Source organism: Rhizobium acaciae (assembly GCF_025941625.1).
In the GTDB taxonomy this organism is placed as follows: domain Bacteria; phylum Pseudomonadota; class Alphaproteobacteria; order Rhizobiales; family Rhizobiaceae; genus Rhizobium; species Rhizobium acaciae.
In genome coordinates, this window is the sequence record NZ_JAPCZO010000040.1 from 1 (window position 1) to 44,748 (window position 44,748).

Below are 44,748 nucleotides of genomic sequence, written 5' to 3' on the forward strand. Positions count from 1 at the left end.
AAGACGCGCGGCGCTGTAGATTCGAATTCGCTTGACGGTTTTTTCCCGCCTGAAACAATGGCAGAAGAAACATCACGGCGCAGAGGCGGCATGCGGGAAATATCTCCGACACAGAATTGGATCCTGATCACGATCGTCCTTGCGGCCAGCGGCGTCGTCTATGATCTGATGTTCTACTCCAATCAGACGCCGATCATCGGGGCGATCTTCGCGCTCTTCATCGGCATGCCGATCCTCGCCTTCGAGCGCAAGGTGCTGTTTCGAGCACTTTACAGGCGCATCCAGAAGCTGCCGACCTTCGCCTTCATCCTCACCGAGCTGCTGATCTACGAAATCCTGATGAGCATCGGCTTTGCCTGCGCCGGCCTGCTGCTCTGGTCGCTGGGCATGGTGAAGCCGGTGTCGCTCCTCGACCTCGTCATCATGCCGTTCGAAGTCTTCGTCTATGCGCTGGCGGTCTGCACGATGCTGATCTTCGTCTTGCGTGTGCGAGAACTGCTTGGTCGTGAAGTTTTCCTCAGCATGCTCATCAGCCGCTACCGCAATCCGGTCAAGGAAGAGCGCGTTTTCCTGTTCATCGACCTCGTCGATTCGACGGCTTTTGCCGAAAAGCACGGCGACCTCAGGGCGCAACAGCTGCTGAGCTCGCTGTTTGCGACCTTTGCCGAGCCGGTCAGGCGCCACAAGGGCATGATCAACGACTATGTCGGCGACGCGGCGATCATCACCTGGCCGCTTGCCCGCGGCGTCAAGAACGCGCGGTGCGTGCGCTGCATCTTCGATATCCTTGCCGATATCGAAGCCAATGCCGCCGGCTGGCGGAAAAATTACGGGCAGGTGCCGAAGCTCCGTGTCGCCCTTCACGGCGGCGAGATCATCACCGCCGAAATCGGTGTCGATCATCATAAGATCAGCTATTTCGGCGATACGGTGAACACCACCGCCCGGCTGGAGACGCTCTGCCGCAGTCTGAACCGATCGATTCTGATCTCCAGCGAGCTTGCCCGGCGCATGAAATTTCCCGACGACATATCCTGCGAGGATCTCGGCACCCATGCCGTGAAGGGACGCGGCCAGGCGCTCGGCGTCATGGCGCTTTCCTCGCGCGCGGTCACCGTGCTGAACACGCCGGCGGTCATTCTGCACGGCTGAGCAAAGGTCTGACCTCACGTCACCAAAGCTTCACCCAACCGTCAATTCGCTGACACGGAAGCCCTGCTAAGCGGAAGGCCTTTGCAATCCGTTCCACGGGGATATTATGAAGAACGTCCTTTTTGCTTCCGTATCGCTTTTCATCCTGGTCGCGGGCTCCGCTTCGGCCGACCAGCAGCAGTTCCCGGCCAAGCTTGCCGGCCAGGCGATCCTGCCTGCCAACACCATGGTTCCGGCACCGGCCGATGCCCCCGAATTCCTCAAGCATTCCGGCAAGTTTACGACACCGGACCGCAAGCGCACCGAAGCGCTCGGCACTGTTCCCGGCAAGGACGGCGCCCGCGTCACCGATCTGAAGCTTCCCTTCGACGGCCAGCCGATCCAGGGTTTCTCGGGGGTCAAGGCGATGGCCGACGGCACCTTCTGGACGCTCTCCGACAACGGCTTCGGCTCGAAGTCCAACTCGTCGGACTCCATGCTCTTCCTGCACCAGATGAAGTTCGACTGGGCCGGCAACAAGGCCGAAGTCGTCAAGAACCTCTTCCTTTCAGATCCGAACAAGATCGCTCCGTTCCCGATCGTTCTCGAAGGCAGCGACACGCGTTATCTCACCGGCGCCGACTTCGACATCGAATCGATCCAGCCGGTTGCCGACGGCTTCTGGCTCGGCGACGAATTCGGTCCCTACATCCTGAAGTTCGACACATCAGGCCGCCTCACCGACGTCATTGCGACGACGCTCGACGGCAAGCCGGTGCTTTCGCCCGACAATCCGCTTCTCTCGGTTCCGGCCAACCCGGCTGCGAAGATGCCGGTCTTCAATCTGAAGCGCTCCGGCGGCTTCGAAGGCCTCGCCATGTCGAAGGACGGTGCCAAGCTCTACGGCCTGCTCGAAGGCGCCATCTACAAGGATGACGGCACGGTGGAAACCATCGACGGCCACACCGCCATCCGCGTTATCGAATTCGATGTCGCTTCGAAGAAGTGGACCGGCCGCAGCTGGCTCTATCCGTTCGAAGACAAGGGTGTGTCGATCGGCGACTTCAACATGCTCGACGACACGACCGCTCTCGTCATCGAGCGTGATAACGGCGCCGGCACGGCGGACAAGGCCTGCGCCGATCCGAAGCAGCCGAAGCCGGATTGCTTCGAAGCTCCGGCCGTGCTGAAGCGCGTCTACAAGATCGAGTTCAACGACGCCAATGTCGGCAAGGCCGTCCGCAAGATCGGTTATATCGATCTCCTGAACATCCAGGACCCCGACAACAAGAAGAAGGCCGGCAGCAAGGACGGCGTCTACGACATGCCATTCGTGACGATCGAAAACGTCGACCGCGTCGACGCCACGCACATCATCATCGGCAACGACAACAACCTGCCCTTCTCGGCCGGCCGCGCCGTCGACAAGGCCGACAATAACGAGTTCAGTCTGCTTGAAGTCGGCGAGTTCCTGAACGCGAAGTAATTCGGAATTCTCGTGTTGAAATGCAGAGGGCGGCGCGAAGGCGGCGCCCTTTTTTGTTTTTGGCGGCTACGGCAAAACGGCCGCAAATCAGACCTATTCGAACCGAAACGCCAACCGCTTGTTCGTCAGCTTCGACAACTGCTGCAGGCGGCCGTCCAGGCGTTCGCCGGCGAAGTCGCGATACTCCGGAGGCACGACGAATTCGAGGTCTAGGTCCGGGCTCGAGGATTTGCGGAAGGTCAGGTTCTTGACGATGCCGGGCATCGAGGCCGAGAAGAGGTAGACGACGCGCAGCATGCCGCCGAGCAGCTTGGCGCGCTCGATGAGCTGCGGCGTGGCGATCTGCGCCAGCGGGCCGGTGGCGCCGTCGTCATGCAGGCCTTCGAAACGGTAATAGTTGGAAAGCGCGATGAAGGCGCGGCCGGGATGACTGATGCCGACGAAGGAAGAGTGGGCGATGACGTTCAGCGCCTGCAGGCCGCGATAGTCAGGATGGGCACGCCAGCTGATATCGGCCAGCAGGCAGGCGGCCTGACGGTAGCGGCTTTCCTCTTGGGTTTCCTGGATGCCGAAGAGGGGCATCATGCGGCCGGTCCATTCCGCCAGCTCGCGGGCATGCTCCGGCGAACGGGCACGCAGGATTGCCAGTTCGCCGGCGGCTGCAAGCAGCGGATCCAGGCGACGCTCTGGCTCCGACAGCAGCGAATAAAGATATCCCTCGCGCACACCCTGCGCCGAGAAGGAAATCACCGACGGCTTCATCGCGCTCAGCACTTCCTTCATGGCGATAGCGCCGAAGGGCAGCAGCGAACGGCGGTGCTTGGAAACGGCCTGCAGCGCCGGCTCCCTGGAATCGCGCGCGGTCACCAACTGTTCAAGGAACAGCATCATCGCTTCGAGCGACACCTCATAGCCCTGCATCATATGCAGCGGATAATGGGTGATTTCCATGTGCAGCTTGGCAATGTTTCGCCAGGTGCCGCCGACGGCGTAGAAGGTGCGCCCCTCGCCTTTCGAAAGCAGCTTTGCCGTCTTCAACTGCTTGCGGGCAAAGGTCTGGGCCTTGGAAAGCGAGCCGCCGGCATATTCCGACAGGCGCAGGCCGCCGAGCGGCAGCGTGATGCCCTTGCCGACTTCCTTGCCTTTGATATCGATCAGCTCTAGCGAGCCGCCGCCGAGATCGCCGGCAATGCCGTCAGGATTGTAGAAACCGCTGATGATGCCGAGCGAGGCGAATTTCGCCTCCTCCTCACCGGAGAGCACGCGGACCTTGCGGTTAAGGATGGTTTCGGCCTGATGGATGAAATCAGGACCGTTGCTCGCCTCGCGCGCGGCTGCCGTCGCCAGCACATACATGGTGGCAGCGCGCGCCTGGTCTGACAGAGCCTTGAAACGGTGCAGCGCCGCCAAAGCCCGCGCCACGCTGTCTTCATCCATCTTGCCGGTAAGGGCGACGCCCTTGCCGAGGCCGCAGAGGACCTTTTCGTTGAAGAGGACGGTCGGCGAACGGGACATGCCTTCGTAGACGACAAGACGAATCGAATTCGATCCAATATCGACGACGGAGACCGGGGCGATCCCCGGAAGGCGCCCCTGGGCTTCAGATTCAACCATTTAGGTCCAGTTTTACTTGTTGTTGCGGCCTTCGAGCAGGCCGGCGATCAGCTTCGGCGCACTGGACTTCAGAGCTTCACCACGGCCCGATAGGCTCGGATTGGTCATGAAATACTGCTGCGCATTGAACGGTTCTTCGCCCCTGCGCACTTCCATGCGTCGCGACGTACCGTCGGGCAATATCTCGTAGCTTTGTTGATTGTCAATCACGTTGCCGAGCATAATCTGTGACAAGACCTGCTCGTGAACGGTCGGATTCGTCAGCGGAACCATGGTTTCGACACGGCGATCGAGGTTTCTCGGCATCATGTCGGCCGAGCCGATGTAAACCAGCGCCTTGTCGGACGGCAGGCCGTGGCCGTTGCCGAAGCAGAAGATGCGGCTGTGTTCGAGGAAGCGGCCGACGATCGACTTGACGCGGATCCTTTCCGAGAGGCCGGGCACCTGCGGGCGCAGGCAGCAGATGCCACGCACGACGAGATCAATCTCGACGCCGGCATGGCTGGCGCGATAGAGCGCGTCGATGATGTCGGGATCGACAAGCGAATTCATCTTCATCCAGATCGCCGCCGGCGCGCCGTTTCTGGCATGCTGGACCTCTTCCTCGATGTGACGCAGGATGCGCGAGCGCATCGTATAGGGCGAGATGGCGAGCTGCATGCCCTGTTCCGGCTCGCCGTAGCCGGTGATGAAGTTGAAGATGTTCGCCATGTCATGGGCGATGACGGGATTGCAGGTGAAGTAAGAAAGATCGGTATAGATCTTCGCTGTGATCGGGTGATAGTTGCCGGTGCCGAGATGGCAATAGGTGCGCAGTTTGCCATCCTCACGACGGACGACCAGCGACATCTTAGCGTGGGTCTTGAGCTCGATGAAGCCGAAGACGACCTGGACGCCCGCACGTTCGAGGTCGCGCGCCCAGCGGATGTTCGCCTCTTCGTCGAAGCGGGCCTTGAGTTCGACCAGCGCCGTCACCGACTTGCCGGCTTCGGCGGCATCGATCAGCGCGCGAACGATCGGACTGTCGTTGGAGGTGCGGTAAAGCGTCTGCTTTATCGCCAGGACGTCAGGATCGCGCGCAGCCTGGAGAAGAAACTGGACCACCACGTCGAAGGATTCGTAGGGGTGATGGACGACCATGTCCTTTTCGCGGATGGCGGCGAAGCAGTCGCCGGCGTGCTCGCGGACGCGCTCGGGAAATCGCGCATTGTAGGGGGCAAAGCGCAGATCGTCGCGCGGCGCCTTGGTGATCTCCGACAGCGTGTTCAGTGCCAGAAGACCCGGCAGAACCGCGACGCGATTGTCGGGGATGCTCAGCGCCTGGACGACGAACTGGCGCAGCGACGCCGGCATTTCCGAATCGGTCTCGATGCGGATGACCTTGCCGCGGCGGCGGCGTTTCAGCGCCGTTTCGAAGAAGCGGACGAGATCCTCGGCCTCTTCCTCGACTTCGATATCGCTGTCGCGGATGACGCGGAACGTACCGGAACCCTGCACCTCGTAACCCGGGTAGAGCCGATGGATGAAGATGTTGGCGACATCTTCCAGCGTGATGTAGCGGATTGTGTTTCCCTCATCCGGCAGGCGGACGAAGCGGTCGAGCGCCACCGGCAGGCGCAGCAGCGCCGTCATCGGCTCGCGGCCGTTCTTGCTGACGAGCTGCAGACCGATGGAGAAGCCGAGATTCGGAATGAAGGGGAACGGATGGGCGGGATCGATCGACAGCGGCGTCAGCACCGGGAAGATCGCCTGCTCGAATTCGGCGGCCAGCCACTGGCGGTCGCCATCGCTCAGGGCGCCGGGGCGCACGATCAGGATGTCTTCCTTGGCGAGATATTGTTGCAGCACCGCGAGCGACGCCTGCTGCTCCATCTGCAGATGGTCGATCTCCTGCAGGATCGAGTCGAGCTGCTCGGCCGGCGTCTTGCCGTCTGGGCTGCGGATGGCGATGTTCTGGCGTACCTGGCCCTCGAGGCCGGCGACACGCACCATGAAGAATTCATCGAGGTTGGCGGCCGAGATCGACAGGAAGCGGACACGCTCGAGCAGCGGATGCTCGGTATTCAGAGTTTCTTCCAGGACACGGCGGTTGAACTGCAGCCAGGAGAATTCTCTATTGATGAAGCGCTCGGGGCTCTTGAGCAGCTCTTCCAGCGGGGGAGTGTTGTCGTTGATTTCCGGAGTGAGTTCCTGATGTTCTGCGACTGCGCTATCCATGGTCCGCTTACCCCGTTTTCAATCGCCAAAGGCAATTATATCAGTTTGACGACGGAACTGTGACAGTCAATCGGCCGGTTCCGAATTTCCCAATTCATTCAATACTTCGGCAGCAAGAGACCGGGTGATTTTCGTGCCCCGCGACAGCGCCAGCCGGTCAAGCCTTTCGACGATTGTCTGGGCCGCGTTCAGCGACCGCTCCATCCGGTTCACGATATAAAGCACGAGTTTGTCATCTATATAAAGCTGCCGGTCGGCGAAGAGCTTGACGATCACCTGCGACAACAGCGCCTCATCGGGTTCGCCGATCTCGACGACGGTCGCCGCTTTCAGGCGCGAGCGCAGATCGGGCAGCGAAACCGGCCACGACATCGGCCAGAGACGGCTGGTGATCAACAGGCTGGTGCCGTTTTCGCGGACGCTGTTGATGACGTGGAAGAGCGCATTGTCGTCGAATCCGAGGCGGTCGGCGTCCTCGAACAGCACCGGGCCGGCAGCGGCGGCAACCGCGGCGTCCGAGCCAAGCTCGGGGTGGATGTCGACGGCGCCGCTCAATTCCCGCCAGATGCGGGCGAGATGCGATTTTCCCGAGCCGACGGGGCCGGCGAGCACGACGACCGGCGATGGCCATGCCGGCCAGGCATCGACGATCGAAACGGCGGCGGCAAGACGCTCCGAGATCAGGAGGTCGTCGCGCCCGCTTGCGGCATCGTGCGAAAAGACCAGCGGCAGCTGCTCTCCGGTCTTGCGCTTCGGATCAGCGTTTTTCACGTCATTCATTGGGAACTGATTTCGTCTTCCGGGCGTGGCCACTGGGCGACCCGCCAAAATAAAGATCGCTCTGAAGGTAGCGTGAAAGGGCGAAACGGACAAGGACGCCGACGGCCGCCGCCGCCGGCACGGCAACCAGAAGCCCGACGAAACCGAAGAGCGCGCCGAAGGCAAAGAGCGCAAACATCAGCCAGACCGGATGCAGGCCGACGCTGGAGCCGACGAGCTTCGGCTGCAGAATGTTGCCTTCCAGGAACTGACCGCTGAAGAAGACGACGAGCACCAGGCCGATCCACGGATAATCGGGCCAGAACTGCACAAGCGCCACGCCGACCGCCAGCACGAGGCCAACCATCGAGCCGACATAGGGAATGAAGCTGATCATGCCGGCGAAGAGGCCGATCAGCAGGCCGAAATTCAGCCCGACGAGAGAGAGGCCGGCGGCGTAATAGATGCCGAGGATGAGGCAGAGCGAGCCCTGGCCGCGGATGAAGCCGGCAATCGCCTGGTCGATCTCTTTGGCGATCTGGCGAACATCGCTGACATAATCGCGCGGGATCCATTGGTCGACCTTGGCAATCATACGGTCCCAATCGAGCAGGATGTAGAAGGCGACGACGGGGGTGACCACGAGCAGCGATATGACGTCGACGATCGCCTTTCCGGAATTCCAGATCTGCGCAAAGAGCCCAGTGAGGAAGCCCATGCCCTCCGACAGGATGCCAGAGAGATTGTCCTTGATCGTGCCCATCTGGTTCTCGACCCAGTCCGGCAGCAGCGAATTCTGCGCCTGCGTGATGAACTGCTGTAATTGGCTGATATAACCCGGCAGACGCTGAGCGAAATCGTTGAACTGGCTGATGAGCACCGGAATGAGGATCATCAGCGCCAGCGTGAAGACGATGACGAAGGCGACGAGAATACCGATGGTCGCCATCATGCGGCTCAGACCCAGGCGTTCCAGCCGGTCAGCCACCGGATCGAGGAAATAGGCAATCGCCATGCCGGCGATGAAGGGCAGCAGGATCGAGCTGAAGACATAGAGAAAGGCGATGAAGAAGACGAGCGCCGCCAGCCAGAAGAAGATCTGACGCTTGAGAATGTTCCCACTGACTTGCTGTGGCATTGCCTTCCCCGCTGATCGCTCGCCGCCGCCGAACGCCGCATGCGATCCGAAGCGGCCATTCAGCACATAGGATGCAGGCGCAAAGATGGTCAACCCTGTCGCGCCAAATCCCGGAAAGGCCGGAGAAGACGCGGGAAATTGGGGGCTTTTGCCATGCAGCGCTTGCATAAAAGCCCCTGTCATGCAATTGCGACCGGCAGATGACGCGGCACGTTTGCCGCCTGAAATAGCCATCGGAGACCAGCATGAGCCAGTCTGGGAAAAACGGCCTGACATATAGCGACGCGGGCGTCGACATCGATGCCGGCAACCTCCTCGTCGAGAAGATCAAGCCGGCGGTGCGCTCGACCCGCCGTCCCGGCGCCGACGGCGAGATCGGCGGCTTCGGCGGGCTTTTCGACCTCAAGGCGGCAGGCTTTACCGATCCGGTTCTCGTCGCTGCCAATGACGGCGTCGGCACCAAGCTGAAGATCGCGATCGATGCCGATTATCACGACACCGTCGGCATCGACCTCGTCGCCATGTGCGTCAACGATCTCGTGGTACAGGGCGCCGAGCCGCTGTTCTTCCTCGATTATTTCGCGACCGGCAAGCTCGACCCAGACCAAGGCGCGACCATCGTCGGGGGCATTGCCGCCGGCTGCCGCGAGGCCGGCTGCGCGCTGATCGGCGGCGAGACGGCCGAGATGCCCGGCATGTATTCCTCCGGCGACTACGACCTCGCGGGCTTTGCCGTCGGTGCTGCCGAACGCGGCAAGCTCCTGCCATCAGGCGATATTGCCGAGGGTGACGTAATCCTCGGCCTTGCCTCCTCCGGCGTTCATTCCAACGGCTTCTCGCTGGTGCGCAAGATCGTCGAATTGTCCGGCCTCGACTGGGATGCACCGGCGCCGTTTGCCGAAGACAAGAAGCTTGGCGAAGCCCTGCTCGAGCCGACGCGCATCTATGTGAAGCCGCTTTTGAAGGCGATCCGCGAGACCGGTGCCATCAAGGCGCTGGCGCACATCACCGGCGGCGGCTTCCCGGAAAATATTCCGCGCGTCCTGCCGAAGCATCTGGCGGCCGAGATCGATCTTGCCGCCGTCAAGGTGCCGCCGGTGTTTTCATGGCTCGCCAAGACGGGCGGCGTCGAATCCAAGGAAATGCTGCGCACCTTCAACTGCGGCGTCGGCATGATCGCCGTGGTCGCCAGCGAGAATGTCGCGACGGTTTCAGCGGCTCTCGAAGCCGAGGGCGAGACCGTTGTCACGCTCGGCCGCATGATCGCCCGCGACGAAGGCGCTGCCGGCACGGTCTACAAGGGTACGCTTGCCATATGAGCTCGCCGCGCAAACGCGCCGTCGTCTTCATATCAGGCAGCGGCTCCAACATGATGGCGCTGGTTGCGGCGGCGAAGGCGGCCGACTATCCGGCCGAGATTGTCGGCGTCATCTCCGACAAGGCGGATGCCGGCGGGCTTGCCAAGGCCGCCGCCGAAGGTATCGCCACCTTCGCCTTTCCCCGTAAGGACTATGCCAGCAAGGGCGCGCATGAAGCGGCGATCTTTTCGGCGCTCGATGAGCTTTCACCCGACATTCTCTGCCTGGCAGGCTATATGCGGCTGCTGACGGCGACCTTCATCCAGCGCTACGAAGGCCGGATGCTCAACATCCACCCTTCCCTGCTGCCGCTATTTCCCGGCCTGCATACGCATCAGCGGGCAATCGACGCCGGCATGCGGATCGCCGGCTGCACCGTGCATTTCGTCACCGAAGGCATGGATGAGGGGCCGGTGATCGGCCAGGCGGCCGTGCCGGTTCTTTCCGGTGACACGGCCGAAAGCCTTGCCGCGCGTGTGCTCACCATCGAACACCAGATCTATCCGCAAGCCTTGCGGCTCTTTGCCGAAGGCCGGGTGACGATGGAAGCCGGCAGGGCCGTCGGCGCGGAGGCTTCGACCGCCGCACCCAAGACCCAGCTTATTTCGCTGATCGGCGACCGCGCTTAAGCGCATCGCCACGCGACGCGCTTCAGACTGGTGAGAAAGTCGGCCCGCTTGCCGCCTGGTTCTAATGGCCGCCCCTCATCCGGCTGCCGCCACCTTCTCCCCGTAAACGGGGCGAAGGGACCATGCCGCAACCTCTCCGTTCCCCGCAACCTCTCGTATGGCACGTCCCCTCGCCCCGTTTACGGGGAGAGGGCTAGGGTGAGGGGCAGCCATCTCTCATTGTTTTATGCATGTCGTCGTCCCAAAACCGCAGCTTGGGCGACATGCATCAAGCCGCCAGCGCCCGCAATGGATGCAACGTACCGTCGCTGTAGACGAAGCGGCCGGCGCGGAAGGTGGCGCGGATGCGATTGATATCGCCCGGCTCGACCACGACCAGATCGGCGCGCTGGCCGATGGCAATTTCGCCGCGATCCGACAGGCCGGCCGAGCGGGCCGCATTGCCGGTCGCCATGGCGACGGCTGCCGGCAGGCCGCCTTCCACCATGTCGGCAAGCTTGAAGATGCCGGGCACGAAGGCAGCCGGATGATAATCGGCGGCGATGATGCTCAGCAGGCCGGCCCTTGCAGCATCGAGCGCGCTGAGATTACCCGACATCGACTGGCCGCGCAGTGCGTTCGGCGCGCCCATCAGCGTCCAGAGGCCACGACGGCGCGCCTCCTCCGCCGCAGGTGCGGTGACCGGAAACTCGCTGATGGTGACGCCGAGATCGTGCATTTCGGCGACTTTTTCGACGCTGTCATCGTCATGCGAGGCAAGCGACAGGTTGTGCTTCAGCGACAGCGCGACAATCTCCTTCAGCTTGGCCTCGATGTCAGGATTGCTGCGCATGGCGATGCGCTTGGCGACGATCTCCGCCGCCATTTCCTCGGAGATGGCGCGGCGCTCGGAAATGCTGAGAATATAGCTCTGCAGATTGTTGTACTGGCCCTGGCCCGGCGTATGGTCGGTCAGCGAGACCATGTCGATCTGGTCGGCATTCAGCAGGCGTTCGAGTGCGGGCGCTGCGCCGACATTGGTGATCTCGTAGCGGGCGTGGACGCGGTGGTCGATCAGCAGGTCGTCGCGCAGGCGGTTGATGCCCTCGATTACCGCCGATGTCGTCTCCAGCGAACGGACGTGGCCGTAGACGCTTTCGGTCGCGAAGGAGACGGCTGCAAACGCCGTCGTGACACCGGCGGCGGCAAGCTTCTTGTCGAGTTCGTGGATGCCGAAATCGATCGGCATCGTCGCGTTCGGCCGCGGGGCGATTTCGCGCTCGATCATATCGCCGTGGAGATCGACGAAGCCCGGCATCAGCAGCCGTCCGCCGCCGTCGATGGCAGCACCGGCGACCGGCTCCGGCCTGATCTCGGCGATGGCGCCATCCTCAACACGCGCGGAACCTTCACTCACCACCTCGTTTGGGAGAACGAGGGTGAAATTGCTGAGCCACATGGGCTTTCTCCTGACCGCATCCGATGATTGACAAACCGCAGCGGATAGAACCGCTTCGTGACAGTCGTATGAAATTTCGCGCCGTATCATCTTAAAGCGGAAACTTGCGCTTTGGAAATGATCCGATTCGCCCACCTCGCAGATTCACGCCGTCAGCTTTGCCCTGTTCAACAAGGCCCATTGCAGAAGCACGATCGTCTTGACGTCGAAGATCTCGCCGGTTTCGATCATCGCTGCCGCCTCGTCGAGCGGGATCTCGAGAACTTCGATATCCTCGTGTTCCTCGTCCAGGCCACCGCCTTCCGCCACGCGGTCAGCGATGTCGACGAGGGCTGCGAAGAAGTGGACCACTTCGGTGACGGCACCCGGTGAGGTGTAGGATTTGAACAGGAAGCGCGCATCGCGCAGGCGATAGCCGGTCTCCTCCATCGCCTCGCGACGGATCGCCGCTTCGGGATGGTCATCGTCGAGAAGGCCGGCCGGCACCTCGATTATCCAGGCGGGATCGCCGTTGAGATGAACGGCGAGGCGGAATTGGCGGACGAGAACGACGAGGTCGCGCTTCGGATCATAAAGCAGGATGCAGGCGGCCGGTGTGCGGTGATAAACTTCCCGCTTCAGCCGCTGGGTTGCGCCCTTGCGGTCGATATAGTCGAGCAGGTAGCTGCTCAGCCGCGTCCACCCATTCGACAGCGTTTCCTCGACGGCGATCTTCACGCGTGATTTCGGCTGCATCATGCTGCGTCCCTGCGAAGCCAGACCTTGTTGTCGTGCACGGCCGCCCCGCCATAGGGCGCGACGGGGTCGGCGCCGGTCAAGACGTTGATGCCCTCGCCGTCAACATGCGCCTTGTTCGGCCAGAGGCCCTCGGCAATCAGCACGCCCGATTTCACTTCGGTAGTGATGCGGGCGTGGATGCGCAGATCGCCGCGGCTGTTGCCGATGCGGACGAGATCGCCATGGGCGATGCCGTTGGCTTCGGCATCGGCCGGATTGATCATCACCTCGGGGCGGCCTTCCTTCTGGCGGGAGGTCTTGGTCTCGGAGAAGCTCGAATTCAGGAAGTTGCGGGCCGGCGACGTGGCGAGGCGGAAGGGATGCTCGATATCGGCGACTTCGATGACATCGACCTGATCGGGGAAGGCCGGAAGTGCTGCGTGCGGCCCGAGTGCGCCGATCGCCGCCGGTGGCTTGTTCGGCGCCGGCTGATTGATCCAGTCCGGGCGGAAATGGAACTTGCCATCCGGATGGGCAAAGCCGTTCAGGTAATGCGCTTCCTCGAAAGCAGGCTGGCGATCGAACCATTTGTGTTCGAGGAAATGGTCGTAATCCGGCAGGCCGCTCGATTCGAGGATGCGGTCGACCATTTCGCGGGCGGTGAAGCCGAAGCCGGGGCGATCGGCGACGCCGAGGCGTTTGGCCAGTTCCTCGATGACGAAGAGATTGGTGCGCACGGTTGGCGGCGGCTCGACCAACTTCGGTCCCAGCAGGATATGGTTCTGGCCGCCGGCCCGGTAGATGTCGTCGTGCTCGACGAACATCGTCGCGGGAATGACGATATCGGCGATCTCGGCCGTTTCCGTCATGAACTGCTCGTGCACGGCGACGAAGAGGTCGTTGCGGGCAAAGCCGCGTCTGACGAGGCGCTGCTCGGGGGCGATGTTTGCGGGATTGGTGTTCTGGATCAGCATTGACGTCACCGGACCGCGGTGGCGCAGCGCCACGGGATCGCCGGTCAGCACGCGGCCGATCTGCGACTGATCGAGCATGCGGATATCGGCATCCTTCATCGACCGGCCGGTCAGTTCGGCACTGTTCATGCGGAAGATATCGCTGTTCGAATGGAAAGCGCCGCCGCCCTCATATTGCCAGGAGCCGAGAACCGTGGCGATCGAGGCGGCCGCATGCATGGCGACCGCGCCGTTGCGCTGGCGGGTGAAGCCATAACCCAGGCGGAAGAAGGTCTTCTTCGTCGTGCCGACGAGGCTGGCGAAGGCTTCGATTTCCTCGACCGAAAGGCCGGTGATAGCGGCAGCCCATTGCGGCGTCTTGGTTTTCAGATGCGCTTCGAGACCGGCGGGATCATCGGCGTATCTCGCCATGTATTCGCGGTCGGCGTAACCGTCGCGGAAGGCGATGTGCATGACGGCGCAGGCGAGTGCGGCGTCGGTGCCCGGCCTGACGATCAGCGCCATGTCGGCCTGCTTCATCGTCGGATTGTCGTAAATGTCGATGACGACGATCTTCGCGCCGCGCTCCTTGCGTGACCTGATGGCGTGAGTCATCACGTTGACCTGGGTCGACACCGCGTTGGTGCCCCAGATGACGACGCAATCGGTGCGGCCCATCTCGCGCGGATCGGGGCCGCGCAGCGTGCCGGTCGCCATGGTGAAGCCGGTCCAGGCGGGGTTGGTGCAGATCGAGGAGAAGAAACCGGAGTAACGCTTGGCATGACGCAGGCGATCGATGGAATCGCGTTGCACCCAGCCCATGGTACCGGCGTAGAAATAGGGCCAGATCGCCTCGCTGCCGTCCCTTGCCTCGGCCTTCACAAAGGCTTCGGCGATCTCATCCAGCGCATCGTCCCAGGAAATCTGCTGCCACTGCCCTGCCCCCTTGGCGCCGGTGCGGCGTAGAGGATGCATCAGGCGGTCGGGATGGTAGAGCCGCTCGGCGTAACGGGCGACCTTGGCGCAGATGACGCCCGAGGTGTAGGAATGGTCATTGGCGCCGCGAACACGGCCGATGCGGCCATCCTCCGATATCTCGACCTCCAGCGCGCAGGTGGAGGGACAGTCATGCGGACAGGCGGTGTGGCCCACCCTGTTGTCCGGCTTTTCTGATTTGGCGTGGATGGGGGTCGCAATGTTCATGGCATTTGTATATTCCAAGGCTTGCACGGCCAAAAGCCACAAAAATTCCCCATGACGCGAATTCATACGGACATCAGCGAAAATGAACTACCGCCACATCTATCACGCGGGCAACTTTGCCGATGTGCTGAAACATGTCGTGCTGACGCGGCTGATCCGTTACATGCAGAAAAAAGATGGCGGGTTCCGCGTGCTCGACACGCATGCCGGCATCGGGCTCTACGACCTCTCCTTGGAAGAGGCGCAGAAAACCGGCGAATGGCTCGATGGCATCGGCAAGCTGATGGAGGCAGACCTCGGCCCTCAGGTTTCCGAACTGCTGGAGCCTTACCTCACGGCGATCCGCGAACTCAATCCTGAGGGCGGCATCCGTTTCTATCCCGGCTCGCCGAAACTTGCGCGCATGCTGTTCCGGCCGCAGGACCGGCTGTCGGCGATGGAACTGCATCCCGAGGACTATGTCAGGCTGCACCGGCTGTTCGAGGGCGATCACCATGCCCGCATCACCGAACTCGACGGCTGGCTGGCGCTCGGCGCGCATCTGCCACCGAAGGAGAAACGCGGCATCGTGCTCGTCGATCCGCCCTTCGAGGAGGACGACGAATATCAGCGGCTGGCCGAAGGGCTGGAAAAGGCCTATCGACGCTTCCCCGGCGGTACCTATTGCCTATGGTATCCGCTGAAGAAGGGCGCGCCGATCAAGGAATTCCATGAGAGGCTGCAGGCGCTCGACATCCCGAAAATGCTCTGCGCCGAACTTGCCGTTCGCAGCGACCGCGGCATTACCGGACTGACGGGCTCAGGCCTCGTCATCGTCAACCCGCCCTTCACACTGAAGGACGAGCTGCACCAGTTGCTGCCCGCATTGAAGGACCATCTGGCGCAAGACCGTTTCGCCTCGCACCGCGCCTTCTGGCTGCGCGGCGAGAACAAGGCGGTCAAGGACGATTGACCGGGAAACCCGCTTCGGGAATAGTCCGCGCCGCAGCTCCACAATCTCATCAGGTGTCCCATGAAGCTCCTTTGTTCGCCCGCCTCGCCCTATTCCAACAAGGTGCGGATGGCCGCGCATTTTCTGGGGCTGAAGCTGAACGCCATCCGGGTCGACACCAATACCGGACCGGCGATCCTGGTGGACAACAATCCGCTCGGCAAGATCCCGACGCTTCTGACCGATGACGAGGTCTCGATATATGACAGCGTGGCGATCATGCATTATTTCGACCGGCTGACCAAGGGCGGGCTCTACCCTTCGAAGAAGGGCAAGCGCACGGATGCGGAAATCCTCGAGGCGCTCTGCGACGGCATCTGCGACTGCCTGCTGGCGATCGTCTATGAGCGGCGCTTCCGCGACGAGGAAAAAATTCATCAGCCGTGGATCGACCGGCAGTGGAAGAAGGCGACGAGCGGGCTCGCTCATCTCAGCGCCAATCCGCCGAAAATAGGCAAGAAGCTCAATGGCGGACATTTCGCACTGGCGGCGACGCTCGATTATCTCGAGCTGCGCTTCAAGGACCAGTGGGAAGCCGATCATGCGCCGCTGATCGACTGGCAGCGGCAGTTCGACAAGAAATTCCCGGCCCACAGCGAGCTCAAGTCTGAGGGCTGAGCGACGGGAAACAAAAAAGCGGGCAGCAAAAAGCCGGGCGAGGTGCCCGGCTTTTCCATGTTCGGATAATCAACCCGCTTAGAACTTGACGCCGATACCGAGCTTGACGCTGTTCTCGTCGTAACCGCGCGAGAAGCTGCCGGAGTCGAGGTCGTAATCCTTGCTCTGGTAGTCGGTGTAGCGATATTCCAAGCGCGTCGTGATGTTGTTGGTCACGAAGGCTTCGACGCCGGCGCCGACCGTATAGCCGAAGTTCGTCTTGCTTTCGTCCGAAGTGTCGTCGGAAACCTTGACGTCGCCGATGGCAAGACCGGCCGTGCCGTAGAGCAGGAAGGGGTTCATGTCGTAGCCGACGCGGCCACGGACGGAGCCGTTCCAGCCATACTTGTTCTCGACGCCGCCCGAGGAGACGTCGTCGCCGCTGTAGCCGAGATCGGATTCAACGCCGTAAACGATCTGGCCCTGCTGCCAGTTGTAGCCGGTGAAGACCTGGCCGCCAAAACCGTAGGTGTGGCGGTCGGAACCGAAGTCACCCATGTTGTAGGTGCCGGCGCCGCCGAGATAAAAGCCTTCCCAGTTGCCTGCCGGCTTGACTGGAGCTTCCTGGGCGACCGGTGCTTCCGGAACCTGGTCGACGGCATCGGCCGCCTGAGCTGCCGAGACGCCCGCAATTGCAAAAACGGAGGCCATGAGGCCAGCAATGAGTACACGCATACTTAGTCTCCTTTCAGTCCCGCGCCGCTTGTCATCTGTCTATCAGTGAAGCATTGGCGGGATATTGCCAGATGTCCCTTCCGGATCGAGACTGAAATTGGAACTCAAATGCGGATTTGAAAGAGCCAAATTGTGATATCATTGTGGCCGCCGCATGGCTGAAATTCGATGTTGCTTTGGCGCAACATACACTTCATTAACCCTACTGAAGTGTTAAACTGAAAATACTTATTTTAAGAAATCGCATTCTTAAATAATACATAGAATATCCTCCTCCCCGGCGCAACCGCAACGGCCTATTTATATAATCTCCGTCGGCCCCTATATAGTCTGCAGACAGACTCGCGGGATCAGAAGGCAAGATTTTGAACCACAAAAGACTTCGCTCGGCCCTTATAACAGGGGCTGCTAAGAGAATAGGCCGGGCAATCGCCGAAGACCTTGCTGCAAATGGCTTTTCCGTTGCGATCCACGCGAACGGCTCGATCGGTGAGGCCGAAGAGCTGGTGGCGGAATTGCGGCGAAAGGGATATCGGGCGACCGCCCTGCAGGCCGACCTCACCGATATCGGCGAAACGGGCGAGCTCATTACAAGGGCGTCGGAAGCGCTCGGGCCGCTCGATCTGCTCGTCAATAATGCGTCGGTCTTCCAGCATGATTCAGCGCGTAGTTTCAATGCCGCCACCTGGGCATTGCACTTCGACCTGCATGTCCGTGCGCCCTCTATTCTTGCGGCGGCCCTCGCGCAGCAGATGCCCGCTGAGGCAGCGGGGCTGATCGTCAATATCATCGACCAGCGGGTTTGGGCGCTGAGGCCCAGCTTCTATTCCTATACCCTCTCCAAATCGGCGCTGTGGACGGCAACGCAGACGCTTGCACAGGCATTGGCGCCACGCATCCGCGTCAATGCAATCGGCCCCGGCCCCTCGATGCCGAGCGAGCGGCAGGCGATGGAGGACTTCCAAGCGCAGGTCTCAGCCCTTATCTTGCAGCGAGGGCCGGCGCTGGAGGAATTCGGACAAACGATTCGCTTCCTTTACGACACGCCCTCGATCACCGGCCAGATGATTGCCCTCGACGGCGGCCAGCACCTCGCCTGGCAGACGCCCGATGTGGCGGAGATTACGGAATGAACGGACGAAAGCTGCCGGATGGCGGCGTTCTCTACGATGATACGGATGAGAGCGAAGACGATATCGAAGTGGAAGGCGACGTTTCCGCCGCCGTGCCGCTTGCGGCTGCGGTCGACTGGAATGCGGGCAGCCTCAACGAGACCGGGCTTCTCGGCGCGGACCTGATCGGCGAATTCGTCAAGCGGCTGCCGAACAGCCCCGGCGTCTACCGCATGTTCAATGCCGAGGGCGACGTGCTCTATGTCGGCAAGGCGCGCAGCCTGAAGAAACGCGTCAACAACTACGCCGTCGGCCGCGTCCATTCCAACCGCATCGCCCAGATGGTGCGCCAGACGGCGAATATGGAATTCGTGACGACGCGCACGGAAACCGAAGCGCTGCTGCTGGAAGCGAATCTGATCAAGCGCTTGCGGCCGCGCTTTAATGTGCTTTTGCGCGACGACAAGTCGTTTCCCTATATCCTCATCACCGGCGACCACCGGGCGCCGGCCATTTTCAAGCATCGCGGTGCGAGAGCGCGAAAGGGCGACTATTTCGGGCCCTTCGCTTCGGCCGGCGCGGTCGGACGGACGATCAACTCGCTGCAGCGCGCCTTCCTGATCCGCACCTGCACCGACAGCGTCTTCGAAACGCGCACGCGGCCCTGCCTGCTCTACCAGATCAAGCGCTGTTCCGGGCCGTGCACCCACGAGGTCAGCGATGGGGGGTACGGCGAACTGGTGCAGGAGGCGAAGGACTTCCTGTCCGGCAAGAGCCAGAAGGTGAAGTCGCATATGGCCGAGGCGATGAACCAGGCGGCCGAGGACCTCGACTTCGAGCGGGCGGCGATCTATCGCGATCGCCTGGCAGCACTTTCGCATGTGCAGAGCCACCAGGGCATCAACCCGGCCGGCGTCGAGGAGGCTGACGTTTTCGCCATCCACCATGAGGGTGGCATCTCCTGCATCCAGGTGTTCTTCTTCCGCACCGGCCAGAACTGGGGCAACCGCGCCTATTTCCCGAAAGCCGATCCGCAACTTTCCAGCGCCGAAGTGCTGAATTCCTTCCTCGCGCAGTTCTACGACGACAAGCCCGTGCCGAAGCAGATCATGCTGTCGCAGACGGTGGAGGAGCTGGAGCTGCTCGCGGCAGCCCTCAGCGAAAAGGCCGGCCACAAGGTTTCCATCCTGGTGCCGCAGCGCGGCGAGAAGCGGGATCTGGTCGACCATGTCGTCGGCAATGCACGCGAGGCGCATGGGCGAAAGCTTGCCGAGACGGCGTCGCAGTCGCGGCTGCTCGAAGCTTTCAAGGAAACGTTCGGGCTTGCCTATGCACCGCAGCGCATCGAGATCTACGACAACTCGCATATCATGGGCACCAATGCCGTCGGCGGCATGGTGGTCGCGGGGCCGGAAGGTTTCGTCAAAAACCAGTACCGCAAGTTCAACATCAAATCGACCGACATCACGCCCGGCGACGACTTCGGCATGATGAAGGAGGTGATGACGCGGCGGTTCTCGCGGCTGATCAAGGAGGAAGGCATTCCTGATCGGACGGCGCAGGTGGCCACGCCCGATGCAGCCGACATGCCCTTCCCGACCTGGCCCGATGTGATCCTCATCGACGGCGGCCAGGGGCAGATGACGGCGGTGCGCGCCATCCTTGCCGAACTCGGCATCACCGACAGCGTCACGGCGATCGGCATCGCCAAGGGCGTCGACCGCGATGCCGGGCGCGAGCGCTTCTTCCCGCCGGGGCGCGAGAGCTTCACGCTGCCGCCGCGCGATCCGGTGCTCTACTTCGTCCAGCGCATGCGCGACGAGGCGCACCGTTTCGCAATCGGCTCGCACCGGGCGCGGCGCAAGAAGGAAATGATCAAGAACCCGCTCGACGAGATCGGCGGCATCGGCCCGTCGCGCAAACGCGCGCTGCTCCAGCATTTCGGTACGGCGAAGGCGGTTTCGCGCGCCGCCCTGTCCGACCTGATGGCGGTCGAAGGCATATCGGAAGCCGTCGCCAGGCAGGTCTATAACCATTTCCATGACGACGCCGCGAAATAACCGGCGTACGTCGCAAATTCCACGCAAAGGCGGTGAAAAGACAGAAAGAATGTTGACGGTCCGAGGCCAAAGCCGTCATCTACCGCATCGGCCCGAGCATGATGCGGAGGTTCTAAAGTGTTACAGTGTCCTTGGCTCGTCTGAAAAGACGCGCGGCGCTGTAGCGGCGCATCAATTCAGAGAAACGATCCCATGGCATCGCGTGCGTACAGCATTCCCAATCTCCTGACCTACGGCCGTATCCTCGCCGTACCGCTGATCGTTCTCTGCTTCTTCATCGAGGGCAGGCTGTCGATCAGCAACACGGCGCGTTGGGTGGCGCTGTGGATCTTCGTCATTGCCTCGCTCACCGATTTCCTCGACGGTTATCTCGCGCGCATCTGGAACCAGACGTCGAATATCGGCCGCATGCTCGATCCGATCGCCGACAAGCTGCTGGTCGCCTCGATCCTTCTCCTGGTCGCGGCTGACCAGACCATCGCCGGCTGGTCGATCTGGGCGGCGATCACCATTCTCTGCCGCGAGATCCTGGTGTCGGGACTGCGCGAATATCTGGCAGCGCTGAAGGTCAGCGTACCGGTGACGCGGATCGCCAAGTGGAAGACGACGCTGCAGCTCGTCGCCATCGCCTTCCTGCTCGCCGGTCCGGCCGGCGACGAGATTTTCCCCTATACGACGCAGACCGGCATCGCGTTGCTGTGGATCGCCGCGCTGCTGACGATCTATACCGGCTACGACTATTTCCGCGCCGGGGTGAAACATATCGTGGATGACGAGGAATGACGCGGCTTGTCTATTTCGCCTGGGTGCGCGAGCGCATCGGCAAGGGCGAGGAGGATATCGACCTCCCCTCCTCCGTCGTCACCGTCGCCGATCTCCTGAATCATTTGAAGACGCTGGGCGAAGAATATGAGACCGCACTTCAATATCCCGACGTGATCCGCGTGGCGCTCGACATGGAGCATGTCGAGCATGACGAGCCGATATCGGGTGCGAAAGAGATCGGGATATTTCCGCCGATGACGGGTGGGTGATTACGACCATTCGGCCGGGCTTTGGAAGCTTACAATGGGTAGGACTGAGCCTTCTTTTCTCTCCCTCATTCCTGTGCTTGTCACAGGAATCCAGCCATCGCGCGTCCGCGTGATGAATGACTCTTTCTTTTTGGCAATTGCTCCTCCCGCGCCCAAGGACTTGGGCGCACTGGATTCCTGTGACAAGCACAGGAATGAGGGAGGATGGGGATGTGAAGGCGCCTCACAGCAGCAGAGGCGTTTGTCTTGACTATCACTTCCACCATCCGCGTCCAGCATGAGGACTTCGACCTGCAGGCCGAGGTCGATCGCCTCTCCAAGGGCAAACCCGGCATCGGCGCCGTCGTCACCTTTTCCGGTCTCTGCCGCGATGAAGGCGGGACGCTTGCGGCACTCGAACTCGAGCATTATCCCGGCATGGCGGAGGCGGAGATGCGGCGCATCGGCGATCTCGCCATCGGGCGTTTCGGACTTCTCGGCCTCACCGCCATCCATCGTTACGGAAAGATCGCCGCTGGCGAGAATATCGTGCTCGTCGTCGCAGCCGCGCCGCACCGGCAGGCGGCGTTCGACGGCGCCAATTTCGTCATGGATTTCCTGAAGACGGCAGCCCCCTTCTGGAAGAAGGAGCACGCCAGGGATGGCGCCACCGGCGATTGGGTCTCGGCGAAAGACGCCGACGACGCAGCCCGCGACAAGTGGAAATAAGTTAGAGAACAACACGCTCCCTGCGGCTCATGACCAGGAGCAGGACGAGCAGCGAGAAGATGACGAGATCCCGCCAGACGAAGGGGCCATAGGCGCCCCACATGGTTTCGACGACGGCAAGCCCGGCAGCGCCGCCTGCCGAGCGCAGCGGATCGGAGTAGCCGCCGACGGCTGCGATCATCAGTACCTTCAGTCCGAACATCAGGCCGGCGCCGAAATCCATCGAGCCGTAGTAGAAGGTGGCGAGGATGCCGCAGATCGTGGCGACGAGGGCGGCTGCCGCATAGGCGGTGAGAAAGACGCGGTCGGCGCTCGTGCCGCAGAGTTCGGCTGCCAGCGGGTCATCGGTAACGGCGCGCCAGACGCGGCCCCAGGCCGTGCGCCTGAGGATCAGCGTGCCCACAGCGACAATGGCAGACATCAGTACAGTGTTGATCAGCTGGATATGGGTGAGCGTCACTTTGAACAGCCCGTCGCTCCAGAAGACGACTGTGTCGTTCAGGAACGGCGGCAGCCAGATAGAGCGGGTATTGGCGGCAAGCCGGGCGGTCTCCATCAGTACGATCATGATGCCGAGGGCAGCGACGATGACCGTATTCGGCGATTTGTTGACCAGCGGCAGCATGATCGAGCGGCCGATCCATAGGCCCGCCGCTAGCGAATAGACGATGGAAGCACAGGCGCCGACGGCAAGGGCGGCCGGCAGCACCAGCCAAAACCTGACATAGGCGAGTTCGGTGAAGAGCAGCAGGATCTGGCCCGCGAAGGCAAAGATCGCCCCATAGGTGATGTCGGCCCGCTTCGTCACGCCGAAGGCGACGGCATAACCGAAGGCAAGCGCCGCATAGAGGGCGGCAAGCGGAACCGCATTCGCCAGCTGCTGCAGAAGATAGGCCATTCCGAACACTCCGCGTCATCAAAATTATAACTGGTAAAAGCTATTTCACCAGTTATAATTTCATCATGAGTTTTTCCTGGACCCCTCACCGCTTTGCCGGCGGCGCACTGGCGCTCGATGTCGTCAACAGCGTCGTTCTGCGCCACGATGCAACGCGGCGGATCGACCGCTTCGCCGTTGGAGATCAGATGCGGAGCTTTCCGCGCGCCGCAGCCGAATTCTGCGCCGAGCGGGCCCTCTTCGGCGACATCGCACCGGTGGCGGCGGAAAACGAAGCGGATTTCATCGCGCTGCGGGAAGCGATCGACCTCTATTTCCGCAAGCGTATACTGAATGGCGGCGACGACCAATTGCTGGCCAGGCTGCTGGAAGCGCTGGCGAAGGCGTTGCGCGACGCAAGCCTCGGCAGCCTGGCCGCGGCAACCGCCCATTCGACACTGCGGCTGATCGCCATGCCCGATCCGGAGCGCATGAAGATCTGCGGCAATTGCGGCTGGCTGTTCATCGACCGCAGCAAGAACAGAAGCCGGGCCTGGTGCGACATGGCGGTCTGCGGCAACCGCGCCAAGGCGAACCGTCACTATCGCCGCAAGAAGGAGGAGACGCCATGAGAAAGCATTGGATCCTGATGGTGCTAGAGCATTTCCGTTTCTCTGCGAGGCACGGAAATGCTCTATCTTTTTGTCTTTCCGCAATTCCGGACGCAAAACCGCTGCACACTTTTGCTGGAATTGCTCTGGCAGCCGGGCTGATGCTGTCAGCCTGCCAGCGCCAGGCTGAAAACCTGGTCGAGGTCACCGGCCATCTCTTCGTCTTCAACTATCGGGTGGCGAGCGCCACCTATCTGCTGACGCTGAAGAAGACGGGGCCCATCCCCGACGGTTCTGTCATCATCGCCGAATTCGAAAATCCTGAAGGCGGTGATCCGCTGGTGCTGAACCAGAAGATCTATCCAATCGACGACAAGATCGCGCTGCAGAGCGAAAACCTGCACTGCGTGCGCAAGGACCGTCCCTATTCCGTGAGTGTCCGGCTGGTCGACAAGGACGGCAAGGTGCTCCAGGAATTGAAGACGCAGTTCCGATCCGACCTCGACCAGACCGTCCTGCCGAGCAAGCCGCTCGTCGTCGGCGCGCTTTATGACAAGAACCCGGAGGTCTTCAAGCCTGACGGCAGCGTCGATTTCTCGAATACCGACAAATGCCCGGCATAGAGAAATGCATGGAAAAAGCCGGAGCGAGGCCCCGGCTTTCGAGAGTCAATTCAAGGTATTGCCGGCGAATGCCGAAGCGTGGCCTCAGCCGACGATTTCGGTATCGGAAAACCAGTACTTGATTTCCTGGGCAGCCGTTTCAGGAGCATCCGAGCCGTGAACGGAATTTTCGCCGATCGACAGAGCGTGAACCTTGCGGATCGTGCCTTCGTCAGCGTTTGCCGGGTTGGTGGCGCCCATGATCTCGCGGTTCTTGAGGATCGCGCCTTCGCCTTCCAACACCTGGACGATGGTCGGGCCGGAGGTCATGCCTTCGACCAGTTCGCCGAAGAAGGGACGATCCTTGTGAACGGCGTAGAAGCCTTCGGCTTCGCGACGGCTCATCCAGACGCGCTTGGAAGCGACGACGCGCAGGCCGGCATCTTCGAGCATCTTGGTGATGGCGCCCGTCAGGTTGCGCTTGGTTGCGTCCGGCTTGATCATCGAGAAGGTGCGTTCAATCGCCATAGTCAAATCCTCTGTTTTCTCGGGAAAAGTGGGCGGTCTTTACCCGCCCCAACGCCCGAAAACAAGAGGTAGGCGGCAATTTCACGCCGCTGTCACAGTCCTGCCGCGGCTTTGGTGGAGATCGAGGCAGCGTTCGAACCAGGCCATGACGGGATCATCGGCGGCCAGCATGGCCAGACCGGCGGAGACACGCAGCCATTGCAGCGCGCCGAAGACGATATAGTCGGCAAAGAGCGGTGTCTGCCCGCCGATGAAGGGTTGGAATTTCAGCATGTGCCGGAGCGGCTCCAGCTTGGCGCCGAAGGCGGCCTTCTCCACCTCGCTGTCGGCGGCAACCACTTCCAACGGCTTGCCGAGCCGAGCCTCCCGGCTTTCGCGGAAATAGGCCTTGTCTGCCTCGTCGAGGTTCGCATGGATGTCGAGAAGGGCGATGCGCATGATCGCCGGATGGATGATCATCTGCGAATAACCTTCCACCATTCGCGACAGCGCCTTGCCGCCCTCGCCATTGAACAGCGACGGTCGCTCGGGATAGGCTTCCTCCAGATAGAGGGCGATATCGAAACTGTCAGGGATCAGCCGGCCGTTGTCGTCGAGAACGGGCACGATCGACGAGACACCGCCGCCGATCGCGCGGATGCGGGCATAGGTCGTCGGAATCTCCTCGAAATCGAGCCCCTTATGCGCCAGCGCCATCACCGCTTTCCAGCAATGCGGTGAAAAGAAGCGCCGCTCGTCGGCGCCGCAGCGGGAATAGAGGGCTCTGGTCATAACAGTCCTTTCGAGATCGCAGCTCCATCCATTCCACGACAGAAAGCGCCTGCAATCAAATCAGGAAATTTCATGGCGTCATCACTCGGCTTTCTAAGGAAAAGGGCTAGACTGCCGATACGACATGGGAGGGGACAGGATGCTCAGACATTACAGGATGTTCGCCGCCTATAATCGCTGGGCCAACACGCAAGTTTATGCGGCTGCGGCCGAACTCAGCGATGCAGAGTTCCGCAATGATTGCGGCGCCTTCTTCGGCTCGCTGCATCGCACGCTCAATCATCTGCTCGTCGCCGACCGGATATGGATGAAGCGCTTCACCGGCACCGGCGAAGCGCCGACGACACTCGATGCCGTGCTCTTCGAAGATCGGGATGCGCTTGCCGCCGCCCGCAAAGCCGAGGACGAGCGGATCATTGCCTGGACGGGCATGCTGGACGAGGCGGCGCTTGCCGCCAACTTCACCTATGTAACGGTGGTGCAGCCGGCCGAGATCACCCAGCCTCTGTCGTCAGCGCTCGCGCATTTCTTCAACCACCAGACCCATCATCGCGGCCAGTGCCACATGACGCTGACGGCGCTCGGCAAGCCGAGCCTCACGCTTGATCTCATCTACTTCCTGCGCAACGAGGGCCGCGAATGGATGTGAGGCCCAATTGAGAAGTTTTATGCTGATTATCTATTGATAATAAAAAGCTTTCTGCAGTTGTTCTTTATATGAGTGATTATGAACAAGCCGTGCGGGTTAGTGCCCAACTCCGCGCACAATACAGCAGGCCCGAAGTCGATGACCTTGATATCGCCCCTCCGACATTATGCACAACGGAGAAGCAAATTTGGCGCGACAGCGAGCGGGGGAACCTTGTCACGTTTCGAAGCCGATATTGCAAATTTCGGGCGGAGACATCGCAATACCTTATCCACCGGTCGATCGTCAGTTCGACGAAGAGCGGCTTGTAATAGGCTCAATCTGATGACAAAGCGCGATGAGAACGAGAAGCCTGCCGAGAAAAAGCAGGAAATCGAATATTATCTTGAGTTTAGGGGTGGCAGAGAGATCAAGGCATTCATAGATTTCTGTAAAATTATGAAGTCGCTTTTCTCACGAAAAGACTGAACGCGAAGGCGATCTAAAGCAGCTACCCTCTCTGTCCCTGGAGCAATTGCCTGTGAAAAAGTTACCGGGAGAAGTATACTTTTTTGTTGTTAGCTGGCTGGCGATCGCGCCAGCTGTTGGTGTGTATTTCGCCGCAAGCATTATATACGTGAAAGTGAAGCATATTGATCCTTCCCAGATCGGCGACTTCGCTTTCTTATGGCCGGTTATGGTAATTTCATTCTTGACTCTTTTTCTTGTGATGCAGTTGGCTGCATATTCTAAATTTAGAACCGGATTTTTTTCGGCATGGCTCGAGATGGTTTTTGGGGAAATGACGGCCGAGGGACTCTACGAGCGGGGACGGCAAGCCCGACTGGACAAACAAGAGTTTCGCAAAAGCGACGAAAAGAGGTAGCCCAGAACTTCAGTTCTGCGACGGAGGTGCCATTTGAACTTGCGCCGCTATTGTCGAATCTCTCGCCGCGCAATCCACCCAAAGCCCTGCGTTTAAAGGCTTTCACCGCTATTTCCCGGGCAATTCCCAGATATTCCGGGTTAGTGCCATGTAATGTTGCGGGTTACACCTGCGCAGCGAGGGCCGCGAATGGATGTGATGCCTTCGCCATCAAGGCCGCGTTAACCGCCTTTGCCGGTTCTGCCGCCAATCCAGAGCTTCCCCGTCGAAAATTCAGCCTCTCTTAAACGCTTGCGGGCATAGCGTGATGTGAGAGATGAGGCCGGGCCGCGAGGGATCGTCATGCAGAATGCAAGCGCAAACGCACTGGTGCCGCGCGAGGCTGTGCGCTCGGCGCCAATGGCGGATATTCAGAAGATCGCCCAGCACATGGCGCGCCTGAACGTCGTGGCACTGCCGCGCAATTACGAACTCTTTCACGAGGCAATCATCGGGCTCAATGCCGGGCTTGCGCAGGATATCGCGGCACTCGGGTCCCAGCCGCAGCAGCCGATGCTCGACGAACTCGGCCTGAAATACCGCCTCGTCGGCCATTGCGGGCTGGCAGGCGAGACATCACGAAACGAGGCGAGCCGGATACTGCGCGACGTGGCGGAAAGGCTTGCCGAGGGGCTGAAGCACAGGAACGCCTTTGCGCGCGCCTGCGGCACGATCCTGAAATCCGTGTCCGGCCATGACGACCAGAGCCTTGCCGCTTTCCTCAGCGAGGTCGACTACCTCACTGCCTCGCTTTCGACCGTTCTTGCAGCCGAGATGGACATCGGCGCGAAGCTGCAGGACGATATCAAGACGCTGGAAACGCTGGAGCGCGGGATTTCGGCGATGCAGTCGGCCGCGATCGCCGACAGGATCACCGGACTTCCGAACCGCATCGCGCTGAACCTGACGATCGCCGACCTCTACGAGCGCGAAGAAGGTGCCGCCGGCAGTGCATTGATCATGGTCGATATCGACAAATTCACCGATCTCAACGACAGATACGGCACGCAGGCCGGCAACAAGCTCCTGAAGAAGCTCGCCGGCCTCCTCCAGAAGTCGATCAAGAAAAACGATTTCGTCGCCCGCACCGAAGCGGACGAATTCGCCCTGTTGTTTTCCAATGTCGGCATGCAGGATGCGATTGCTATTGCCGAACGCCTGCGCGCCTCCGTCGAGGACAATCTGGTCTTCGCGACATCCGACAAGGCCGATCCCGGCAGGCTCACCATCTCGATCGGCGTGGCGCTCAGCACCGATGCGGCAACACCGGGACAATTGCAGGCCAATGCCCGCGTGGCGCTTCTCGCCGCGCAGTCGAACCCCCGACTGCCGGTGCAGGCTTTCGGCCGCTGAGGCGGCGGACAAGCAGGCTTGCGCGCACAAGCAAGCTTGGCGCGGGGATAAGCGCTCTTGCCTTGGCGAGCGCTTTCGGCCAAAACGCCGGCCATGATCACGCTCACCGATATTTCCGCCCGCATCGCCGGGCGCCTGCTTCTCGACAATGCCAGCGTTTCGCTGCCTTCAGGCACGAAGGCGGGGCTCGTCGGGCGCAACGGCGCCGGCAAGTCCACGCTTTTTCGCGTCATCACCGGCGATCTCGGCTCGGAGAGCGGAACGGTGTCGATCCCGAAGGCTGCACGCATCGGCCAGGTGGCGCAGGAAGCGCCGGCGACCGAAGATGCGCTGATCGAGATCGTGCTTGCCGCGGACAAGGAACGCACGGCCCTCGTTGCCGAGGCGGAAACGGCGACCGATCCGCATCGCATCGCCGAAATCCAGATGCGCCTCGTCGATATCGACGCGCATTCGGCCGAAGCGCGCGCGGCGAGCATTCTTGCCGGCCTCGGCTTCGACAAGGACGCGCAGGCCCGCCCCGCCTCCTCCTTCTCCGGCGGCTGGCGCATGCGCGTCGCCCTTGCCGCCGTGCTGTTTTCCGAGCCGGACCTGCTTCTGCTCGACGAGCCGACCAACTATCTCGACCTCGAAGGCACGCTGTGGCTGGAAGATTATGTCAGGCGCTATCCGCATACCGTCATCATCATCAGCCATGATCGCGATCTGTTGAACAACGCGGTCAATGCGATCGTCCATCTCGACCAGAAGAAGCTCACCTTCTATCGCGGCGGTTACGACCAGTTCGAGCGGCAGAAGGCGGAAGCCGACGAATTGCAGACCAAGGCCAAGGCCAAGAACGACGCGGCGCGCAAACATCTGCAGGGTTTCATCGACCGCTTCAAGGCCAAGGCTTCCAAGGCCAGGCAGGCACAATCGCGCGTCAAGGCGCTGGAACGCATGGGAACGGTTGCCGCGGTGATCGAGGACCACGTACAGCCGATCACTTTTCCTGAGCCGGAAAAGCAGCCGGCTTCGCCGATCGTCGCGATCCAGAGCGGCGCCGTCGGCTACGAGCCCGGCAATCCGATCCTGAAGAACCTCAATCTGCGCATCGACAATGACGACCGCATCGCCCTGCTCGGCTCGAACGGCAACGGCAAATCGACCTTCGCTAAATTCATCTCCGGCCGTCTCGCGCCGGAGAGCGGCGAAGTGAAGATCGCGCCGAGCCTGAAGATCGGCTTCTTCGCGCAGCATCAGCTCGACGACCTCATCCCCGAACAATCGCCGGTGGAGCATGTGCGTCGCCTGATGCCGGGTGCGCCGGAAGCCAAGGTGCGCGCCCGCGTCGCCCAGATGGGGCTTGCGACCGAGAAGATGGCGACGGCCGCCAAGGATCTCTCCGGCGGCGAAAAAGCCCGCCTGCTGATGGGGCTGGCCGCCTTCAATGCGCCCAATCTGCTGATCCTCGACGAGCCGACCAACCACCTCGACATCGACAGCCGCCGCGCGCTGATCGAGGCGCTGAACGACTACGAAGGCGCCGTCATCCTGATCTCGCATGATCGTCACCTGATCGAGGCGACGGTCGATCGGCTTTGGCTGGTCAATGGCGGTACGGTGACGACATTCGAAGGCGATATGGACGAGTACCGCGACCTCATCGTCACCTCAGGTAAAAAAAAAGAAGAAAAGCCGCAGCTAATTGAAGACGCGACGTCGAAGGCCGACCAGCGCAAGCTCAATGCCGAACGTCGCGCCTCGCTGACGCCGCTCAGGAAAAAGATCAACGAAATCGAATCCTTGACGGCGAAGCTGGAGAAACAGATTCAGGCGCTTGACGCGGAACTTGCGGATCCGGCCCTTTACGAGAAGACGCCAGCCAAGGCCGCAGAGAAGGCAAAGCAACGCGGCGAAGCTGCGGCAAAACTCGCTGCCGCCGAGGAAGACTGGCTGACGTTGTCAGCCGAATACGAAGAAGCGATGGCGGGATAGCCACAGGGTGACGCTGAAATTCAAGAAGACCGAGGTGCCCAACACCGTCGTCGCCTCGGCCGATTTCGTGACGATCTGCTAAGGCGGGTTGCCAAGTCGGGACCGGCTGCCTAGATCTGTCCGACGTCAACGGAAGCCGGCAGGTCGGATATGAACCTTCATCTCGAAACGGACGACGATCCGCGCACCCGTCAGTTCATCGACGAGCACAACCGGGTTTCCGACGCGGCTCTGAGAACACCTGAATTCGAGAGGGATCGCGACGCGATCAAGGCGCTGATCGAGCGGCAGGACAGGCTGATCGTTCCGATGCGCCGAGGCGAGTGGCTGTTCGATTTCCGCCAGAGCAAGGACAATCCTCTCGGCATCTGGCTCCGCCTGCCGGCAGACCAGGAGCCGCTGCCGGACGCCGGCTGGGAGCCGGTCTTCGATCTCGACGCCTTCTGCGTCAGGGAAGGCAAGCGCTGGAATTGGCGCGGCGCCGTCACCTGCCCGTGGGAGCCGACGCGGGTGCTGCTCACGCTTTCGGACGGCGGCTCCGACCTTCTCCGGCTGCTCGAATTCGACGCCGAGCGGAAACAGGCCGTCGAAGGCGGCTTCGATACACCGGCCGCACGATCGCATGCCACCTGGCTGAGCCGTGACGAAATCTGCTATTTCGGTTCCATCGACAGGTTTTCGGCGACCCGCTCGGGATGGCCGCGCGTCGGACGGCGCTTGAAGCGCGGGCAGCGACCGGAAGATGCCGCCGTCATGTTCGAAGCAGCAGACGAGGACGTCTACGGCTTCAATCTCGTCATCGACCCTGCCCTATCGGGCGCTTCGGCGGATCGCGGACTGATCGATATTTTCGTCGCCGCCCACGAGATCGGCGTCGCGAGCGCTTTCCTGATCGCCAACGACGGCACACAGCGGCGCATCGATCTGCCTAAGGAAGCCGATTTCCAGTTCAATCATCATCATTGCCTTTGGCGGGCAAAGACCGATGAACGCGTTGCGACCGGCAGCCTCGTGCTGCAACGCTTCGATCCCGCCTCGGAGACGGCCCTGCTCGGGCCGGAGCGGATCCTGTTTCAGCCTGGCGAGGGCCAGTCCATCGCGCAGATGATGCTGATGCATGAGTGGTGCGTCTTCATCATCTCCGATCGGCTGCGTCCGCGTCTCATGGTGCTGGACCTGACAAGGCCCGATGCCGAACAGCGCGAGATCGCATTGCCGGCGGATATGCAGACGGCTCACTTCAGGCCACTCCATGCGGATCTGCATCTTGGCGACGATACGCTCCACATCGTCGGCCAGGGCTTCCTGCAGCCGCCCGTCTGTTATCGCCTCGAGCTGTCGGATCGCAGCAAGCAGGCCGAACCGGTTTTCGTCGCCGCGGCGCCGAGCTATTTCGATGCGACCGATATGTCATCCGAACTGCTGGAGGCTGTTTCCGAGGACGGAACGAGGGTTACCTACCGGTTGGTCCTGCCGAAGCAATGGACCAAGGGCGCGCTGCCGGTGCTGCTTTATGGCTATGGCGGCTTCGATGTCCCGTTGTCGCCAAGCTATTCCGGCGTGACAGGACGCTGGCTGGAACAAGGCGGCGCCTATGTGCAGGCCTATATTCGCGGCGGCGGCGAATTCGGGCCCGACTGGTATCGCAGCGCCAAGCGGCAGGGGCGAGACCGGGCCTTTGCCGATTTCGTCGCCATCGCGCGCGATCTCGTCGCCCGCGGCTATACAGTACCGTCGCGGATTGCTTGCCAGGGCGGCAGCAATGGCGGTCTGCTGACCGGCGTGATGCTGACCCGCTATCCCGACGATTTCGGCGCCGTCTGGTGCCAGGTGCCGGTCCTCGACATGACACGCTTCCACCTGTTTACCGCAGGGCAAGCCTGGATGGACGAATATGGCGATCCGGAGACGCCGGTGGACCGCGACTTCATGCTCGGTTACTCGCCGCTTCACAACGTCGGACCAGCGACCAAGGTCAGCTATCCGCCGATCTACATCGAAAGCTCCGCCAACGACGACCGCGTGCACCCCTCGCATGCGCGCCGCTTTGCCGCGCGGCTGGAGGAAGAAGGACATCGGCCGCTCTTCCATGAATTCGGCTCCGGCGGGCATGGCGGCGACGGCAGTTCCGAAGAACGCGCCGCCCGCGCGGCGATGGGTTACAGCTTCCTTCGCCAAACCATCATGCGCTAGGATGCGATAGAATGGAGGAGGAGAGCTTGTCGGCACGCCTCTTTCTGATACAAACGTGTCAATAATCATACTTTTCATACAGGCTCGAGCGAAACACCATGTCTCCTATCAATCTCGCCATCGTCGGCGTCGGTAAGATCGTCCGCGACCAGCACCTTCCCTCCGTCGCCAAGAACCCGGATTTCGAACTCGTCGCCACGGCAAGCCGCCACGGCACGGTCGAAGGCGTCAAGAGTTATACGACGATCGAAGCGATGCTCGACGCCGAGCCCTCGATCGATGCTGTTTCGCTCTGCATGCCGCCGCAATATCGCTACGAGGCGGCCTATAAGGCGCTCGTCGCCGGCAAGCACGTCTTCCTGGAAAAGCCGCCCGGCGCGACGCTCAGCGAAGTGGCCGACCTCGAAGCGCTGGCAAACAAGCAGGGGGCGTCGCTCTTTGCCAGCTGGCATTCGCGCTATGCGCCGGGCGTCGAGGCCGCCAAGGCGTTTCTTGTCTCGACGACGATTAAAAGCGTGCATGTGATCTGGAAGGAGGATGTCCGCCATTGGCATCCGAACCAGGAATGGATCTGGCAGGCCGGCGGCCTCGGCGTTTTCGATCCCGGCATCAACGCGCTGTCGATCGTCACCCATATCCTGCCGCAGCCGATCTTCATCACCGAGGCCGTGCTCGAATTTCCCGAGAATCGCGATGCGCCAATCGCGGCCGACATTCGCTTCCGCAATGCGGACGGCCTGCCGGTTCACGCCGAATTCGACTGGCGCCAGACCGGCAAGCAGAGCTGGGACATCGTCGCGGAGACGGCAGCCGGCCAGATGGTGCTCGCCGAGGGCGGCGCCAAGCTTTTGATCGACGGCACGTTGAGATTCGCCGAGCCGGAGCAGGAATATCCCTCGCTCTACCGTCGATTCGCCGAAATCATCAAGGCCGGCAAATCGGACGTCGATCTCGCGCCGTTGCGCCACGTCGCCGATGCCTTCATGCTCGGCAAGCGGAAATTCGTCGACGCCTTCCACGACTGAGCGTCGCAATAACGTCATAGAAACCGGCAAGATTTGCCGGGCTATGGCAATCGTGTTCGGGGGCAGCCGCTCATGAGCAAAAAAATTGGCCGCAGGGGCCGATTTTCCCGCGTGTTGAAAATTGGCATCCTCGTAGTGCCGCTTCTCGGCCTTGCGGCATGTTCGGGCGAAGAGGCCGTCATGCCGCCTGATCCACCGGGCATTTCCCGATCCGAGGAGTATTCCTTCGGATCGGCGACCCAGGCCCAGGATTGGCAGGCCACCCGCAAGGTGCTGGGCCAACTGGAAGGGCGGTTCGGAGAGAAGTCCATGCGTATCCTGGCGCGCAATCTTGCCAGCACCACCGACCCGCAGACCATCAAGGTCTATTATGCCGAACGGCTTGTCCATCAAGCCGGCTGGGCGGAAATGCCGGTCAGCACCTTTGCCGACAAGGCGTGGGCATTCGCTTTGGTCAGTCCGAATGGAAAGCATGTTTTGGCAGTCGAGGCGCTCGACGCGTCGGAAAGTGCTGGCGGGATCGTACCCCTCAATATCCTGACGAACCTCGACGAGGATAAAGGTTCGAAACGGTAGCGGAGTTCGCTGGCCGGGAGAGCGAAGTTGGGCGGCTTCATGCCGCAATTCAAAGTGTTGCAGCGTCCTTTGCGGCTCTCGAAAAGGCGCGCGGCGCTGTAGCGTCGTCGTGGCGAAACGCTCAGGCCTTCTTCTCCCACCGCCCTTCCGGTGTCTGCTGCCAATAGGTGAGGTTGTGCCCCTCGCCTTTCAGCTTCTTCCACTGCGCACGGGCGGTGTCCAGTTGCTCCTGGTCGTGACCGTCGAACATGAAGACGATGCGCTCATAGGCATCGGCCGGCGGCGGCTCGGCGCCGTCGACGATGAAACGCACGGTCGCCGCATTGGCATTGTCCGGCGTCACGGTCAAAAGCACCGGCTGGTTTTCGGCGAAATCCGCCTCGTCGGTGCCGTGCGGCAGGAAGCTCTCCTCGCGGAAAGTCCAAAGATGCTGATCGAGAGCATCACGCCGCGCCGGCTCGCGCGTCTGGACGGCAACGCGCCAGCCGCGCTCGACGCTTTTGTCGATGAGCGGCGGAAGCGCGTCCTCCAGCCTGGATTCGGTCAGATGATAGAAGAGAACGTCCGTCATCAGGATTCATAATGGGCGCGAACGAGTTCGTCGAGCAGGCGCACGCCGAAGCCGGACCCCCAGGATTGATTGATCTCGTCCTGCGGCGAGCCCATCGCCGTGCCGGCAATATCGAGATGCGCCCAAGGCGTGTCCTGCACGAAGCGCTTGAGGAAGTGCGCGGCCGTGATCGAGCCGGCCTGTCGGCCACCGGTGTTCTTCATATCGGCGAACTTGCTGTCGATCAGTTTGTCGTAATCCCTGCCGAGCGGCATGCGCCAGAGTTTTTCGTTGCTCGAAAGACCGGCTGCCGTCAGTTGGGCGGAAAGCTGGTCGTCATTGGAGAACAGGCCGGCATGCACACTGCCGAGCGCCACGATGATCGCCCCGGTCAGCGTGGCAAGATTGATCATGAACTGCGGCTTGAAGCGGTCGTTGCAGTACCAGAGCGCATCGCAGAGCACGAGGCGGCCTTCGGCATCGGTGTTGATAACCTCGATCGTCTGGCCGGACATCGAGGTGACGATATCACCAGGACGCTGGGCGTTACCGTCAGGCATGTTCTCGACCAGGCCGATGATGCCGACCGCGTTGACGGCAGCCTTTCGGGAGGCGAGCACATGCATGAGGCCGGTGACGGCTGCCGCACCGCCCATATCGCCCTTCATGTCCTCCATGCCGGCGGCCGGCTTGATCGATATGCCGCCGGTATCGAAGACGACACCCTTGCCGATGAAGGCGACGGGGCGATCCTTGCCCTTGCCGCCCTTCCACTGCATGACCGCCAGGCGCGGCGGGCGCACGGAGCCCTGGGCGACGCCGAGAAGGGCGCCCATGCCGAGGCGGCGCATTTCGCGCTCCGTCAGGATTTCCACTTCGACGCCGAGCTTTTCCAGTTCCTTCGCCTTGGCGGCGAACTCCACAGGACCGAGCACGTTCGGCGGTTCGTTGACGAGGTCACGGGCAAGATTGACGCCGCCGGCGATCGCTTCGGAATCGGAAAACGCCTTCTTGGCACCACCCGGATCGGCGGTGACGATCGTCACCTTGACTGATTTCGCCGGTTTTTCTTCCTCGTCGCCTTTCTTCGTCTTGTAGGTATCGAAGCTATAGGCGCGCAGCAGCATGCCGAGCGCGAAATCGGCAGCAGCCCGCGCGCTCGTCGTAAGCCCAGGCACGTCGATGAAGACAGCGGCCTTATCGGTATTCTTGATTCTCGATGCTGCGGCACCGCCGGCCTTCAACCAATCATGGGCGGTGAGTTCGGCGGCCTTGCCAAGCCCGATGACGACGATGCGGTCGACGGGCGCGCCTTCGGGCACAACAATATCGAGGCCGTTCATGGATTTTGCGGAGAATCGGGCGATCCTGGCAGCCTTGGCGATCACGCCTGCCGGGTCGACCGTTTCGGCGCCGGCAGCGCTGTCGGCCTCCGCGGTCTTCAACAGGATCGCCAGGCCGCCATTGAGCTTTGCCGACTTCGAGAATGAAATTTCCAACTTTACTGACATGTCTTCTCCGCTGGGGATTCTTTGAAATCCGTCCCTCGCGGATAATTTCGCGTTTGGCGGGTCTGTCAATGGCTTGCGACAATTGTTATGGTCGCCCGCGGCCATCACGGCCCTCATGTTTTCGTCAGTTTCGTAGATATTCGCGTTGACAGTTTTTTCGAAAAATCGATGGCGGGGCCTGGCAATCCGCCTGCCGAAAACGACTTTCGGTGCATTCATGCTGCTGTTTTGGGTGTGGTGGGCGCTGCTCGCCGTCTTCCGCGCCTTTCCCGGAATAGACATCTATTTTTCCCAGTTTTTTTTCCTGGGCGCAGATTGCGACGCGACTGCTGCTGCCGGGAGCATCTGCGGCGGCTTTCCCTATCGCGATGTCGCGGCGTTCGACCTGCTGCGCACCCTCTTCTTCCGCCTGCCCTATGTGGTGGCGATCGTGATGGCGTGGAAACTCGTCGAATGCTACCAGCAGCATGGCGCGACCTTCAACGCCCAGCGCGCACAAAAGCTCAAAGTCGCGCTCGGAACGCTGCTGATCGGGCCAGTGCTGATCGTCAATGTCGTCCTGAAGGAACATTGGGGCCGGCCGCGGCCAATACAGACGGACATTTTCGGCGGTGCTCTGCATTTCGTCGAGGCAGGTTCGCTTGCCGGAAAATGCGTTTCGAACTGCTCGTTCGTCTCCGGCGAGGCAGCGAGTGCCGGCTGGCTCCTCTGCCTTCTGCTCTTCGTTCCGAAATCCCTGCGTTATGCGCTGGCGCCGCCCGTTGCGGCGATCTCGATCCTCACCCCGGCGATGCGGCTATCCTTCGGCGCGCACTACCTTTCCGACGTCGTTCTTGGATGGCTTTCGTCGCTTGTCGTCTTCGCCGCATTGCTGGCGTTAACTGAGTCGCAACAGCATCAAAAAAATTCTGAAATTTGAATGAATTTTTGACACCAGCTTGTCGCAAAAGCGCGACAAAGAGCGTAGAGGGATTCTCCTGCAAGGCCGTTTGGGCGTGCAGGTGCTTTCAAGGGCAGGCATGAAACTACTCGAGACATACATATTGCGGCGCGTCGGCCAGATGTTTCTCGTGGCGCTCCTGCCCGTTCTGGCGATCATTTGGACGACTCAGGTTCTGCAGCGCATCAATCTGGTCACCGACAGCGGCCAGTCGATCGGCTCGTTCGCCAAGCTGGCGACGATGATTCTGCCGTCGATCATTCCTGTCGTGCTGCCCTTCGCTCTCGTTATCGCGATCACCCAGACGCTGACGACGATGAACAATGATTCCGAGCTCACCGTCATCGACGCGGCCGGGGCGCGGCGCAGCGTGCTGATCCGCCCGATCCTGCTGCTTGCCGCCGTCATCAGCGTCTTTTCCTTCTTCGTCGACAACGTGGTCGAGCCGCGCGCAAAGACCGTCGTGCGCCAGATGATCGCCGAGACCTATGCTGACCTCCTCTCTTCTGTGATCGAAGAAAAGACCTTCCGCAAGCTCGATGAAGGCCTCTATGTACAGATCTCGCAGCGGATGGCGGGCCGCATGCTGAAGGGCCTTTTCGTCGCCGACGAGCGCGACCCGGCCTACGAACTGATCTATTATGCGAAGGAAGGCGCCGTCGACGACACGGGCACGACGCTGATCATGCATCAAGGCGAAGTGCACCGCAAAACGCCCGACGGCAACGTCTCGGTCATCAATTTCGATTCCTATTCCTTCGATCTCTCGGACATGACGGAGAGTCGCGGTCAGGCGACGCTGCGCGCCAGCGACCGTGACCTGTGGTTCCTGTTCAATCCGGATCCGGCCGACAAGGACTATACGATCCGGCCGCAAAGCTACCGCGCCGAACTGCATCGGCGGCTGACCGACTGGATACTGCCTGTCGTCTTTGCCCTGTTTTCACTGGCGATCGCCGGCGATGCGCGCTCGCACCGCGAAGCGCGGCTGCATCCGATGGTGAGCGCCCTCGCTTATGCCTTCGCGATGCGATGGGCGGCCTTCTACGCGGCCAATCAGATCGATACCGATCCTGAATATATCGCCGTCCTCTACGCCATCCCGATCGTCAGCAGCATCGTCTCTATCGTCTTCCTCGGCCTGCACAAGCGACTGGTCATGCCTTCGTTCATCCGCGACCGGATTTCGTCTTTCTGGAGGGGGATGCAGGAAAGGCTGCTTGCCGCAACCGGCAGGATCGGCGGGGGCACTGCCCAATGATGTTCGGGACATTGTCGCGCTATTTCTTTCGCCGCTATCTGGTGACGACGGGCTGGTTCCTGATCGGCGTCTCGGCGATTTCTTTCCTCCTCGATTTCAGCGAGACGGCGGGCCGCATGTCCGGCCTTCCCGGCTACACGATCGGCGGCGGCGTCCTGATGACCGCCGTGCGCCTGCCGCTCATCCTGCAGCAGACTGTGCCGTTCATCGCGCTGTTCGTCGGCATGACGGTGCTGATCGGCCTCAACCGCAAATATGAACTCGTCGTCACGCGCGCCGCCGGGATTTCGGTCTGGCAGTTCATGTTCCCCTTCATCGCCGGCTCGCTGGCGCTCGGCCTGCTGACGATGGCGGCGCTCAACCCGCTTGCCGCCTGGGGACAGCGCCAGGCGCTGCTGGTCGAGTCCGACTGGCGCGGCGAGAACGCGGTTCTGCGCAAGGCGCCGCAGATTCCGTGGCTGCGCCAGATCAGTGGCCGGGACGATGTCATCATCGGCGCCCAGACAGTCCAGGAGAACGGAACCAAGCTGATCGACGCGGTGCTGATCCATTTCGATTCAAGCGGTCAGGTCATTCTGAGACAGGACGCCGCCACGGCAAAATTGGAAGATGGTTACTGGCAACTTAACACCGTTGTCGAGCGCAAGCCTGGCGAAATCCCCGTGCGTAAAGCTTCGGTTCAACTTCGCACCAATCTGAAACAGGACTTCGTTCAGGAGCGGCTGACAGCGCCGGAAACAATTGGTTTCTTTGACCTTTCCCACCGGATTGCGGCGGCCAAATCCTTCGGCATCTCGACCAAGGCGCTGGAGACGCAATTCAACTCCCTGTTGTCCCAGCCATTGCTGCTGGTGGCCATGACTTTCATAGCCGCAACAGTGTCCCTAAAATTTAGCCGGTTCAACCAATCCCGCTCCGTGATTCTGGGTGGCATCCTTTCGGGCTTCATGCTTTATGTCATCACCGTGCTTGTAAAGGCATTCGGAAGCAGTGGAGTCGTGCCCCCCTTCGTGGCGACGTGGATACCGGTGGTCGTCGCGCTGGCCTTGGGTGCGACTATTCTGCTTCATCAGGAGGACGGCTAGTGGCGGCAGGCGACCGCAAGTATTTTAGTAATCAGTTGGTTGCCCTGCTTGTCGGCGCGACTCTATGTTCCTATTTCGGCAGTGTCCCAGCCTCCTACGGCCAGGCCAACACGTCCGCTCAAGATATCGGGAAGAACATTCCGGAAGGAGCCAAGCTCCTGCTTTCGGCCAATGAATTGGTCTATAACCGTGACGCCGACCTGGTGTCGGCGGTCGGCGGTGTGCAAATCAACTATGGCGGCTACAAGATGGTCGCGCAGAAGGTCGAGTACAATCAGAAGACTGGCCGGATGATGGCGCTTGGCAATGTCGAGTTGGTCAGCCCGGACGGCAACCGTATCTATGCCGACAACCTTGATGTGACCGACAATTTTGCCGACGGGTTCCTGAACTCGTTGCGCATCGAGACCGCCGACAATACCCGCATCGTCGCCGAAAGCGGCGAGCGCGTCGGCGGCACGATGATGATTCTCAACAAGGGCGTCTACACGGCCTGCCTTCCCTGCGCCGAAGATCCGAAGCGCGCCCCCTTCTGGCAGGTCAAGGCCCAGCGGGTGATCCAGAATGGCGAGACGCATACGATCCGTCTGGAGAGAACGCGCTTCGAGCTGCTCGGCCATCCGATCGCCTTCCTGCCGTTCATCGAAGTTCCCGACAATACGGTGAAACGCAAGTCCGGCTTTCTGTTTCCGACGATGAGCCTGTCTCAGAATCTCGGCTTCGGTCTTTCCGTTCCTTATTACTATGTGATCTCGCCGAGCATGGACGCGACGGTCACCGCCACCGGCTACACCGCCCAGGGCTTCCTCATCGAAGGCGAATTTCGTCAACGCTTCGAAAATGGCACGCATATTCTGCGCGTCGCCGGCATCGACCAGGCAAAACCGGGCAACTTCAGCTCCGGCACCAGCGATGCCGAAGCCGAGCAACGTGGCATGGTGGCTTCCAAGGCTGACTTCCGCATCAATCCGCGCTGGACGTTCGGCTGGGACGTCATGACGCAGAGCGACAACAATTTCTCGAAAACGTACAAGCTGCGAGGCCTGACCGGTACGGATCGTACCAACCAGATCTACCTGACAGGGCTCGGGAAACGCAATTATTTCGACATGCGGGCGTTCTATTTCGACGTCCAGGATGCCGATCGGACGAATACCGCCGAAAAGCAGCAGGCGATCGTCTATCCGTCGCTCGACTATCACTATGTGGCGCCGCAGCCGCTTGCCGGCGGCGAGCTTTCGGCGGATGTCAACCTGACGAATATTTCGCGCACACATGACGACTTCTATACCGTCGACGGCTTCGACCGTTTCCGCGGCCTGAAAGGCCAGACTTCGCGTCTGACTGCCGAGCTGCAGTGGAAGCGCACCTACGTCACGCCGACCGGTCTGGTGATCACACCGCTGCTGGCCGCGCGCGGCGATGCCTTCGCGCTGAACATGGATGACCCCACGGGCTACACCGGCAACTACGTCGACGGCAATTCCGCCACCCGCTCGATGTTCACAGCCGGACTGGAGATGCGTTATCCGATCCTGATGACGACTGACAATAGCACCCATATCCTCGAGCCGATCGCACAGATCTATGCCCGCCCCGACGAGCAACTGGCAGGCCGCCTGCCGAACGAGGATGCGCAAAGCTTCGTCTTCGACGCGACCTCGCTGTTCGACCGCGACAAGTTCTCGGGCTACGACCGGGTCGAAGGCGGTACCCGCGCCAATGTCGGCGTTCAGTACACCGGTACATTCGACAGCGGTTACAAGCTGCACGGCATCTTCGGCCAATCCTATCAGATCGCCGGCCAGAACTCGTTCGCGACCGATGACCTCGTCAATGTCGGCGCGGATTCGGGCCTTGAAACCGACCGCTCCGATTATGTCGGCCTTGGCGGCGTCGAAACACCCTACGGCGTTTCCGTCGCAGCCTCCTACCGGCTCGACGAAAAAGATTTCGAATTCCGCCGCGGCGACCTGACGACGGCCTACCAGAACGACACCTTCTCGACGCAGTTGACCTATACTCATCTCAGCGCCCAGCCGGCATATGGCTTCGCCGAGGACAATGACGAGATCCAGACCAACAGCACTGTCAAGTTCAAGGATTACTGGTCGATTTTCGGCGGCATTGCCTGGGATCTGAACAATGATGTGATCAGCCGGCGGACGCTCGGCCTCTCTTATGAGGACGAATGCACGATCTTCACGATCGCCTATACGGACAGCAGAGATTCCGACGACGAGTCGGGAAGCGACTGGACGATCGGCGCACGGTTGACCTTCCGCACGCTCGGCGACATCAAGATCGGTTCCGACACCCTCGAATGACGGGCGATCGGCGCAAACATGGCCTGAAGCCATTCTTTCGCCGCAAGCCTGTGCAGGACATTGCCGCCAGTCGGTATCTGAGGCATAGGGGTTTCGCGCCGTGATGGAAGCGATTTCAGCGTGTCTCGCACTGTGGTAAGAACGCCGCGAACAACGTCTCGCGGCGCTATCGGGAGGTCAACAGATGATTGACGCGAAAAAAGCCATAACCAAGTTCCTCGCCGGGGCAGCGCTTGCATTGCTGACAGGCCTTGCCGCTCCAGCGCTTGCGGCCAGTGAAGTCAAGGCCGTGGTGAACGGCACCGCCATCACCAGCGGCGACGTCGCTAAGCGCCAGGCCTTCCTGCGCCTGCAGCGTACGAAGGCCGATGCCAAGACCGCCGAGGAGCAACTGATCGACGAGGCGCTCAAGCGGCAGGAAGTCGCCCGCGTCCGTATGTCGGTTTCGCAGCAGGACGTCGATGCGTCCTTCGCGCGTTTTTCGAGCGGCAACAAGCTTTCCCCCGAGCAGATGTCGCAGATCCTCGATCGCGCCGGCGTCGGCGTCGATCATTTCAAGGGTTTCATCGCCGTGCAGATGAGCTGGCCGCGTGTCGTCAACGCCCGCTACGGCTCGACCTCGCGGCTGTCGAACTATGATCTCGTCTCGCGCATGATGCAGAACAACAAGCAGAAGCCGGTGACGACGGAATATATGCTGCAGCAGATCATCTTCGTCATTCCGCAAGCCAAGCGCGGCGCCATCACCGGCAAGCGCAAGAGCGAGGCCGAGGCTTCGCGCTCCAAATTTCCGGGCTGCGATCAGGCAAAGGTGTTTGCTGCGACGATGCGCGACGTTTCCGTGCGCGATCTCGGCCGCCTGCTCGCCCCCGAGATCCCGCCGGATTGGAAGCCGCTGGTCGAGCAGGCCAAGGGCAACACGACAGGGACCCGCGTCACCGACAAGGGCGTCGAGTATCTGGCAATCTGCAGCCAGCGGCAGGTCTCCGACGACCAGGCCGCCGAAATGGTCTTCCGCCAGGAAGATCTCGACAAGTCCAAGGCCGGCAAGGATGCCAGCCCGGAAAACGAAAACAGCAAAAAATACCTGGATGAACTGCGCAAAAAGGCGCAGATCGCCTATCGCTGACCGACAATGGCGATACCGTTTTCGCGACCGCTTGCGCTGAGCCAGGGCGACCCCGCCGGCATCGGGCCGGATATTACTCTGATGGCTTGGCTCCGGCGGCGAGAACTCGGGCTGCCGCCTTTCTTCCTGATCGGCGACCCCGACGTTCTGGCGTTGAGAGCCCGCCAGCTCAATCTGGCGGTCTCGATCCGCGAGACCGATGAAGCCAGCAAGGCCGCCGGCATGTTTGCCGATGCGCTGCCCGTCATGACCATAGCGGCCGGTATCGAGGTCGTGGCCGGCGAACCGCATGCGGCAACGGCCAAAGGCACGATCGCGTCGATCGAGAAAGCCGTGTCACTTGTCATTGACGGCGAGGCGCTCGCAGTCGTTACCAATCCGATCGCCAAGGCCGTGCTTTACGAGGCGGGTTTCCGGTTTCCCGGCCATACCGAATTTCTCGCCGATCTCGCCGCCAGGACGACCGGCCGGCCGGTAACACCGGTAATGATGCTGTCGGGACCGAAGCTGCGGGCCATTCCCGTCACCATCCATATTCCGGTCCGCGACGTGCCGCAGGCGCTGACGGGCGAACTGATCACGGAAACCTGCAGGATCGCCCATGAAGATCTGAGGCAGCGCTTCGGCATCGAGGCGCCGCGGCTCGCCGTTGCCGGCCTCAACCCGCATGCGGGCGAAGGCGGGGCGATCGGCACGGAGGACGAGGACGTCATCCGTCCGGCGATCGAGCGCCTGCGCGACGAGGGCATCGATGCGATCGGCCCCCTGCCCGCCGATACGATGTTCCATGACGAGGCGCGGGCGCGATATGACGTCGCCATCTGCATGTATCACGATCAGGCGCTGATCCCGGCCAAGGCACTTGGTTTCGACGACAGCGTCAACGTGACGCTCGGGCTTCCCTTCGTGCGCACCTCGCCGGATCACGGCACAGCTTTCGGCATTGCCGGCAAGGGACTGGCGCGCGAGCACAGCCTCGTTGCGGCGCTGAAGCTCGCCGCCCAGCTCGGCCGCAGCGCGGAAAGCCGCCGCTGATGGCAGCACTCGATGGCCTGCCGCCGCTTCGCGACGTCATCCAGCGTCATGGCCTCGACGCACGCAAGGCGCTCGGGCAGAACTTCCTGCTCGACCTCAACCTCACGCAGAAGATCGCCCGCACGGCGGGCGCGCTCGACGATGCGACCATTTTCGAGGTCGGCCCCGGCCCCGGCGGGCTGACGCGCGCGATCCTGGCGCTCGGCGCCAGGAAAGTTATCGCCATCGAGCGGGATACACGCTGCCTGCCGGCGCTTGCCGAGATCGCCGATCACTATCCCGGCCGGCTGGAGGTGATCGAAGGCGATGCGCTGAAGACGGATTTCGAGACATTGGTGCCGCAAGGCCCGATCAAGATCATTGCCAACCTGCCCTATAATGTCGGCACGCAGTTGCTGGTCAACTGGCTGCTGCCGAAAGCCTGGCCGCCGTACTGGCAGTCGCTGACGCTGATGTTTCAGAAGGAAGTCGGCGAGCGTATCGTCGCCAACGAAGACGACGATCATTACGGCCGTCTCGGCGTGCTCTGCGGCTGGAGGACGGAGGCACGCATGGCCTTCGACGTGCCGCCGCAAGCCTTCACGCCGCCGCCGAAAGTGACGTCGACGGTCGTGCAACTGACCCCCCGCGAAAACCCGATCCCCTGCGCTGTCGGCAATCTGGAAAAGGTGACGCAGGCGGCTTTCGGCCAGCGCCGCAAAATGCTGCGCCAAAGCCTGAAACCGCTCGGCGGCGAGAGCCTGCTCGTCAAGGCCGGGATCGATCCGGCGCGTCGGGCGGAAACCTTGTCCGTCGAGGAATTCTGCCTTCTCGCAAACAGCCTGTAGGGTATTCCAGCAACGTGCGAAGCGGTTTTCCCACAAATTACTCTAGAGCCTTTCCGGGTTAGATTGCAGCATTCTGCCGGAGCAGGTTTTCGTCAGGGCAAAGGCGATTGGCGAAGGGCATACCCCTTGGTACGTCC

The 44,748-nt window shown here is 61.3% G+C and carries 40 protein-coding genes; 27 read left to right on the forward strand and 13 right to left on the reverse strand.

Annotated features, from left to right (window positions below; genetic code table 11):
• Positions 1-90 precede the first annotated feature (90 nt).
• Both OLZ32_RS36660 and OLZ32_RS36665 read left to right on the forward strand, forming a co-directional pair.
• Positions 91-1,152, forward strand: a complete 1,062-nt coding sequence (locus OLZ32_RS36660; protein ID WP_003547126.1) for an adenylate/guanylate cyclase domain-containing protein — start codon at positions 91-93, stop codon at positions 1,150-1,152.
• 106 nt (positions 1,153-1,258) lie between these two features.
• A complete protein-coding gene (locus OLZ32_RS36665) occupies positions 1,259-2,617 on the forward strand; it encodes an esterase-like activity of phytase family protein (protein WP_264399863.1) in 1,359 nt (452 codons plus the stop codon).
• 93 nt (positions 2,618-2,710) lie between these two features.
• On the opposite strand, the gene ppx is transcribed toward OLZ32_RS36665, so the two are convergent.
• The 4 genes from ppx to OLZ32_RS36685 all read right to left on the reverse strand — a co-directional run bounded on the left by ppx (position 2,711) and on the right by OLZ32_RS36685 (position 8,345).
• On the reverse strand, positions 2,711-4,231 hold the full coding sequence (gene ppx / locus OLZ32_RS36670; RefSeq protein ID WP_264399864.1) for an exopolyphosphatase: 1,521 nt from the start codon (positions 4,229-4,231) through the stop codon (positions 2,711-2,713).
• 12 nt (positions 4,232-4,243) lie between these two features.
• A complete protein-coding gene (locus tag OLZ32_RS36675; protein WP_264399865.1) occupies positions 4,244-6,448 on the reverse strand; it encodes an RNA degradosome polyphosphate kinase in 2,205 nt (734 codons plus the stop codon).
• Positions 6,449-6,514: 66 nt separating this feature from the next.
• Positions 6,515-7,228 carry a DnaA regulatory inactivator HdaA gene (gene hdaA / locus OLZ32_RS36680; protein WP_017990951.1) on the reverse strand — a complete coding sequence of 238 codons (714 nt, stop codon included), beginning with the start codon at positions 7,226-7,228 and terminating at the stop codon, positions 6,515-6,517.
• Complete coding sequence (locus tag OLZ32_RS36685) at positions 7,221-8,345, reverse strand: AI-2E family transporter (RefSeq protein ID WP_011651279.1); 1,125 nt, start codon at positions 8,343-8,345, stop codon at positions 7,221-7,223. Before OLZ32_RS36685 ends, hdaA begins: the two co-directional genes overlap by 8 nt.
• 245 nt (positions 8,346-8,590) lie before the next feature.
• Here OLZ32_RS36685 and purM point away from each other — a divergent pair, with 245 nt between their 5' ends.
• Both purM and purN read left to right on the forward strand, forming a co-directional pair.
• Positions 8,591-9,664 (forward strand): phosphoribosylformylglycinamidine cyclo-ligase, encoded by a 1,074-nt coding sequence (gene purM, locus OLZ32_RS36690; RefSeq protein ID WP_264425266.1) that lies wholly within the window; start codon positions 8,591-8,593, stop codon positions 9,662-9,664.
• Positions 9,661-10,332: a phosphoribosylglycinamide formyltransferase gene (gene purN / locus OLZ32_RS36695; protein ID WP_264399866.1), complete on the forward strand. Its 672-nt coding sequence runs from the start codon at positions 9,661-9,663 to the stop codon at positions 10,330-10,332. Before purM ends, purN begins: the two co-directional genes overlap by 4 nt.
• A gap of 268 nt (positions 10,333-10,600) precedes the next feature.
• On the opposite strand, the gene OLZ32_RS36700 is transcribed toward purN, so the two are convergent.
• From OLZ32_RS36700 to OLZ32_RS36710, 3 genes are all read right to left on the reverse strand, one after another.
• Positions 10,601-11,770: an alpha-D-ribose 1-methylphosphonate 5-triphosphate diphosphatase gene (locus OLZ32_RS36700; protein WP_264425268.1), complete on the reverse strand. Its 1,170-nt coding sequence runs from the start codon at positions 11,768-11,770 to the stop codon at positions 10,601-10,603.
• 144 nt (positions 11,771-11,914) lie between these two features.
• Entirely contained in the window at positions 11,915-12,508 is a 594-nt protein-coding gene (locus OLZ32_RS36705) for an NUDIX domain-containing protein (protein WP_264425270.1), read from the reverse strand.
• Positions 12,505-14,709, reverse strand: a complete 2,205-nt coding sequence (locus OLZ32_RS36710) for a molybdopterin oxidoreductase family protein (protein WP_264425272.1) — start codon at positions 14,707-14,709, stop codon at positions 12,505-12,507. Before OLZ32_RS36710 ends, OLZ32_RS36705 begins: the two co-directional genes overlap by 4 nt.
• Positions 14,710-14,725: 16 nt before the next feature.
• Here OLZ32_RS36710 and OLZ32_RS36715 point away from each other — a divergent pair, with 16 nt between their 5' ends.
• A complete protein-coding gene (locus OLZ32_RS36715; RefSeq protein ID WP_264399869.1) occupies positions 14,726-15,595 on the forward strand; it encodes a 23S rRNA (adenine(2030)-N(6))-methyltransferase RlmJ in 870 nt (289 codons plus the stop codon).
• Between the two features lie 60 nt (positions 15,596-15,655).
• The gene (locus OLZ32_RS36720; protein ID WP_017990946.1) at positions 15,656-16,252 is read left to right on the forward strand and encodes a glutathione S-transferase family protein; all 597 of its coding nucleotides are present in this window, start codon (positions 15,656-15,658) and stop codon (positions 16,250-16,252) included.
• A gap of 78 nt (positions 16,253-16,330) precedes the next feature.
• On the opposite strand, the gene OLZ32_RS36725 is transcribed toward OLZ32_RS36720, so the two are convergent.
• Entirely contained in the window at positions 16,331-16,966 is a 636-nt protein-coding gene (locus OLZ32_RS36725) for an outer membrane protein (RefSeq protein ID WP_003547106.1), read from the reverse strand.
• A 365-nt stretch (positions 16,967-17,331) separates the two neighbouring features.
• Here OLZ32_RS36725 and OLZ32_RS36730 point away from each other — a divergent pair, with 365 nt between their 5' ends.
• The 5 genes from OLZ32_RS36730 to OLZ32_RS36755 all read left to right on the forward strand — a co-directional run bounded on the left by OLZ32_RS36730 (position 17,332) and on the right by OLZ32_RS36755 (position 21,880).
• Positions 17,332-18,099: an SDR family oxidoreductase gene (locus tag OLZ32_RS36730; protein ID WP_264399870.1), complete on the forward strand. Its 768-nt coding sequence runs from the start codon at positions 17,332-17,334 to the stop codon at positions 18,097-18,099.
• On the forward strand, positions 18,096-20,138 hold the full coding sequence (gene uvrC, locus OLZ32_RS36735; RefSeq protein WP_264399871.1) for an excinuclease ABC subunit UvrC: 2,043 nt from the start codon (positions 18,096-18,098) through the stop codon (positions 20,136-20,138). The genes OLZ32_RS36730 and uvrC overlap by 4 nt, the downstream gene beginning before the upstream one ends.
• A 192-nt stretch (positions 20,139-20,330) precedes the next feature.
• Entirely contained in the window at positions 20,331-20,921 is a 591-nt protein-coding gene (pgsA, locus tag OLZ32_RS36740) for a CDP-diacylglycerol--glycerol-3-phosphate 3-phosphatidyltransferase (RefSeq protein ID WP_003547103.1), read from the forward strand.
• Entirely contained in the window at positions 20,918-21,172 is a 255-nt protein-coding gene (gene moaD / locus OLZ32_RS36745; protein WP_003547102.1) for a molybdopterin converting factor subunit 1, read from the forward strand. Before pgsA ends, moaD begins: the two co-directional genes overlap by 4 nt.
• A gap of 246 nt (positions 21,173-21,418) precedes the next feature.
• Positions 21,419-21,880, forward strand: a complete 462-nt coding sequence (locus OLZ32_RS36755; protein WP_003547101.1) for a molybdenum cofactor biosynthesis protein MoaE — start codon at positions 21,419-21,421, stop codon at positions 21,878-21,880.
• Position 21,881: 1 nt separating this feature from the next.
• On the opposite strand, the gene OLZ32_RS36760 is transcribed toward OLZ32_RS36755, so the two are convergent.
• On the reverse strand, positions 21,882-22,778 hold the full coding sequence (locus tag OLZ32_RS36760) for a branched-chain amino acid ABC transporter permease (RefSeq protein ID WP_003547100.1): 897 nt from the start codon (positions 22,776-22,778) through the stop codon (positions 21,882-21,884).
• A 65-nt stretch (positions 22,779-22,843) separates the two neighbouring features.
• On the opposite strand from OLZ32_RS36760, the gene OLZ32_RS36765 reads away from it, so the two are divergent.
• Together OLZ32_RS36765 and OLZ32_RS36770 are read left to right on the forward strand one after the other, a co-directional pair.
• Positions 22,844-23,389: a CGNR zinc finger domain-containing protein gene (locus OLZ32_RS36765; RefSeq protein WP_264425276.1), complete on the forward strand. Its 546-nt coding sequence runs from the start codon at positions 22,844-22,846 to the stop codon at positions 23,387-23,389.
• A 140-nt stretch (positions 23,390-23,529) separates the two neighbouring features.
• On the forward strand, positions 23,530-23,991 hold the full coding sequence (locus tag OLZ32_RS36770) for a hypothetical protein (protein WP_052635696.1): 462 nt from the start codon (positions 23,530-23,532) through the stop codon (positions 23,989-23,991).
• Positions 23,992-24,075: 84 nt separating this feature from the next.
• On the opposite strand, the gene ndk is transcribed toward OLZ32_RS36770, so the two are convergent.
• On the reverse strand, positions 24,076-24,498 hold the full coding sequence (gene ndk / locus OLZ32_RS36775; protein ID WP_003547097.1) for a nucleoside-diphosphate kinase: 423 nt from the start codon (positions 24,496-24,498) through the stop codon (positions 24,076-24,078).
• A gap of 81 nt (positions 24,499-24,579) precedes the next feature.
• Positions 24,580-25,269 (reverse strand): glutathione S-transferase family protein, encoded by a 690-nt coding sequence (locus tag OLZ32_RS36780; protein ID WP_264425278.1) that lies wholly within the window; start codon positions 25,267-25,269, stop codon positions 24,580-24,582.
• Between the two features lie 139 nt (positions 25,270-25,408).
• On the opposite strand from OLZ32_RS36780, the gene OLZ32_RS36785 reads away from it, so the two are divergent.
• The 7 genes from OLZ32_RS36785 to OLZ32_RS36815 all read left to right on the forward strand — a co-directional run bounded on the left by OLZ32_RS36785 (position 25,409) and on the right by OLZ32_RS36815 (position 33,946).
• Positions 25,409-25,918 carry a DinB family protein gene (locus OLZ32_RS36785; RefSeq protein ID WP_003547095.1) on the forward strand — a complete coding sequence of 170 codons (510 nt, stop codon included), beginning with the start codon at positions 25,409-25,411 and terminating at the stop codon, positions 25,916-25,918.
• A gap of 520 nt (positions 25,919-26,438) precedes the next feature.
• Complete coding sequence (locus tag OLZ32_RS36790; RefSeq protein WP_017990937.1) at positions 26,439-26,783, forward strand: hypothetical protein; 345 nt, start codon at positions 26,439-26,441, stop codon at positions 26,781-26,783.
• Positions 26,784-27,125: 342 nt separating this feature from the next.
• Entirely contained in the window at positions 27,126-28,175 is a 1,050-nt protein-coding gene (locus tag OLZ32_RS36795) for a GGDEF domain-containing protein (RefSeq protein WP_264425280.1), read from the forward strand.
• Positions 28,176-28,268: 93 nt separating this feature from the next.
• Positions 28,269-30,152, forward strand: coding sequence for an ABC-F family ATP-binding cassette domain-containing protein (locus OLZ32_RS36800; RefSeq protein ID WP_264425282.1), 1,884 nt, complete (start codon positions 28,269-28,271; stop codon positions 30,150-30,152).
• Positions 30,153-30,302: 150 nt separating this feature from the next.
• Entirely contained in the window at positions 30,303-32,345 is a 2,043-nt protein-coding gene (locus OLZ32_RS36805) for a prolyl oligopeptidase family serine peptidase (protein ID WP_264425285.1), read from the forward strand.
• A gap of 98 nt (positions 32,346-32,443) precedes the next feature.
• A complete protein-coding gene (locus tag OLZ32_RS36810; protein ID WP_264425287.1) occupies positions 32,444-33,370 on the forward strand; it encodes a Gfo/Idh/MocA family protein in 927 nt (308 codons plus the stop codon).
• A gap of 72 nt (positions 33,371-33,442) precedes the next feature.
• On the forward strand, positions 33,443-33,946 hold the full coding sequence (locus tag OLZ32_RS36815; protein ID WP_003547085.1) for a hypothetical protein: 504 nt from the start codon (positions 33,443-33,445) through the stop codon (positions 33,944-33,946).
• 121 nt (positions 33,947-34,067) lie between these two features.
• Here OLZ32_RS36815 and OLZ32_RS36820 read toward each other — a convergent pair whose 3' ends face one another.
• Together OLZ32_RS36820 and OLZ32_RS36825 are read right to left on the reverse strand one after the other, a co-directional pair.
• Positions 34,068-34,517 carry a DNA polymerase III subunit chi gene (locus OLZ32_RS36820; RefSeq protein WP_003547083.1) on the reverse strand — a complete coding sequence of 150 codons (450 nt, stop codon included), beginning with the start codon at positions 34,515-34,517 and terminating at the stop codon, positions 34,068-34,070.
• On the reverse strand, positions 34,517-36,007 hold the full coding sequence (locus OLZ32_RS36825; protein ID WP_264425289.1) for a leucyl aminopeptidase: 1,491 nt from the start codon (positions 36,005-36,007) through the stop codon (positions 34,517-34,519). Before OLZ32_RS36825 ends, OLZ32_RS36820 begins: the two co-directional genes overlap by 1 nt.
• A gap of 145 nt (positions 36,008-36,152) precedes the next feature.
• Between OLZ32_RS36825 and OLZ32_RS36830 the strand changes: the two genes are divergently transcribed.
• From OLZ32_RS36830 to rsmA, 7 genes are all read left to right on the forward strand, one after another.
• Complete coding sequence (locus OLZ32_RS36830) at positions 36,153-36,926, forward strand: phosphatase PAP2 family protein (protein ID WP_264425291.1); 774 nt, start codon at positions 36,153-36,155, stop codon at positions 36,924-36,926.
• Positions 36,927-37,026: 100 nt separating this feature from the next.
• Entirely contained in the window at positions 37,027-38,208 is a 1,182-nt protein-coding gene (gene lptF / locus OLZ32_RS36835; RefSeq protein ID WP_264425293.1) for an LPS export ABC transporter permease LptF, read from the forward strand.
• Positions 38,205-39,293, forward strand: a complete 1,089-nt coding sequence (gene lptG, locus OLZ32_RS36840) for an LPS export ABC transporter permease LptG (protein ID WP_003547074.1) — start codon at positions 38,205-38,207, stop codon at positions 39,291-39,293. The genes lptF and lptG overlap by 4 nt, the downstream gene beginning before the upstream one ends.
• Positions 39,293-41,620 carry an LPS-assembly protein LptD gene (locus OLZ32_RS36845; protein ID WP_003547071.1) on the forward strand — a complete coding sequence of 776 codons (2,328 nt, stop codon included), beginning with the start codon at positions 39,293-39,295 and terminating at the stop codon, positions 41,618-41,620. The genes lptG and OLZ32_RS36845 overlap by 1 nt, the downstream gene beginning before the upstream one ends.
• 184 nt (positions 41,621-41,804) lie before the next feature.
• Complete coding sequence (locus OLZ32_RS36850) at positions 41,805-42,749, forward strand: SurA N-terminal domain-containing protein (RefSeq protein ID WP_017990930.1); 945 nt, start codon at positions 41,805-41,807, stop codon at positions 42,747-42,749.
• 6 nt (positions 42,750-42,755) lie between these two features.
• Entirely contained in the window at positions 42,756-43,784 is a 1,029-nt protein-coding gene (pdxA, locus tag OLZ32_RS36855; protein WP_264399879.1) for a 4-hydroxythreonine-4-phosphate dehydrogenase PdxA, read from the forward strand.
• Positions 43,784-44,611, forward strand: a complete 828-nt coding sequence (gene rsmA / locus OLZ32_RS36860) for a 16S rRNA (adenine(1518)-N(6)/adenine(1519)-N(6))-dimethyltransferase RsmA (RefSeq protein WP_017990928.1) — start codon at positions 43,784-43,786, stop codon at positions 44,609-44,611. Before pdxA ends, rsmA begins: the two co-directional genes overlap by 1 nt.
• Positions 44,612-44,748 lie beyond the last annotated feature (137 nt).

Coding starts and splice junctions, on each gene's coding strand:
- hdaA (WP_017990951.1), bottom strand. CDS start 7,228: ATGAATGACGTGAAAAACGCTGATCCGAAGCGCAAGACCGGAGAGCAG.
- uvrC (WP_264399871.1), top strand. CDS start 18,096: ATGAACGGACGAAAGCTGCCGGATGGCGGCGTTCTCTACGATGATACG.
- OLZ32_RS36675 (WP_264399865.1), bottom strand. CDS start 6,448: ATGGATAGCGCAGTCGCAGAACATCAGGAACTCACTCCGGAAATCAAC.
- OLZ32_RS36810 (WP_264425287.1), top strand. CDS start 32,444: ATGTCTCCTATCAATCTCGCCATCGTCGGCGTCGGTAAGATCGTCCGC.
- OLZ32_RS36820 (WP_003547083.1), bottom strand. CDS start 34,517: ATGACGGACGTTCTCTTCTATCATCTGACCGAATCCAGGCTGGAGGAC.
- rsmA (WP_017990928.1), top strand. CDS start 43,784: ATGGCAGCACTCGATGGCCTGCCGCCGCTTCGCGACGTCATCCAGCGT.
- OLZ32_RS36760 (WP_003547100.1), bottom strand. CDS start 22,778: ATGGCCTATCTTCTGCAGCAGCTGGCGAATGCGGTTCCGCTTGCCGCC.
- ndk (WP_003547097.1), bottom strand. CDS start 24,498: ATGGCGATTGAACGCACCTTCTCGATGATCAAGCCGGACGCAACCAAG.
- pgsA (WP_003547103.1), top strand. CDS start 20,331: ATGGCATCGCGTGCGTACAGCATTCCCAATCTCCTGACCTACGGCCGT.
- pdxA (WP_264399879.1), top strand. CDS start 42,756: ATGGCGATACCGTTTTCGCGACCGCTTGCGCTGAGCCAGGGCGACCCC.
- ppx (WP_264399864.1), bottom strand. CDS start 4,231: ATGGTTGAATCTGAAGCCCAGGGGCGCCTTCCGGGGATCGCCCCGGTC.
- lptG (WP_003547074.1), top strand. CDS start 38,205: ATGATGTTCGGGACATTGTCGCGCTATTTCTTTCGCCGCTATCTGGTG.
- OLZ32_RS36700 (WP_264425268.1), bottom strand. CDS start 11,770: ATGTGGCTCAGCAATTTCACCCTCGTTCTCCCAAACGAGGTGGTGAGT.
- OLZ32_RS36665 (WP_264399863.1), top strand. CDS start 1,259: ATGAAGAACGTCCTTTTTGCTTCCGTATCGCTTTTCATCCTGGTCGCG.
- OLZ32_RS36795 (WP_264425280.1), top strand. CDS start 27,126: ATGCAGAATGCAAGCGCAAACGCACTGGTGCCGCGCGAGGCTGTGCGC.
- moaD (WP_003547102.1), top strand. CDS start 20,918: ATGACGCGGCTTGTCTATTTCGCCTGGGTGCGCGAGCGCATCGGCAAG.
- OLZ32_RS36800 (WP_264425282.1), top strand. CDS start 28,269: ATGATCACGCTCACCGATATTTCCGCCCGCATCGCCGGGCGCCTGCTT.
- OLZ32_RS36825 (WP_264425289.1), bottom strand. CDS start 36,007: ATGTCAGTAAAGTTGGAAATTTCATTCTCGAAGTCGGCAAAGCTCAAT.
- OLZ32_RS36785 (WP_003547095.1), top strand. CDS start 25,409: ATGCTCAGACATTACAGGATGTTCGCCGCCTATAATCGCTGGGCCAAC.
- OLZ32_RS36765 (WP_264425276.1), top strand. CDS start 22,844: ATGAGTTTTTCCTGGACCCCTCACCGCTTTGCCGGCGGCGCACTGGCG.
- OLZ32_RS36815 (WP_003547085.1), top strand. CDS start 33,443: ATGAGCAAAAAAATTGGCCGCAGGGGCCGATTTTCCCGCGTGTTGAAA.
- OLZ32_RS36660 (WP_003547126.1), top strand. CDS start 91: ATGCGGGAAATATCTCCGACACAGAATTGGATCCTGATCACGATCGTC.
- purM (WP_264425266.1), top strand. CDS start 8,591: ATGAGCCAGTCTGGGAAAAACGGCCTGACATATAGCGACGCGGGCGTC.
- OLZ32_RS36780 (WP_264425278.1), bottom strand. CDS start 25,269: ATGACCAGAGCCCTCTATTCCCGCTGCGGCGCCGACGAGCGGCGCTTC.
- OLZ32_RS36770 (WP_052635696.1), top strand. CDS start 23,530: ATGCTGTCAGCCTGCCAGCGCCAGGCTGAAAACCTGGTCGAGGTCACC.
- OLZ32_RS36720 (WP_017990946.1), top strand. CDS start 15,656: ATGAAGCTCCTTTGTTCGCCCGCCTCGCCCTATTCCAACAAGGTGCGG.
- lptF (WP_264425293.1), top strand. CDS start 37,027: ATGAAACTACTCGAGACATACATATTGCGGCGCGTCGGCCAGATGTTT.
- OLZ32_RS36705 (WP_264425270.1), bottom strand. CDS start 12,508: ATGATGCAGCCGAAATCACGCGTGAAGATCGCCGTCGAGGAAACGCTG.
- OLZ32_RS36850 (WP_017990930.1), top strand. CDS start 41,805: ATGATTGACGCGAAAAAAGCCATAACCAAGTTCCTCGCCGGGGCAGCG.
- OLZ32_RS36805 (WP_264425285.1), top strand. CDS start 30,303: ATGAACCTTCATCTCGAAACGGACGACGATCCGCGCACCCGTCAGTTC.
- OLZ32_RS36710 (WP_264425272.1), bottom strand. CDS start 14,709: ATGAATTCGCGTCATGGGGAATTTTTGTGGCTTTTGGCCGTGCAAGCC.
- OLZ32_RS36685 (WP_011651279.1), bottom strand. CDS start 8,345: ATGCCACAGCAAGTCAGTGGGAACATTCTCAAGCGTCAGATCTTCTTC.
- purN (WP_264399866.1), top strand. CDS start 9,661: ATGAGCTCGCCGCGCAAACGCGCCGTCGTCTTCATATCAGGCAGCGGC.
- OLZ32_RS36725 (WP_003547106.1), bottom strand. CDS start 16,966: ATGCGTGTACTCATTGCTGGCCTCATGGCCTCCGTTTTTGCAATTGCG.
- OLZ32_RS36715 (WP_264399869.1), top strand. CDS start 14,726: ATGAACTACCGCCACATCTATCACGCGGGCAACTTTGCCGATGTGCTG.